The 47,487-nt window shown below is 32.7% G+C and carries 37 protein-coding genes; 7 read left to right on the forward strand and 30 right to left on the reverse strand.

All coding sequences use genetic code 11. The features are described from left to right. Positions 1 to 281, forward strand: a 281-nt coding sequence (locus tag CAAU_RS02845) for a UPF0236 family transposase-like protein (protein ID WP_192811170.1), incomplete at its 5' end; no start/stop codon positions are given. A gap of 154 nt (positions 282 to 435) precedes the next feature. Beyond that, positions 436 to 2,340 carry an ABC-F family ATP-binding cassette domain-containing protein gene (locus CAAU_RS02850; protein ID WP_008907931.1) on the forward strand — a complete coding sequence of 635 codons (1,905 nt, stop codon included), beginning with the start codon at positions 436 to 438 and terminating at the stop codon, positions 2,338 to 2,340. 6 nt (positions 2,341 to 2,346) lie between these two features. Here the strand turns inward: CAAU_RS02850 and CAAU_RS02855 are convergent, their stop codons facing one another. The 11 genes from CAAU_RS02855 to CAAU_RS02905 form a co-directional block, all read right to left on the reverse strand. Continuing rightward, a complete protein-coding gene (locus CAAU_RS02855; RefSeq protein WP_008907932.1) occupies positions 2,347 to 4,560 on the reverse strand; it encodes an ATP-binding protein in 2,214 nt (737 codons plus the stop codon). 252 nt (positions 4,561 to 4,812) lie between these two features. Next, positions 4,813 to 5,835, reverse strand: coding sequence for a tRNA (adenosine(37)-N6)-threonylcarbamoyltransferase complex transferase subunit TsaD (gene tsaD, locus CAAU_RS02860; RefSeq protein WP_008907933.1), 1,023 nt, complete (start codon positions 5,833 to 5,835; stop codon positions 4,813 to 4,815). A 207-nt stretch (positions 5,836 to 6,042) separates the two neighbouring features. Beyond that, positions 6,043 to 6,828: a nitroreductase family protein gene (locus tag CAAU_RS02865; protein WP_008907934.1), complete on the reverse strand. Its 786-nt coding sequence runs from the start codon at positions 6,826 to 6,828 to the stop codon at positions 6,043 to 6,045. A gap of 10 nt (positions 6,829 to 6,838) precedes the next feature. Next, positions 6,839 to 7,975, reverse strand: coding sequence for a tRNA uracil 4-sulfurtransferase ThiI (gene thiI / locus CAAU_RS02870; protein ID WP_008907935.1), 1,137 nt, complete (start codon positions 7,973 to 7,975; stop codon positions 6,839 to 6,841). Next, positions 7,972 to 9,111: a cysteine desulfurase family protein gene (locus CAAU_RS02875; RefSeq protein WP_008907936.1), complete on the reverse strand. Its 1,140-nt coding sequence runs from the start codon at positions 9,109 to 9,111 to the stop codon at positions 7,972 to 7,974. Before CAAU_RS02875 ends, thiI begins: the two co-directional genes overlap by 4 nt. Positions 9,112 to 9,123: 12 nt before the next feature. Next, positions 9,124 to 9,807 (reverse strand): heparan-alpha-glucosaminide N-acetyltransferase, encoded by a 684-nt coding sequence (locus CAAU_RS02880; protein WP_008907937.1) that lies wholly within the window; start codon positions 9,805 to 9,807, stop codon positions 9,124 to 9,126. A 13-nt stretch (positions 9,808 to 9,820) separates the two neighbouring features. Continuing rightward, positions 9,821 to 10,399: a Uma2 family endonuclease gene (locus tag CAAU_RS02885; protein WP_008907938.1), complete on the reverse strand. Its 579-nt coding sequence runs from the start codon at positions 10,397 to 10,399 to the stop codon at positions 9,821 to 9,823. Positions 10,400 to 10,494: 95 nt separating this feature from the next. Next, positions 10,495 to 11,370: a sugar ABC transporter permease gene (locus tag CAAU_RS02890; RefSeq protein WP_008907939.1), complete on the reverse strand. Its 876-nt coding sequence runs from the start codon at positions 11,368 to 11,370 to the stop codon at positions 10,495 to 10,497. After that, a complete protein-coding gene (locus CAAU_RS02895; RefSeq protein WP_040305769.1) occupies positions 11,367 to 12,641 on the reverse strand; it encodes a carbohydrate ABC transporter permease in 1,275 nt (424 codons plus the stop codon). Before CAAU_RS02895 ends, CAAU_RS02890 begins: the two co-directional genes overlap by 4 nt. Before the next feature lie 107 nt (positions 12,642 to 12,748). After that, positions 12,749 to 14,014: a sugar ABC transporter substrate-binding protein gene (locus CAAU_RS02900; RefSeq protein WP_008907941.1), complete on the reverse strand. Its 1,266-nt coding sequence runs from the start codon at positions 14,012 to 14,014 to the stop codon at positions 12,749 to 12,751. A gap of 248 nt (positions 14,015 to 14,262) precedes the next feature. Further along, positions 14,263 to 17,790 (reverse strand): 5'-nucleotidase C-terminal domain-containing protein, encoded by a 3,528-nt coding sequence (locus tag CAAU_RS02905; RefSeq protein WP_008907942.1) that lies wholly within the window; start codon positions 17,788 to 17,790, stop codon positions 14,263 to 14,265. A gap of 147 nt (positions 17,791 to 17,937) precedes the next feature. On the opposite strand from CAAU_RS02905, the gene CAAU_RS02910 reads away from it, so the two are divergent. The 3 genes from CAAU_RS02910 to CAAU_RS02920 are packed head-to-tail and all read left to right on the forward strand — an operon-like array spanning position 17,938 to position 21,038. Then, the gene (locus tag CAAU_RS02910; RefSeq protein ID WP_008907943.1) at positions 17,938 to 18,876 is read left to right on the forward strand and encodes an AAA family ATPase; all 939 of its coding nucleotides are present in this window, start codon (positions 17,938 to 17,940) and stop codon (positions 18,874 to 18,876) included. Between the two features lie 10 nt (positions 18,877 to 18,886). Then, positions 18,887 to 19,966 carry a DUF58 domain-containing protein gene (locus CAAU_RS02915; RefSeq protein ID WP_008907944.1) on the forward strand — a complete coding sequence of 360 codons (1,080 nt, stop codon included), beginning with the start codon at positions 18,887 to 18,889 and terminating at the stop codon, positions 19,964 to 19,966. 1 nt (position 19,967) lies between these two features. After that, positions 19,968 to 21,038 carry a hypothetical protein gene (locus tag CAAU_RS02920; protein WP_008907945.1) on the forward strand — a complete coding sequence of 357 codons (1,071 nt, stop codon included), beginning with the start codon at positions 19,968 to 19,970 and terminating at the stop codon, positions 21,036 to 21,038. Here the strand turns inward: CAAU_RS02920 and CAAU_RS02925 are convergent, their stop codons facing one another. The 14 genes from CAAU_RS02925 to CAAU_RS02990 all read right to left on the reverse strand — a co-directional run bounded on the left by CAAU_RS02925 (position 21,039) and on the right by CAAU_RS02990 (position 39,755). Next, positions 21,039 to 22,049 carry a LacI family DNA-binding transcriptional regulator gene (locus tag CAAU_RS02925; protein WP_008907946.1) on the reverse strand — a complete coding sequence of 337 codons (1,011 nt, stop codon included), beginning with the start codon at positions 22,047 to 22,049 and terminating at the stop codon, positions 21,039 to 21,041. A gap of 64 nt (positions 22,050 to 22,113) precedes the next feature. Continuing rightward, positions 22,114 to 24,198 (reverse strand): alpha-galactosidase, encoded by a 2,085-nt coding sequence (locus tag CAAU_RS02930; RefSeq protein ID WP_008907947.1) that lies wholly within the window; start codon positions 24,196 to 24,198, stop codon positions 22,114 to 22,116. Further along, a complete protein-coding gene (locus CAAU_RS02935; protein WP_008907948.1) occupies positions 24,199 to 26,142 on the reverse strand; it encodes a beta-galactosidase in 1,944 nt (647 codons plus the stop codon). 214 nt (positions 26,143 to 26,356) lie between these two features. Beyond that, the gene (locus CAAU_RS02940) at positions 26,357 to 27,301 is read right to left on the reverse strand and encodes a glycoside hydrolase family 43 protein (RefSeq protein WP_008907949.1); all 945 of its coding nucleotides are present in this window, start codon (positions 27,299 to 27,301) and stop codon (positions 26,357 to 26,359) included. Between the two features lie 42 nt (positions 27,302 to 27,343). Then, complete coding sequence (locus tag CAAU_RS02945; RefSeq protein WP_008907950.1) at positions 27,344 to 29,083, reverse strand: glycoside hydrolase family 2 protein; 1,740 nt, start codon at positions 29,081 to 29,083, stop codon at positions 27,344 to 27,346. Between the two features lie 17 nt (positions 29,084 to 29,100). Further along, positions 29,101 to 31,143, reverse strand: a complete 2,043-nt coding sequence (locus CAAU_RS13810) for a glycoside hydrolase family 43 protein (protein ID WP_008907951.1) — start codon at positions 31,141 to 31,143, stop codon at positions 29,101 to 29,103. Positions 31,144 to 31,161: 18 nt separating this feature from the next. Beyond that, positions 31,162 to 32,049: a carbohydrate ABC transporter permease gene (locus tag CAAU_RS02955; protein ID WP_008907952.1), complete on the reverse strand. Its 888-nt coding sequence runs from the start codon at positions 32,047 to 32,049 to the stop codon at positions 31,162 to 31,164. A gap of 11 nt (positions 32,050 to 32,060) precedes the next feature. Further along, positions 32,061 to 32,942, reverse strand: coding sequence for a carbohydrate ABC transporter permease (locus CAAU_RS02960; protein ID WP_008907953.1), 882 nt, complete (start codon positions 32,940 to 32,942; stop codon positions 32,061 to 32,063). A 41-nt stretch (positions 32,943 to 32,983) separates the two neighbouring features. Next, positions 32,984 to 34,267: an ABC transporter substrate-binding protein gene (locus CAAU_RS02965; RefSeq protein ID WP_008907954.1), complete on the reverse strand. Its 1,284-nt coding sequence runs from the start codon at positions 34,265 to 34,267 to the stop codon at positions 32,984 to 32,986. A 188-nt stretch (positions 34,268 to 34,455) separates the two neighbouring features. After that, positions 34,456 to 35,607: a galactokinase gene (locus CAAU_RS02970; protein WP_008907955.1), complete on the reverse strand. Its 1,152-nt coding sequence runs from the start codon at positions 35,605 to 35,607 to the stop codon at positions 34,456 to 34,458. A 5-nt stretch (positions 35,608 to 35,612) separates the two neighbouring features. Next, positions 35,613 to 36,599 (reverse strand): galactose-1-phosphate uridylyltransferase, encoded by a 987-nt coding sequence (galT, locus tag CAAU_RS02975; protein WP_008907956.1) that lies wholly within the window; start codon positions 36,597 to 36,599, stop codon positions 35,613 to 35,615. Positions 36,600 to 36,748: 149 nt separating this feature from the next. Further along, complete coding sequence (locus CAAU_RS02980; protein ID WP_008907957.1) at positions 36,749 to 37,612, reverse strand: hypothetical protein; 864 nt, start codon at positions 37,610 to 37,612, stop codon at positions 36,749 to 36,751. A gap of 61 nt (positions 37,613 to 37,673) precedes the next feature. Continuing rightward, positions 37,674 to 38,420: a hypothetical protein gene (locus CAAU_RS02985; protein ID WP_008907958.1), complete on the reverse strand. Its 747-nt coding sequence runs from the start codon at positions 38,418 to 38,420 to the stop codon at positions 37,674 to 37,676. A gap of 45 nt (positions 38,421 to 38,465) precedes the next feature. Then, the gene (locus CAAU_RS02990) at positions 38,466 to 39,755 is read right to left on the reverse strand and encodes an N-6 DNA methylase (RefSeq protein ID WP_008907959.1); all 1,290 of its coding nucleotides are present in this window, start codon (positions 39,753 to 39,755) and stop codon (positions 38,466 to 38,468) included. A gap of 105 nt (positions 39,756 to 39,860) precedes the next feature. Here CAAU_RS02990 and CAAU_RS02995 point away from each other — a divergent pair, with 105 nt between their 5' ends. Then, positions 39,861 to 40,811, forward strand: coding sequence for a cache domain-containing protein (locus CAAU_RS02995; RefSeq protein ID WP_008907960.1), 951 nt, complete (start codon positions 39,861 to 39,863; stop codon positions 40,809 to 40,811). Between the two features lie 48 nt (positions 40,812 to 40,859). Here CAAU_RS02995 and arcC read toward each other — a convergent pair whose 3' ends face one another. The 5 genes from arcC to CAAU_RS03020 all read right to left on the reverse strand — a co-directional run bounded on the left by arcC (position 40,860) and on the right by CAAU_RS03020 (position 47,084). Next, complete coding sequence (gene arcC / locus CAAU_RS03000) at positions 40,860 to 41,810, reverse strand: carbamate kinase (RefSeq protein WP_008907961.1); 951 nt, start codon at positions 41,808 to 41,810, stop codon at positions 40,860 to 40,862. Between the two features lie 17 nt (positions 41,811 to 41,827). Continuing rightward, positions 41,828 to 43,240 (reverse strand): basic amino acid/polyamine antiporter, encoded by a 1,413-nt coding sequence (locus CAAU_RS03005; protein ID WP_008907962.1) that lies wholly within the window; start codon positions 43,238 to 43,240, stop codon positions 41,828 to 41,830. Between the two features lie 48 nt (positions 43,241 to 43,288). Continuing rightward, positions 43,289 to 44,278 carry an ornithine carbamoyltransferase gene (gene argF, locus CAAU_RS03010; RefSeq protein ID WP_008907963.1) on the reverse strand — a complete coding sequence of 330 codons (990 nt, stop codon included), beginning with the start codon at positions 44,276 to 44,278 and terminating at the stop codon, positions 43,289 to 43,291. Between the two features lie 20 nt (positions 44,279 to 44,298). Continuing rightward, the gene (gene arcA, locus CAAU_RS03015; RefSeq protein WP_008907964.1) at positions 44,299 to 45,516 is read right to left on the reverse strand and encodes an arginine deiminase; all 1,218 of its coding nucleotides are present in this window, start codon (positions 45,514 to 45,516) and stop codon (positions 44,299 to 44,301) included. A 323-nt stretch (positions 45,517 to 45,839) separates the two neighbouring features. Then, positions 45,840 to 47,084, reverse strand: coding sequence for a DUF1576 domain-containing protein (locus CAAU_RS03020; protein WP_008907965.1), 1,245 nt, complete (start codon positions 47,082 to 47,084; stop codon positions 45,840 to 45,842). A 129-nt stretch (positions 47,085 to 47,213) separates the two neighbouring features. Between CAAU_RS03020 and CAAU_RS03025 the strand changes: the two genes are divergently transcribed. Further along, positions 47,214 to 47,441 carry a UPF0236 family protein gene (locus CAAU_RS03025; protein WP_008907966.1) on the forward strand — a complete coding sequence of 76 codons (228 nt, stop codon included), beginning with the start codon at positions 47,214 to 47,216 and terminating at the stop codon, positions 47,439 to 47,441. Positions 47,442 to 47,487 lie beyond the last annotated feature (46 nt).

Here is a 47,487-nt window from a genome sequence, read left to right on the forward strand (position 1 = left end):
CGAGATTAAGCAGCAGGCCATTAGGATGGAGCAAGGAAGGATTAAAGATAATGGCAAAGCTAAGGGTATTTAGCAAGAATGGAGGAAATTTAAGGGAAATAAGTGTGTTTAAGGAAGATGAAAAAGCCTTCAAGGTAAGTAAGAAGAAAATAAAAGAAGCGATAAGAAAGATAAATAAATCTTCACGTGAAGTTATGAATAATATAACGATATTGAACATAGGGAAAGTAACGCCAATTTACAGGATATTAAAATCAATAAAATATGAAAATATAATTTAAGTTTTTTAAATTTAACAAACGCCTTGAAACTAGCTAATTTAAGGGGTTGTCTATAAAAATTAACCTACAATATCTTGACACTATCAGCAAATTATTTGATTTGAAAAGATGCCTTATATATTGTAAAATACCTTATGAAGGTTGAGGTGAAACTATGGTTATTTTAGAGGCACAAAATATATCAAAATCCTATGGTGTGGATGTTATTCTAAAGGACGTAAACTTTAAAATAGAAGATAATGAAAAAGTAGGACTTGTAGGAAAAAATGGAGCAGGTAAAACAACTTTGTTTAAAATATTATCAAAACAGCTTGAACCAGATAGCGGCTCTATTTTTATAAGCAGCGGCAAAACCATAGGACTTTTATCCCAAATCATAGATTTTGATGAAGAAAATACAGTGTTTGAAGAAGCAATTAGTGTTTTTAATAATATTAAGTCAATTGAAAAAAGGCTAAGAGAACTTGAAGTTCTTATTTCTAAAGAAACTGATTCTCTAAAACACAATATGCTTCTTGAGGAATATGGCACTTTAATGGAAAGCTTCGAGGGTTTAAACGGATATGCTATAGACAGTGAAGTAAAAAAAGTTTTAACTGGACTTGGAATAAAACAGGAGGATTTTAATAAAAAAGTTGTTTATCTTTCTGGAGGACAAAAAACCAGACTCTCTTTAGCAAAGCTTTTACTTAAAAAACCTGACATTATGCTTCTTGATGAACCCACAAATCATCTTGATTTAGATGTCATTTCTTTTTTAGAAAATTTTTTAAAGGAATTTAAGGGAAGCTGCATAATAATATCCCACGATAGATACTTTTTAGATGTGGTTACAAGCAAAACCTTTGAATTAATAGATGGAATCATAGAAGAATACAACGGCAATTATACATTCTTCATTAACGAAAGACAAAAACGGCTTGAAGAAAAACTTAAGGACTATGAACTTCAGCAAAAGGAAATTAGGCGCCTTGAAGAAATGATAGAAAGGTTCCGATCCTTTAACAGAGAAAAGAGCATAAAACAGGCTGAAAGTAAAGAAAAAATGTTAAACAAAATAGAAAGAATTGAAAAACCTAATTTGAAGGAAAAAAGTATAGGGTTAAAATTTGAAGTAAAAGTCCAAAGCGGCTTTGACGTCTTGACCGTTGAAAATTTAAAAAAGTCCTATGATAAAGTTTTGTTTGAGAATATTTACTTCAGCATTAAACGCAAAGAAAGGGTTGCCCTAATTGGTCCTAACGGTAAAGGGAAAACTACCCTTTTTAAAATAATATGTGGATTAGAAGATTATGATATGGGCTTTGTAAAACTTGGTAAAAATCTTCATATCGGATATTATGATCAGGAGCAGAATAATCTATCATTAGAAAAAACCGTCATTGAAGAGGTTTGGGATGAATACCCTGACCTTACAACAACACAGATTAGAAATTATCTTGCAGCATTTTTATTTACAGGAGATGATGTATTCAAACCTGTTTCATCCCTATCCGGTGGTGAAAGGGCAAGGTTATCTCTTTTAAAGATTATGTTAAAAAGGCCCAATTTCCTTCTTCTTGATGAGCCTACAAATCACCTTGATATATTTTCAAGGGAAGCCCTCGAAAGGGCACTTTTAGAATACGACGGAACTATATTTGCAATATCCCATGACAGATATTTTTTAAATAAAATATTCGAAAAAATCCTCGAGTTTGATGGACAATCTATTTGTGAATACTTAGGAAATTTTGATTACTATCTTCAAAAGAAAAACTCAAAAGATGAAGATATAATCTTTACTCAAGGAAAAACCAAAACACAAATAAGAGAAGAAAGAAAAAAACTCAACGAAATTAAAAGACAGAAAAAGGCTTTTGAGGAAGAATTAAAAACAATTGAATCAAAAATAGAAGAAATAGAAAATCATATAAGTAGTCTTGAAGAAATGCTATGCAAAGAAGAAATTTATTCTAATTCAGAAAAAGTAATTGAAGTTACAAAAGAATTAAGCAGGAGCAAAAATACATTAAACGAACTTTATAACAAATGGGAAGAGCTTATTAATCAAATATAGGCTGTCCTATCGGACAGCCTGAATTTTTTCTATGGCCTTTCTTAGCTCCTCAATTGAGAAGGGCTTTTGCATTATTTCATCCACATAAATTAAATCCTCTTCCTTTAATTTGCCAAGCCAACCTGTCATTAGAATAAAAAAGGTTTTAGGATATTGTTCCTTTATTCTTTTGGCTATCTCAACTCCTGTTATTCCCGGCATAGCAAGGTCACAAATAACAGCGTCAAAGCTTTTTGATTTTAGAACATGTTCTATTTCTCCATTATCAGTTACAACTGAACAATCATGACCTAATAAGCTTAGCATCTCATTGACAGCATTGGCAACATGGACCTGATCATCAATGATTAATATCTTTAAGCTATTGCTTTCGCTGCAACTTAATGTATTTTCTTTTTCCTTTACCTTAATCTCCCTTATAGGTAGTTTTATCGTAAACTCTGAACCGTAATTTTCTCTACTTTCAACCTCTATCGTTCCATCCATAGAAGTTATAATGTTATAAACAATATGAAGTCCTAAACCATTGCCCCTTTCGTTTTTAGTTGTAAAAAAGGGCTCAAATATCCTTGATAAAACTTCTTTGCTCATTCCTATTCCATTATCTTTTACTTTAATAACAACGTATTTATCCTCATTATAGGAATTTATTTCTATCTTTCCTCCGTTAGGCATTGCATCAACCGCATTTGAGATTAAATTTACAAAAACTTCCCTTACCTCCGTCACAATTCCTTCAACGAAAGCACCTGATTTTAAATCCAATAAAACATCTATTTTTTTATCTTCAACTTGAGCTTCATAGGCCCACTTAGGTTTAGTGATCTCTACTGAATGGATGATAGCCTTATCTATATCAACATATTCAACAACCTTATTTCTTCTGCTTGAAAATTCCTGTATTCTTTTTACTATTTTAGCTCCATCCTTCGCGCTTTCCTCTATCATGTCTAAATACTTAATAAGCTCATTATCGTCAATTTTATCTTTAAGAACCTGGACATATCCAAGGATAGGGGTTAAAATGTTGTTAAATTCGTGGGCAACTCCCCCCGTAAGCTCCCCTAAAGCTTGAAGTTTACTGGCAAGAAGCATACCATCTTGAATTTTTTTGTAGTTTTTAAACTGAAGTATCATTTTAGCAACTGTTTCACAAACTTTATATAAAAACTCCGCATTTTCATTTAAGGTGTTATTTACATCCCTCGATGCTAACCATAAATATCCAAAATTAATATCATTATATTTTATCGGCAATATTGCACAGGTAAATATATTATATTTATTCAATATTTCCTTAAACCTTTCTTCTACATCCTCGGTATTAATTAGTATATATTTTACTTTATTAAAGTATTTTTCTATTCTACTTTTTATTTGCTGCGTATAATAAAGTTCAATCATCTTTTCAGGAACATTATAAGCTATGATATCGCTAACCTGTTCTAAACTTGGGGACAAATCAACAAGACCGAAGGAGGCATAATTAGTATTGCATATATACTTTAGGGTGGTTTCGATTATTTCCCTTTCATCCCTTTTATAAGAAATTTCTGTGGATAAATTGCTTATAAATCCAAATATCTTATTCTCCCTTACTGATTTTTCCCTTCGTTTTAAGAAGGTATAAACTATGCCTAGGGTTTCCTCATAGGAAAAACTTACAATATCCTTATTATGAACAAATATTTCATTAATTACCTTGTATATGAAATTTGGATTTAGGTGGGTTATCGCAAAAAAGCCGTCAACACCAAATTTATCGATATTATATATTGAAAGTGCTGATACTGGATAGGATTTAAATATATCATCTAGTTTCTTTTCATAGTAATATAATTTATCCTCAGCATACTCGCTTTCAAAAAAACATTCCCGATCAGCTACAATAGCCACCCCTGAAAAACCTTCAGCTAAAGCTGATTTTATTGTTTCAACTAAAAGATGGGTATTAATGTAAACCTTTTTGTCAACAAAATAATCATAAGCAGAATCAATAACAAGCCTTCCACCTTCAACAAGGAAATTAAAATTATATCCGCACTGCTCCAAAAAAAACTCTAGCTCATTTATATTTTGATTGTGTCTATAAAAAATACACTTTTTATTGTTTCTAAGGGCCCAATCAAAATAAAGAGCTATAATATCGACAACATTATCATCATCTGAAGAAATTAAATGATATCTAACCCCATCCTTGAAGTATTTATCCAGCTCCATAAATTCCTCCTGATTCTACAATCTTCTACAAATATTTTACTAATAATCCCCTTACCTTATCAATAGACATTTTGTACAAAACGATAAAAAATAAAAATATTATGTAAATTATCCACACAATCCACAAACTTATCCACATAATTTTGTCTTAAATTTCAAAGGTTATAGGGATATTTTCCACATTTTCCACAGTAAATTTTCAACAAACCTAACATCTTGTCCACAAAATTCGATATGATCTTAACAGGTTTTCTACAATCTTTCCCCAATCTTAAGATTAGGAAAGGCATTTAATGAGAGCTGCGATTGTCTGCCGCTTTTGTATGAAAAATATCCACTTGATGCTATCATAGCTGCATTGTCTGTGCATAGTATATTTGACGGATAATAAAACTTTAATCCATTTTTCTTGCTTAAAATTTCAAGTTCTTTTCTTAATCTTGAATTTGCAGCAACTCCGCCTGCAAGGGCGATTTTATTTACGTTGATTTCCTTTGCTGCCCATATCGTTTTGTTTGATAGTACCTCCACCACAGACTTTTGAAAACTTGCTGCCACATCCTCCTTTTTAACTTCTATCCCCTGCATTTTCATTTTATTTAAATAGTTTAAAACAGCTGATTTTAATCCACTAAAGGAAAAATCAAAGGAATCCTCTTCTAAATAGGCCCTTGGAAAATCAATTGCGCTTTCATTACCTTCTTTGGCTAATCTATCTATTAAAGGTCCACCAGGATAGCCTAAATCTAAAGCTCTTGCTATTTTGTCAAAGGCCTCTCCAGCAGCATCATCCCTTGTTTTTCCTAATATCTCATAGGAATCGTAGCCCTTAACATATACAAGATGGGTGTGCCCTCCCGATACCACAAGGCATAAAAAAGGTGGTTCTAAATCCTTATGTTCTATATAATTTGCACAAATATGTCCTTCAATATGATTAACTCCAATAAACGGCTTTTTTGTCGAAAAAGAAAGACCTTTAGCAAAGGATAATCCAACTAAAAGGGCACCAACAAGGCCTGGGCCATAGGTTGCAGCAATTAAGTTTATATCATCTAATAAAACGTTTGCCTTATCAATGGCTTCCTTCATAATAAGACTAATTATTTCAACATGCTTTCTTGAGGCTACTTCAGGCACTACCCCTCCGAACTTTTTATGGATATCTATTTGCGAGTAAATTATATTAGATAAAACCTCCCTACCATCTTTTACCACAGCTACCGAAGTTTCATCGCAGCTTGTTTCAATTCCTAAAGTCAAAAATTCCTTCATTCGACCCTCTCCTTTAATGAAAACTATATATTTTCTATATAATACTAATTTATGTCGAAAGATTTTTCTACATTTTTCGTCAAAAAAATGCTGATTTTTACAAAATCTTAACACACAAAATCAAAAATGATGCTATAATATAATTGCGGCAACAAAAAAACCCCAACCCATTTACCCAATCAACCCGGGATCCCCCCGGGATTTTTTTTATTCCTTTTCGATTATACTAGTTATATAGATACCTCCTTCTTTTTCTTTGTTTGCAAGCCTCTTAAAGTTTAAATTAATGTCGAAATATCTGGCAGCAATATTTAAGTGTTGAAGGGCTATCCCTGCATCAATTCTATTCATTTCAATCATGTGAAAAATATTTTTGGAACTTTTAATATACATATCGATAACATTTTGATTCTTATAAAATCTCCAGGGCTGGCTATTCATGGCTGAAGGTGAAAGCCTTACAGCATCCATTATAAACCTCCAGGTATTATCAAAATCCCCAAAACAAAACTTTTCTAATTCCATTCTTCTTTTAGATCCTATAATAAGCTTTATATAGTCAGTTGCATCCTTAGGATAGCCAAAAGCCACTACAATAACTGGCTGATGGCTATCCTTCATTTTAATTATCTTTTTTACATTTTTCTTATCGTATAATCCCCCAATATAACATGTTCCAAGTCCCATCTCAGTCATTTTAAGCACGATATATTCCAGGGCATAACCCACGTTTTCAAGATAGCCCTCCTTTATCTCTGAAGTTGCAATTAAATAATGGGGTGCAATTATTTTGCCATAGCTTCCTATAACTCCTTTTAGTAAATCTAAAAATTGGCTTCCATCTTCAACAAGATGCAGTTCCATATCTATGTTATATAATTTTGGGTGTCTAGATGTAAGCTCATAAACTTCTTCAAGCTCTGCAACTGTAATTGGTTCATCTTGATATTTTCTTACTGATTTTCTCTTAAATATGGCCTCATATTCCCCCATAAATATCCTCCTAAATATTAATAATCTCAACATTATTTACAGCATCATCAATTAAAGCCTTAATATCTAATGCTTCTTCTGATTTCTCAATATCTTGTAATCTTGGTTTTGTCTTTGGATGTTTTGGAACAAAAATAGTGCAGCAGTCCTCATAAGGAAGTATTGAGATATCATATGTTCCTATTTCCCTTGCGATATCCATAATATCCACCTTATCCATTCCAACAAGCGGTCTAAATACCGGCATCGAAACTACACTGTTTGTAACAAACATGCTCTCTAAAGTTTGGCTTGCTACCTGTCCTAAGCTCTCGCCAGTTGCAAGGCAAAGAGCTCCTTCTTTTTTTGCTATTTCCTCGGCAATACTCATCATGAATCTTCTCATTATTATTGTAAGTTCATCCTCACGACATTTTTCTATTATCTCCATTTGGATCTTTGTAAAGGGAACTACATATAATTTAAAGGAACCTGTGTATTCTGATAGTTTCTTTGCAAGGCTTATTACCTTTTCCTTTGCCCTCTCGCTTGTATATGGGTGGCTATGGTAATAAACCCCTACAAGTTCAAGACCTCTTTTGGCAAGCATGTATCCTGCAACCGGGCTGTCGATTCCTCCGGATAAAAGCAATACACCTTTGCCTGCACTTTTATAGGGCATACCCCCCTGACCTTCTAAGTAGTTTGAATAAATATATGCATCCTTTCTTATTTCTATCATTAAAGTAACTTCCGGATCATGAACATCAACGGAAATATCCTTTATATTTTTTAATATTGCTCCTCCAACTTTTTTAGAAAGTTCAAGGGAGTTTAATGGGAAACTTTTATCCTGCCTTTTGCATTCCACCTTAAAGGTTTTAAAATTAATTTTTTTCATATGATCAACTGCAGCTTCGCATATTTTTTCAACATCCTTTTCAACAACCGTTGCCTCTGCCACACCTAAAACTCCAAATACTTTTCTTAGCTTTTCTATTGTTTCATCGGTGTAGTTTTCTATTATAATTCTCCCAGACTCTTTTATTATATTTGCTTCCTTTCCTATTCTTTGCCTTATATTTCTTATTAAAAGGTCCTCAAAGGTTTTCCTATTTAATCCCTTTAAGGTTATTTCACTAGAATACTTTACTAAAATCTTTTTCATCTTTTGAACCTCCTCAAAAATTTTAACAAGTTCTTTAATGCGTCGATCGTTTTATCAACCTCTTCCAATTCATTCATGTGGGAAAAGCTAAACCTTATTGTTCCTTCAACTTCTTTTTCATTAAGTCCTATTGAAGGAAGAACATAGTTTCTTTGTCCAACCCTTTTAGCTGAACATGCTGAACCAGTAGAAACATAAATTTCATAATCCTCAAGGCCATGTAAGAGAACTTCCCCTCTAACCCCTAAGAAGGATACGCTAAGTATATTATCTATATGCTTTTCATCCTGTGGGCTGTTTATTCTAATATCCTCAATCTCCTTTAGCCTTTCTATAAAATATCTTTTTATTTCCTTAACCTTTTTCATGTTTTCTTCAATATTATTATATGCAATTTCAGCAGCAACACCAAACCCTGCGATACCTGGAACGTTTTCAGTTCCTGACCTTAAATCCTTTTCCTGACCTCCACCGGTTAATAGGGATTTTAATTTTAAATCTTTTCTTATGAATAAAGCTCCAACACCCTTTGGTCCATGTATTTTATGGCTACTTAAAGATAAAAAGTCGACATCCAATTTTTTTACATCTATCTTTATCTTTCCTAATGCCTGAACTGCATCAAAATGAATCCTTGCCTTTTTACTCTTTGATCTTACTATCTTTATTATCTCCTCAACCGGCTGTATGGAACCTATTTCATTATTTACATACATTATCGTAACAAGCCTTGTATTATCTTTAATTGATCTTTCAAGTTCATTAAGGTCGATTATACCATCCTTATCAACAGAAAGATATGTAGCCTCAATGCCCTCATCCTCGAGCTGTTTTACAGCCTCTTTAACGCTTTTATGTTCGATGGAGGAAGTTATAACATGGTCTCCCCTTTTTAAAAGGCCCTTTAAAACAGTATTGTTTGCCTCTGTTCCACCTGAAGTAAAATATATTTCATTAGGGTCAGCGTTAATAAGCTTTGCTACCCTCTCCCTTGCAAGGCTTATTTTTTTCTCCGCTTCAATTCCAAGTTTGTGGGCAGAGGATGGATTTCCAAAGTTATTTATAAGGCAGTCTAAAACTTCATCAACAACTTCTTTATATGGCCTTGTTGTTGCACTATTATCAAAATATATCATAAGTATTCCTCCCTATTTTTGTAGATTTCTTAGTAAATAGATTATCCCTAAGAATACTGGCTGATGAATGATATATATAAAAAGCGAATTTCTACTTATAAATTCTAAAGCCTTAAATTCTCTATTAACATTAAAAAGCCTTCTCCCTTTAGAGTAAATGCTTTTGTAGGCTACTATACCTAAAATAAAGTAAGAAATATATGGGAATATAGGGAAATAATCAATTGATGCAAAGCCATTATAGTAGAGCCCAAAGGGTAATAGTAAAAAAGTATCAACAGTAATATTTTTAAATACATATCCTAAATAATAAGAAATAATTGCAAAAGGAATTAAAATTCTATTATTGAGTTTAGACAGCAAAGGATATAGCATCATGCTTACACCTAAAAAGTGGAGTATGCCAAATCTTACATATTCGTATTCTATAAAGATATAAGTTGCTATGGTAACTAAAATCCCTATCCCAAATACTCTTAATCCCCTTTTAAATGAGTTTTTGCTAAATCCGCTGGATATTCCAGCAACAAAAATGAATAGAAATTGTCCTATATTTGCTATAATTATCCAAAATAAACCTTCTAAATTAATATCTTTAGGCCAATAATACTTTATATCATATGCTAAATGATATATTAACATTATTATTATGGCTATAAATCTTAAAAGATCAAGTTCAAAAATTCTTTTTTTCATCCTTCCCCATCCTTTAAAATTTAAAAATTTCACCTACATTTATACTAAAGTCTTCAAATATTTCCACTTTAGCTATATCTTCCTCTCCATAAATTTTAGGTTTTCCATATTCTCCGTTATTATTAAGCAAAAAAACTATAACTATTTTTTCGATGGGATTTACTATCCAATATTCCTTTACTTTAAATTTTTCATATAAGTTTAGCTTTTTAATATAGTCTATTGATGCAGTTGAAGGAGATACTATTTCTATAATCATATCCGGGGCACCCTTACAACCCCTTTCATCAAGTTTAGATTTATCACAAATTATAGATAAATCCGGCTGAACAACAGTATCAGCCTCATCCTCCCTCTGTCCTTCTTTTATTAACCTTACATCAAAGGGTGCTGCATAAACCTTGCATTCTTTGCCCAAAAGAAAATTTGAAAATATCCTTGAAAGATTCATGGAAACTTCTTGGTGAATTCTTGATGGCGCCACCATATTATAAACATAACCATCTATAAGTTCAACTCTTTCACCCTCAGGTAAATTTAAGTATTCTTTATATGTCATCTTTGTTTCAATTCTCTTAAATGCTTCACCCATAACACCAACTCCATAATCATTGTTTAATTTAATATTACATAAACAAGGTATTTTTAGCAATAGAAAAAGGGCTACCATTAGTAGATAGCCCTTTATTATCCTTTAACTGCTCCTGATGAAAGTCCTGTTATTATGTGCTTTTGTAGATATACAAACAACAATGTAATTGGAATTGCAACAAGTATCGCTCCTGCTGCAAAGGTCGTAAATTTAGTATTTGATTGTCCAGTAACCATGGCATACAATCCCATTGCTAATGTTTTCTTATCAGCTGTTCTTAAAACAAGATTTGGGAATATAAAGTCCATCCATGGACCTATAAAGTTAGTAAGTGCAATAAAAACAATAATTGGTCTTGCAAGTGGAAGTATTATCTTTGTAAATGTTGTAAAATTGGATGCCCCATCTACCCTTGCAGCCTCATCTAGGCTCTTGGGTATTGAATCAAAGTATCCTTTTATAAGCCATGTATTATATGGCAATTGTCCTCCTGCATAAACTAAAATTAAACCCCAATGAGTATTTAGGAGATTTACTTGCCAAAGAAGAACATATAAAGCAGTCATTGCAAGGAAACTCGGAAACATTTGTAAAACTAATATTGTAATTAAACTTGCTTTCTTTCCTTTAAACTTAAATCTTGAAATTACATATGAAGAGCTTGTCGTTAATATAACTGAAAGAATCATATTTGCAGTTGCAATTTTTAATGTATTCTTATACCAAATTGGGAAATCTGTCTTTGTAAATAATTCCTTGTAATGGATAAAAGTAGGATTTTTAGGAAACATTGTTGATGTATATAAGCTATCACCAGGATTTAAGGAGGATCCAACAATCCAAAGTATTGGAATTAATACTATTATGCTTATTAAAATCAATAATAAATATACAAATACCTTTAAAAGTATTTTCCCAAAAGTCAATTTCTTTTTAGGTTTTATATTCAAAGCTGCATCTAAATTCATCATTGTATCAAGTCCTCCTCTTTAAAGGATCTAGTTTGAGTAAATCCGTATGCAGAAATGGATGCAATTATAATAAATATTATAATTGAAACAACCGATGCCATATGGTATTGTTGTTGGTTTAATGTCAATTTATATATCCAACTAATTAAAATATCAGTATGCCCCGCATATCTATAGGATGGATTAACAGGTCCACCATCTGTTAATAGATATATAATGTTAAAATTGTTAAAGTTATATGAAAAACTTGTTATTAAAAGTGGTGATGTTGCATAAAGAACCATCGGTAAAGTAATATATCTAAATTTTTGGAATCCAGTCGCTCCATCTATGTCTGCGGATTCGTATAATTCCTTTGAGATATTAGTTAATATAGATGACATTAATGCCATAAAATATGGTGCACCAAGCCAAATATTTACTATAATCAATACTATTTTTGCTAAGCTGGGATCTGTCAACCAATCAACTCTTTGAAGTCCTATAATTTCAAGAAAATCATTTATAGGACCAGGTCCTGAAAACATAAGTCTTAATACTAAAAGAGAAATAAAACCTGGAACTGCATAAGGTAGTATAAATATACTTCTCCAAAGTCTTTTAAATTTAACTTCAGCAGAATTTATCAAAAGGGCCAAAAATAAACCACTAAAGTAGCTTGTTACTGTTGCTAATATAGCCCAAATCACAGTCCATACAAATACGCCGTAAAAAGTTCCACTCCATATTTCTAATTTAAATAGATCTCTAAAATTACTGAATCCAACCCAATTTAAAAGTGCCCTTGGTGGCAGTCGATATGGTCCTGAAAAATCAGTAAAGGCAACAAGTATAGAAAATATAATTGGAAAGGCAACAACAAATAAAATAAATAAGGCAGCAGGTGCTAATATAATAAATGGGAAATTTTTATCTAAGACATCATGCAAAGTAGTCTTTTTAATTTCTATTCTTTCAGCATTTTTCTTGGCATCAACTATATTTGATACATATATTATTATTAGTATTGCTAATACAAGAAGAGCAATAATTCCCTGTAACATTAAGAATAGTGAATGGTCATAAACTGCCTTACCATTAACGTAATGGAATTTAATTTCACCTAATGTAATAAGTCCCCATAAGGATTTTCTAAAGTATGGAATTCCAAAAATAAGGGCTATAATTTCAATTAGGGCAAATATAGTCCCCTTAATATATTGTTTATTGTAAAATTGACCCAATCCCATAAATAGAAGGGATAGCCACATCGCTTTTTTTTTCTTTTCCATCATTTCCCCTCCTAAATTTAAACACTATTTGCTACTATGTCCAAAAAAATGAAAAATTACTTCATTATACATATGGCATGGGTTGTATCCCATGCCATACAAGATTATTATTTTTGAATTGCTATAGCATCCTTAATTGTCTTAACTGCTTTATCAAGAGCTGTCTTTGGATCTTCCTTGCCATCCCAAATTGTTGATAAAGCTGCTCCCATTGGTTCCCAAACAAGACCCATTTGTGGAATTGATGGCATTGGAACAGCATTTTGAGCTTGAGCCATGAATCCCGATACTATTGGGTCATCCTTAATTTCTGGTTTATCCATAACAGCCTTTGCAGGTGGTATCTGTTTTGTTATTTCAAATCTCTTTGCAAGCATTTCATCTGATGTTGCCATTTCAGCAAACAATCTTGCAGCGTTCGGATACTTTGTAAATGAGCTTACATAAAGTCCTCTAATTCCTGAGAAGGTAATTGGCTGCTTTCCATTCATTGTTGGAAGTGGAGCAACACCAAAGTTAACTTTAGCCTTTTGATATCCCGCAACTGCCCATGGTCCATTGATTATCATAGCAGCTTTCTTTGCTGCAAATTGTCCATCCATGAATTGATAGTTAGCATCTTTTTGCTTTACATCAAATATCTTTCTAAGTCCTGCAAAATACTTCATTCCTTCTACTGCACCATCATTGTTTAATCCTATATCATCCTTGTTAGTTCCGTTATCTCCAAACACATATCCTCCAAAAGCTGTAAAGAATGGATATGTGAAGTAGAAGTTTCCAACATCCCACATTAATGCATATTTCTTTTCCTTTGGATTGTTATAAGTCTTTGCAAATTCAACTATTTCTTCAAATGTCTTTGGAACTTCCTTTACTATGTCTTTGTTGTAGAATAATGCATATGTTTCTATTCCTGTAGGATATCCATAAACTGTTCCTTCAAAGCTAACACCATCAATAGCTGCTTGAACAAATCTATTTCTTATATCATCTTGATTTCCAACAGGTTGAATAAGTCCTGCTGAAACCATCTTACCAACATGGTCATGTGGAGCAGCAAATACGTCAGCACCAACACCTGCTGGTCCATCCTGAGCAATCTTTCCTGATGCATCTGTGTGGCTTACTGGTTCAGCTTTAACCTTTACACCATACTTCTTTTCAAATTCTTGAGCAACAAACTTTAAGTATTCAAGTTCTGGTCCGTCGCTTTCCCAAACAACAAGGCTTGCACCTTCTTCTGGCTTAATTTCTTCTGCTTGTTGTTGATTGCCTTGGTCTTGTGTTTGGTCTGCGCCCTTCTTAGCACAGCCTGCAAATACTGACACTACTAATGTGAGTGCCAAAATAAGGCTTAAAAGTTTTTTCATAAAGATCCCCCTTTAATTTTAATTTTAAGTAAGCTTGGACAATTTTAATATTTAATTTCACAGTGCAAAAGCACTGTGAAAACGTTTGAACAATTTTATTATACACCTTTAATTCAATTTTTTCAATTCAAAAATTATTTTTAAATTCGATTTTTTTCAACAATTTTATTTCATAAAAATCAACTATATATTAAATATATATTAATTAAAATTTTCAAAAATGATAAAGAGGTAGCAATGCTACCCCTTTACTTAGTATAAGCTTTATATATATATCCTGTCTTCCCTTTGTAGTTAATCTTTAACCAATTTCCAACCTGTCCTACTACTTCAACCTTTGTTCCCTTCTTTAATGAACCAATTGCTCTTGCTTCCTTCTTGTAGGAGCTTCTTACATATAGGCTTGATGCTGTAACAGTAACATATTTCTTTGGCTGTGGCTTAATAACAGGTTTATTTTCAACTGGCTTTTCTTCTTTGACTTCCTTAACTTCATCTTTAACTGGGTCTTCACCAGCTACTAAATATCCAACCTGCACTGGTGCAATAACTTTAACATTTCTTAACTCTTCAATTAATGCTTCCCTTATTGGAATTCCTGTATCTACTACATTTTTAGCACCTTTAAAATCGTAACTGTCACCACCCTGATACATAAAGTCATTAGTAACAACGGTATAATATTTATCCATTTCCACCTTTGTTCCATCATCAAGCCTCATTGAAGTTATTCTTTCACCCTGCTTAGCGTTTGGATCATAGTAAACTTTAACACCTGCAAGTTGAACCCAACCTATTGTTTGGTTCATTATACCATTTTCTATTGCCTTCTTAAGATCAGCACCTGAAAGTTCCATCTTAACAAGAGTATTATCAAAGGGCATTACTTCATACATCTTTCCAACGGTTATATCTCCCTTTAGAATAGATGTTCTTAATCCTCCACCATTTGTAATACCAATTTGAACGCCAGCTCTCTTTCTCATAACATCGCTTACCCATTCTCCAAGAAGGGATAAGCCCTGGAATCTATCATGTGGTAAATCAACTTCAGTTTTTCCTATAACTTCATCAAGTATTGGTTTTAAGTCTTTATCATACTTATCATATATAGCCTTAACCTCAGCATCATCAGCTAAAGTTGTGCTAACTGATACAACTGAAGGTTCAATTCCTATAAGGTATCCATAGTGATTGTATTTTAATGTTAATTTTCCTAAAGTTCTTCCGTTATAGTATGCTTGAACGATTGGCTTGCCATTTACATATCCTGAAACTGTCATATGGGTGTGGGCTGTAATTATACCATCAAGATATTTAACCTGTGCAAGATCCGCACCTTCACCAGATATAACCTTAGTTGTAGCATCCTGTGCTGTTCCAAGATGAGTTAATGCAATTAAAATATCTGCCTTTCCTTCAGGAACATAACCATTCTTAATTAGATATCCCCATTCTTCAGCTGTCTTTACTGGATCTGCAAAAATAAGGTCCTTCACGTTTTCAGGTTTTGTCTTATAGGCAGTCTCTGGTGTTGCAAGGCCAAGAAAAGCTATCTTTACGCCATTTACCGTTACATATTTATATGGCTTTGCCCATGTTACAGGTTTTCCTGTGGTCTTATCTATAATATTTGCAGCTAAGAAATCAAAGCCACCTTCTTCTGCCCACTTTGGTATTAAATCCAAGCCCCAGTCAAATTCATGGTTACCAACAGCAGATGCAACTATTCCTAAATTCTTTAACATATCAGATACCGGTTTTCCTTTTAGTAAGTTAGACATAGCTGAACCTTGATATATATCTCCTGCTGCAACAACTATAGTATTAGGGTTATTCTTTTTAATATCCTTTATTGCAGTTGCAAGTTTTGCAGCACCTGGGTTCTTTCCTTCTGTCTTTAATGCACCATGGAAATCATTGAAGGATACTATCTCAATCGTTTTTGTAATATCCGGAACCATATCCCATGTAACTGATTTTACATTTGGTGTTCTTCCATCTGCTGAAGTTGGAAGGCTCATCTTACCGCTATTTACAAGCTCTACAACTTTATCATGTTTATCTTTATCCCAGCTGTAGCCTATAAGTTTCCAATTGTTGCTGCATTCTGGATAAATTATTCCACCCTTTACTTCCTTTATGTATTTTGCAATCATTTCTCTAACCTGTGGAGTATCCTTCATGTCAACTTCTGAATTAAATACAACTTCAACATTTTCACCCTTAAATAGTCCCGTGTCCTTGTTTAAAAGATGCGTATTAGCTCTATAATTGTTTACAGCAAGCTTTATTATATCGTCATCCTCAACAGGAGTATCATTCATATACCTTAAATTCTTTATTCTGTTTCCAGGTTCTGCTGAAATATCTATTTCATATTTTACTCCATAGAACATGTCATAGTTGTATATTCTTATATTTGGATTAAATGAAATTGTAAGGTCCCCTGGCTTAAATGTGTTATAATAGCTTGCTGACCATTCCATGTATTTTTTGAGTTGTTTTCCTGTTACCTTTAAAACATAAAGGCTGTTATCATATTGATAAATCAATGATGTATCAGACTTTTTGATAGGTCCTGCCTTAATATTGGATCTGGAATTAAATAGTGCTGCAGCTGCAACGTCTGCTTTTCCGTAATGCATCTGAACTTTATTTATAAGCTCAATCATTGCTGTAGGCTGAAGCTGTGCCTGTGGAATTCCCTTTATTTCATCGGCTGGAGCTAGATCCCCACCAACAAGCTCACCTATAACTGTATTTGCATCAGCAAGGGCTATTTCATGATATGGTTTTAATTTTTCATAAAGCTCTTTATCCTCATCATAAACAATAGTTGGCGATGAAGATGAACCTGTATAAACATCAATAAGCTCAGAATTTACGTCAGTATTTCTATCTGCAATTACGTATTTTCCGTTTGCATTCTTTGTAAGCTTAATTGTAATTCTTGCAAGTTGTGCGCCATTGCTTGTAGGCTCTGTAATTACTACGCCGTTAACAACATTTTTAGCAACCTTCATATGGGCATGTCCTGCAACAATAGCTGCAAGCTCTGGAACTGCCTTTGCAAGCTCATCTGCACCGTCGTTGCCATACTCTGGGGTTGGACCCATATGTTCAACTGCGATGATAACGTCAACTTGGTCTTTAATCTTATCTACTACTTTTCTTGTCTCTTCAATTGGATTTGTTACGGTATATCCTTTTAGGTTTTCTGCATCCCATTTTGTAATATGCGGAGTAACCATTCCTATTATACCAACCTTAACTCCGCCTCTTTCGACTATAGCATAGGGTGCCCCTAATGTTGTTCCATCCTGTTTATATACGTTTCCACAAAGTGCCCTTCCTTTGAATTGGGAAGCTATCTTTTCAAGAGTTGGAATACCATAGTTAAATTCATGATTTCCAAATGTCCAAGTATCGTATCCCATTTCGTTCATTGCTACGATCATTGGATGCTTTTCAGAGTTGTTAAATAACTGATTTGAGTTGCCTTGAATTGTGTCACCATTGTCTACTAAGATAGTGTTTGGATTTTGTACTCTGAATTTTTTAACCGCAGAAAAGATCTGAGCAAGGCTACCTGTTTTGCTAACTGAGTTTGTTGCATAATCGTAGGATACAAATCTTCCATGAAGGTCGCTTGTTGCAAGAATTTGGATTTCAACTGTGTCTGAATTTGCATTGACTTTAATAGGTCCAAGGATTGTAAAAATCATTAAAAGCGTCAAAATCCATGATGTCAATACCTTAAAATGCTTTTTCATCATATCCCCCCTAGAAGTATTTTTAGAGTGTATTAAAATTATAATCCTTTTTCAAAAGTTTGTAAATATTTCTTATGTTTCAAAAAATTTAACTTTTATGACTTTTTATAGTATAATTAAGTTAAAATTAATCTAAGGAGGTCAAAAATGGAACTTAATAAATTCATCGAATTTAAAAAAAAATTAATAAAAAATATCTCAAATATAATTGTTGGAAAGGATAAGGAAATTGAACTAATTATTACTTCCTTTATATCCTCTGGACATATATTATTAGAGGACATCCCAGGCGTTGGTAAAACAACCCTTGTTAAGGCCTTTGCAAAATCCTTAGGATTAGAATTTAAAAGGGTCCAATTTACTCCTGACCTTTTACCATCTGATTTAACTGGAATCAATTTTTATAATCCAAAAACAAGTGAATTCCAATTTAAAAAAGGGCCTTTATTTGCAAACATTGTCCTTGCCGATGAAATAAACAGGGCAACCCCAAGGACGCAGTCTGCCCTTTTAGAGGCAATGGAGGAAAAACAAATAACCGTCGATGGTCAAACTATTAAACTTCCTATTCCCTTCATGGTTTTAGCGACACAAAATCCTATAGAAAGCTATGGAACCTTTCCTCTTCCTGAGGCACAAATAGATAGATTTTTAATGAAAATTAGTCTTGGATATCCTGAAAGGGAGGAAGAATTTAAAATTATTGATAAATTTGTTAAAGGGGATTTTGAAAAGGATATCGATGCTGTTGTAGACTTTGATGAAATTAAATATGTTAAAGAAAACTACACTAAAGTTAAAGCAAATCAAGATGTTCTAAATTATATATTAGATATAATAAAGGCAACAAGAAATGATAGCAGAATTGAACTTGGCGTAAGTCCCCGTGGAACGCTTGCACTTTTTAAATCTTGCCAAGCCTTTGCTGCATTAAACGGAAGGGACTTTATAATTCCAGAGGATGTGAAATACCTTGCTCCCTATATACTTAGCCATAGAATATTAACTAAGCAAAGCTCTAAAGAGAGCTTTTACATCATAAATAGCATACTGGAGAACACTCCCGTTCCTTTAGAAAATTTTTAGGGGTGAAATGATGTTTATATGGCTATTTATTTTAATACTATTAGGGATATATATTAATTTTTTATCTAAGAAAAACGCCTTTAAAAAACTATTTTATTCAATAAAATTCTCTAAAGAAATTGTAGAAATAGGTGAGGAATTTGAAATTATATCAATAATAGAAAACAAAAAGATATATCCAATTACATATCTAAATATAAGCCAGGAATATCCGGAAGAATTTGAGTTTATAGAGGGAAATAATTTTAAAGGTGCATATAAAACAAAGATGTCTGTCCTGCCCTTTCAAAGGGTAAAAAGATCCTTTAAGGTTTCATGTTTAAAAAGAGGGCGATACATATTAAAAAATGCAGAGATAACCTGCGGTGACCTTTTTGGATTTGAGACGATGACACAATTTTATGAATCCTTTGCAGAAATTGTTGTCCTCCCAAAATCCTATAGCCTAAAAAAACTAACACCCTATGGTTCATACACCGGTGATATATCAGTAAAAAGATGGATCATTGAGGACCCTTTGGTTAACATCGGAATAAAGGAATATACAGGAAGGGAACCTTTAAAGCAAATCCATTGGCCTTCTTCTTTAAAACATCAAAAAATCATGGTTAAAGAATACGATTTCACGACTGACAACAACCTTTTAATTGCTTTAAATATTGAAACCTGCAAGCCCTTTTGGCAAAAAATCGACGGAGATGCAATTGAAAGATGTATATCCATAACAAGGAGCTTAGTGGATGAATTTGAAAGTCTAAAGGTGCCCTATGGTTTGATTTCAAATGCCCAAAATTTTTTAAACAGCACATTATACCGTCCAGGGCTTGGTCTAAACCATAGATTAAAAATTTTAGAATCCCTCGGCAGAATAGATTACAGCATATTTTGCCCCTTTGAAGATATAATTAAAACAAAAAATTCTATTAAAAACACAACTATAGTAGTTATAACCCCTATAATTCTAGATGAATATGTAAGTCCAATTAATAATCTTATAAAATTTTATCAAAAAGTAGTTTTAATAACTTTAAATACTAATAATATAGGAAAAGTAGCCAAACAAATTGAAATATATTTTGAAGGTGAGTAAAATGAAAATTTTTTATGTAATAAACAGGCTTTCAATTTTTTACATTCTTCTTTATTCCCTTTCCTTCATATTTTACGGCTTAATTTATAGCATAAATCCCTTAATAAGATATACAATTTTAATTATTTTATCAGCTATAGTTTTAGTTTTCTCTTTTAAAGAAGAATTATCATATTATTATTTCCTTGATAAATTTCAAATTGAAATAAAAATAATACTTGGTCTCTTTGGCTTTTTCTTGATTTTTTTTCAAATTTCCTTCTTAAACAAAATATCCGGAATATTATTTGTTTATCTTGTATCTTCAATCATACTATCAAGGAGCTTAAGAATTGAAGAAACCCTTTCGGATAATGCAGAAAGGTTAAATAAAAAAATAAATTATATTATTCTCTTAACCTCAGTAATAATTAGCATAGAAAAATTAAGACAGGCCTTATTAAGATTCTTTATCCTTATTTATGACAAAACAATAGAAGTATTCTTTTATCTTTTTTCTTGGTTTTTCATTATTGTAGCAAAACTTTTTGAAAAATTATTTAAAGGCTTAAGGATAAAAGTGGGCTCTAACGGCCAAGAGGGAATTCTACAAATAAAAGATGTAAAAAGAATTATAGAAAACAAAGAAAATAAAAATCTTTTTGTTTTTTATAAATCAATGTCAATTATATTTCAAATATTAATAATTTTACTTTTTATATACTTAATTTATAAGATTTTTTTAAGATATTATAATTCCTCTAAAGAATATGCAAAATTCAAAGAAGAAAGAGAATTTATAAGGGATAATTTATCGATAAACAAGATATTCAAAAGAATCGCAAGGCCAACCAATAAGATTAGATTATATTATCAAAAATATTTGATTTATATAAATAAATTCAAACAGCTAAAACCCTCCGATACAACCCTCTCAATAAAACAAATGGCCGACTCATTTATAGCACCTGACATAAATGAATTTATAAGGCATATTTATGTAAAAGAAAGATATGGTGAGAAAATTTTAAGTCCTGCTGATAAAGATAAATTCATTAAAACTATCAAAAACATAAAAAAGCACGTCATATAATCACGTGCTTTTTCTTATTATCAGCTTAGTTTCAATAACATCCGTATCGCTGTAAAGATTTTTATCTTCAATAAGATCTAAAAGCTTTTGTGCCGCCCTTTCGCCTAAAAGTCTCATGTTTTGATCAACGGTTGTAAGTTTTGGATTTGTCATTTGTGAAAGTATTATATTGTCAAAGCCTATTATAGCGATATCATCAGGAACCTTAAGGTTTAGTTCATAGCATCCGTTTAAAACTCCAACTGCCATAAGGTCATTGCAGGCAAAGAAGGCAGTGATTTCTTTCCCCAATTGATATTTTGATGATAACTCAATCAAAACCCTCATCGTATTTTCTACAACGTCTATGTTGTTTCCATCTTGAACAGTAATAACTATGGGCTCAATTCCTATATTTTTCATATATTCTTTATATAAATTCTCCTTTATATCATAGGAATAACTGCTCTCTCCTCTTATAAAGGCAATATTTTTATGCCCTAATGAAATCAAATGTTCAAGGGCCTCCTTAGTTCCCTTTTCTTCATCTGATAGGACAAAATTTGTTCTAACGTTTTCATGATAACCATTAATACAAACAACAGGAATCTTTTTAGAAACCTCTTCTATAAATCCATTTTTCATATTTTCCGTTTGAGGGTCAATAAGGACTATCCCATCTACATATCTTTCTAAAAATTTGTTTATCCTTCTTTTTTCAGAATCCGCTCTACCCCTTGAATCGCTAATGTATACATCATAATCCCTGCTTCTCATAATCCTTTCAATTCCATGCACAACTTCAGTAAAGAACATATTTGTAAGTCCAGGGACTACAACCCCAATACTATTTGTTCGTTTATTTATAAGGCTTCTTGCAAGGGGATTGGGTTGAAAATTAAGCTTTTTAATTGCAGCCTCTACCCTCTCCCTTGTTTCCTTTTTTACAGGATAATTCCCATTAATAACCCTCGAAACTGTTGTTATAGAAACACCAGCTTCCCTTGCCACATCTTCAATGGTATATTTCATAATTGTCCCTCCAAGGCAACATTTCTTAATCCGATTATACATTACTTTAGCGCTGTAGTCACCACTAAATCTCCTTTAATCGAATTAATTGGCTTGAAAAATCTCCATCTAATATAAGTTCTAACCCTACATTTTTTAAATAAGCTCCACCTTTTCTAACAATTTTATCACCGTATTTAACTTCATATATTTTATCGGCATTTAATCCCTTTAATTTAACTTTATATTGTTTTCTCCCGAATTTTTCATATAACTTAAATACAAAAACGACTGATTCCCCTTGATAAACATACTGAATAGCATGGATTTCATCTTTAAGAATGGATTTAATTCTAAAAAGATCTCCCTTTTGAACTATATGCCTTATTTCTTTATACTGCTTTATCTTCTCCTTTGCCAATTCAATTTCTTCCTTTGTCCATTTATTTATATTTCCTCCAATACCAAGTGAGCCCATCATAGCAACATGAAATCTAAATTCAAGGGGAATGGTCCTTCCATTTATAAAATTTGGGCAATCTGTTACCCAGCATCTCATAGTATTTGCAGGATAAACATAGCTTACAGACTCTTGAATAAATAGCCTATCTAAAGCATCGGTATTATCACTTGTCCAAAATTCATCGAAATAATTTAAAACTCCAAAATCCATTCTCCCTCCTCCAGAGGCACAGGCCTCAATCTCTATCCCCTTATGTTTTCCCCTTAATCTTTCAATTAGATCAAACACAGCCTTAGAATGTAAGAGCCAAATCATCTTCTGTTCTTTTATGTCCAAATTAAGAGCCCCAGCCTCAGAAAAGGGCCTATTCATATCCCATTTTATATATTTTATATTGTAATTAGTAAGCAACCCATCCAGCACATTAAAAATATACTTCTTTACTTCATTTAAACTTAAGTTTAATACCAGCTGATTTCTTGAAGTTGTAAGTTCTCTGTTGTTAAACCTATATACCCAATCAGGATGCTGTCTATAAAGTTCGCTATCAGGATTTACCATTTCAGGTTCTATCCATAAACCAAAATCCATACCAAGCCTGTTAACTTCATGGATTAGCTCCTCCAGCCCATTTGGAAATTTATCTCTATTTACCTTCCAGTCCCCTAAGCCTGCTGAATCGCTATTTCTTTCTCCAAACCATCCATCATCCACAACAAACAATTCACAACCTATATCCTTTGCCTTTCTTGCCAATTCAATCTGTTCATCACATTTAACATTAAAAAGAGTTGCCTCCCAGGAATTAAACAGGACCGGCCTTAAGGAATTTCTAAGGTCAACAGGTAGGATAATATCCCTTACAAATCTATGAAGCCTATGGGACATATCTGAATATCCTTTGTCTGTATATCCAATATATGCTTTAGGCAGAATAAGTGCCTCTGAGGGCTTTAATTTGTATTCAAAGTCAAAATCGTTTAACCCCATTAATAGCCTCGTATAGTAATAGGGAGTGGCTTCAACTAAAATTTTAAAATTACCAGTATATTCTAATGCTCCAAAGTAAACCTCACCCTTATCTTCATTTGCATCAATATCTAATATAAAATATGGATTATTGTTATGTCCTGTGTTACCCTTTCTGCTTTCAAGGATTAACTTGCCCCCATCTAATCTTTGTTTAAACCTTCTTCCTTCTCCTACCCAATGCCCCAATACATTTGTTATGTTATATCCTGTTCCGTCTATATTAATTTCACATGAATAGGCCTTTTCAATAAAAATATCTTCTTCTCCTAAATTTTTTATATCTACCCATCTTGCAATAATATCGTATTCCTCATATATTTTATAATTTAAAAATATCGCTATTGGATAAAATTTATCCTTTAGCATTATTCTTAAGACATCCTCTTCAATAGCAAAACCGTCATATTCCAATACCAAATCCCTTGTCCCATCGCTAAATCTTACCTTTACAGCCGGCTCTTTGTATCTTAGTCCCCCCCAAGGTGTATATTCTTCCCATGCTATATCGCAGCTGGAATCATTAGAGGATATATCCCTAATTTCAAAGTGTTCAAAGTCCTTCTCATCAGCTTTATTGCCAAAATAAATATGCCTTAAGAGGCCCTTATAAGGCCCAAAGGCATATTGAATATTCTTCCCTTCCAAAACAAATATATTATTTAATACCTTTATCATCTATATCCCCCCGACTATTTTGACTTCAAAGGGTGAAAGTGTATATTCTCCAAAAGCTTTTTCCTCTTCAGTATGGTTTATGATAAATAAATATTTTTCCCCATCATACTCCCTTTTGTATATTTCAATTCCTTCCTCCGAATTATAATGCTCTAAACTCAGCTCTTTAATAACTTCAATTGCAATTTCATCCATAATAAAATCTTCTACTCCACCGCCAATATAATAAACCTTGCCATTTTTATATTTGTTTACAGTTACGCAGGAAAACTCCCTATAAAATTTATCGGCATATTTGTATAAGGACTTTGCATTGATTGGCCTTATAATATCCCTCCATACCTTTACCTTTGCCCTTTTGCCATTACTATTTTCTATTTCTACAATTTGTCCTTCCTGTAGTGCTTCCACCTCTAAAACTTCGATGCCTGCTAAGTTTCTGAATATCCCAGGTAAAACTTCTCCTAAGATTAAATTATTATTTCTATCCTTAATCCCAGCTCTAAAGGACAAAATTAAAACTCCACCCTTTTCAACAAATTCCTCTAACTTCTTTTTTAAATTATCATCCTGGATCATCATCACAGGTAGGAGTAGAACCTTGTATTTAGAAAAATCCTCCCTTGTTGAAATGACATCAATATTAACATTTTTCTTATAAAATGGCCTATAAAGCCTTAGGGCTTCCTTCACAAAATTAAAGGCTGTGCTTTGGGGTTGAATCCTCCATGACCAAATATTTTCATAATCATAAATAAGGGCAATATCGGATTTAACAGGAGATCCTAAAATTTTTTCGTATTTAATTATGTCATTAAAGAAATCCTTAACCTCATTAAATTTTCTTCCCTCTCTATTATCATGGTCAATTATTCCATAACAAAATTCCTCCGTCCCAAAGGTTGCTGCCCTGTATCTAAAAAACAATATAGCCTCTGCACCATGGGCAACTGCTTGATATGCCCACATCTTTGCTTGGTTAGGTCTTGGAAGATAACCTATAATATTATGTCCTTGAGCCCCCATAAGTTCTTCTAATATCCAAAAGTTTTTTCCTTTAAGTCCCCTTACAAAGTCAAGGTTCATAGCAATTTCTTCAGGAGGTATTGGCTCCCTTAAGCCTCCCCAAACTGGATAATTGTCGTAGGAGGCTATATCCATATTTTTCACAAGCTCTTGATGGTCAAACAATTTATCAAAAAATCCTCCGGCTATATTGGTCGTTATTATCTTTTTATCGCCTAAAACTCTTTTTAATATATCCACCTGAAAATTAGCATAATCAACAATAGACTTTGAACGGAATCTTGCATAATCAAGTAAGAGTGAAGGATTATGGAAGGTTATAGTTTTTAACGGCAGAGGAATTTCATCAAAATCATTATAGGTTTGACTCCAAAATACCGCCCCATAGGTTTTATTTAAGGCGTCTATTTCCTTATATTTTTCCCTTAAAAATTTTCTAAAGGCTCTAAGGCAGTTTTCACAATAACAAATATCGCTTCCTTCATGGCCAAACTCGTTATCCACCTGCCATGCTATAATATTTTCCTCATGCTTATAATGCTCTGCTAAGGCCTCAACTATTTTTCTTGTATATTCATAATAACTCCCACTGTTAAAGCAATACTGCCTTCTTCCACCAAAACTTCTTGCCATTAAATTTTCATCCTTTGAAAGTATTTCAGGATGTTTTTTTACAAGCCAAGCCGGTGGCGTTGCAGTTGGTGTCCCAAAAATGACCTTTATTCCATTTTTCTTTAATTTTTCAATTACCATATCAAAAAATGAAAAATCAAAATTTCCCTCTTCCTTTTCGATGATATGCCAAGCAAACTCACCAATTCTAACTACATTAGCACCAAGCTTTTTAATCCTATCTATATCCTCGTCTAAATATTCCAAAGGCCAGTGTTCTGGATAATAGTCAACACCAAGTAGCATAATAAGCCTCCTTTATTGTTTTATAGAACCTGTTATAGATTGAATAAAGTATATTTATAGTGTAGTTAATATATAATGTCCTTAATAAACTCTAAAGGAAATTAATCGTGTCTAAGTATATTTAACCCCCCTTTTATCGGGGGGTTTTTAAAATTTTTTTGAATATGCTTATATTTTATTTACATTTGTCATAATTACAAACTTAAAAGCAAATTCAACATGATGGCATTCTTTGAGGGGTCATCGTCGGTCCAATAACAAAAATATTACCTTCCTTATCAAATTCCATTCTGTCTATGCAAACCTGCCTATTTCCACTTGGGTTTTCTGGATATGTATGGATATGGTAAACTAAAAACATTTCTGTCCCATCAGGTGAAATTGTTACGCTATGGTGTCCAGGTCCTGAAATTAACTCATTGTTAGAATATAGTATAGGATTTTTCTCATATTTTGTAAAAGGTCCTAATGGCTTATCAGAGGTAGCGTATCCTACTGAATAGTCCCTACTTGCATAAAAGTTAGCAGAATACATTAGGTAATATATACCTGATCTTTTAATAACAAAAGGTCCTTCATTCCAAATCCATTCAGGTCCTGATTTTAATTCCCATTCCTGTTCTGGTTTTAATAATAGTTTTGGTTCTCCCTTAAGGTTCAACAAATCATCAGTAAGCTCTACCCCATATATATGACTTTCATGTTTCCCATCTATTATGTTCTCTGAACAATCCCTTGAAAAATACATATATTTTTTCCCATCATCATCAAAAAACACATGAGCATCTATAGCTGCATATTCTAAATCAAACATAGGTCCATTAAAATAATCTTCAAATGGTCCTAAAGGTGATTTTGAAATCGCAAGGCCAATTCTTAAACTGTTATTTTTCTTCCATCTGCATGTATAAAACATATAATACATATCCTTAAATTCTACAACTTCAGGTGCCCAAAAATCTTGATATCCCCAAAATTTTTCATCCGCCTTTAAGCAATAACCATATTCTTTCCAATCAACAAGGTTTTTTGAATACCACACCTTAAATCCATCTATTGCTGAAGTGGCATAACAATAATACATTCCATCCTTTGCTTTTAATACGAAAGGATCTCCAATTTCTTTTATTGATAAGGGGTTTGTGTAATATTTTCCCATTTTTGTCCCTCCTTAAAAAATTCACCTGGGAGATGCCAGGTGCTAACCATTTATTATTTTTTTAATCTTCTCTGGATCAAATTTCATTTTATGATACCAATCCATTAAACCATTCATTTCTTGTTCTACATCAGTAAGTTGAGTATAGCAGAACCCACAAATATAAGGGATATCCATTATAGCATGTGTTATTTTCTTAAATCTTTCCAGGAATTCTTCTTCTGTTCTAACCTTATTACCATAACCCCAACCTTCCACATTTGAAAAAGCTATTCCTCCATATTCACTAAGCAATACAGGTTGTCCTTCATACTTATACCCTTCAGCAAAATTAAATTTGGGATTTATAATCGATGCTGCTCCGTTGACAATCTTTTCTTTCTCTAAATATAGCTTTCTAAAAATCTCTCCATCTTCAATATAATCATGTATTGTTAAAATGTCGCTTATAGTATGTTCCCAACCATCATTAGAAATTAAAAGTCTTGAAGAATCTAATGCTTTAATATAAAAATACAATGCATTTGCAAGGCTTTGTTGTTTTTTATTATTATAAATTTCATTTACACCCCAAGACTCATTCAAAAGGGTCCAAGTTATTATACACGGGTGATTATACTGTTGCTTAACAGCTTCCTGCCATTCATAAATAATGTTTTCTATAGCTATATCGTTAAATTCATAAGTTGATGGCATTTCTGCCCAAACCAAAAGGCCATATTTATCACAATAATATAAAAATCTTTGATCTTCAATCTTTTGATGTTTTCTTAAACCGTTAAATCCCATATCTTTTATTTTTTTGATATCTTCTACGAACCATTCGTCGCTTGGTGCAGTTAAAAGTCCATCTCCATAATAGCCTTGATCAAGTATAAGTTTTTGATAATACTCCTTGTTATTAAGAAGTATTTTACCATCTCTTATGCTTATTTTTCTCATTCCAAAATAACTCTCAACTTCATCCTTAATATTTCCATTATGAATAATTCTAAATTTTATATCATATAGTTTTGGTTCCTCCGGACTCCAATAATAAATTTTAAATTGAGCATTATCATCACAAACATCTAAAATAAATTTTTCTCTTTTTTGTTTAATTTCCGTCCAAAACTTCTTAATCTTTTTACCTTCAAACGATATTTCAACTTCTAAAAGGCCATTTTCTAAAATGTTATTAAAATAGGCTTCTACTTCAATTGTTCTATTATCTATATCTGGAGTTATCTTTACCCTTTCTAAATGAAAATCATCTAAATTTTCTAACCAAACAGTTTGCCATATTCCTGTTGTTCTTGTATACCAACAGGCAAAATTATCTACCTTCCATGTTTGTTTACCCCTTGGTTGTGTGCAGTCAAAGCTTCTATCTTCTACTCTGAGATACAAATCATTTTCACCATCATTTAAAAAGTCAGTAATATCAAATCTAAATGCAATATGTCCTCCTTTATGACTTCCTACAAAATTTCCATTAATATAAAGTTTAGTAAAATAATCAACAGCTCCAAAGTTTATGAAAATTCTTTTATCATTTTTATTAATATTTATTTTCCTATGATACCAAACTATATCGTGAACACTTCTATCCCCTATTCCGGATAATTTGCTCTGATAACAGAAAGGCACCAGAATTTTTCTTGAAAATTGCTTCCCTAAAAACCACTTTTCTTTTTCACCTAAATTAGCATCATCAAATTCGAAATCCCATTCACCATTTAAATTAATCCAATTGTTTCTTTTAAAATTTGGTCTAGGATACTCATTTCTAGGTATGTTCATTCTAGCCCATCCCTTCTTTAGAAATTTAATTTTAAGATATAAAAATTATCAAGATAAACAATACTATCTAAACTATTTATTCCAATATGCGATTTTGATATGTTCCAATCTATTTTGCATATTTCAACTCCATCTAAATATAATCCTAAAACTTCATTAATCTTAACAACTCTTAAACTATGATACTCCCGCAAATTTAATTTTTCTTTAAATAAATCTTTTACTCTAAACCTTTTATTGTATATTCTTCCATTAATAGCTTTTTCAATAATTATATTATCATCCTTTACTGAAACTCCAATATAATTTTTATTATCAATATAACTAACAAAAAATTTATGTTTCTTATTTTCTTCATATCTAAAGTCAAAACCCATCTCATAATTTGTAAGATCTTCATTTACTATCTTTTCCTTACCCTTTTCTATTAAAAGTTCACCGTTCAGTATTTTAAGATCAGAAAATAATCCCGTATCGTTATCGAAATTATCTTCAAAATAAGTAGTATATGCTATTCCATCATAGGTAACATCAGTTTTTTCAAAGAATAACCCTATATTGCCATTGTTTATATTAATCCTTTCTGTAAAATATAAAACTTTATCTATATAAAGCTTTATTAGATTGCCATTCTTATAAAGCAAATATTGATGATAGGTATCTTCTTTAAAATTATCTTTTAACTTCTTTTCTATAATTTTTTCTTTTCCTTGATAGACATATTTTAAAATAATCTTTTTATTATATGGATCTAATGTAACGGCAACGTTATTATTTTCATCCAAATAGGAAGATACAAATCCTGCTTTTGAATTTTTATTATAACTATTTATTTTCATATTAACTTCATAAACATAGCTGTTAGAATTAACTTTATCATTGACTATAAAACCGTCATTGGAATTTGAAATAAGCTCATTTTCCTTTATTAAAAATTCACCCTTTATTATCCTCCAAGGTTCTTTAACTTTTTCTTCCTTACCATCAAACCAGTCTTGAAAATCTGGTTTTTCAGGTATAGGTCTATTATCCGCAGTCGGTCCATAGGTAAAAAGTTTATCATAATTGAAATATAGCCTATCTATTGCTAATTGCCTTTGAGGCCCTGTTTCCTCATATCTTTTAGTGTGGTAAACAATATAATAACAAACGTTATTAGGTGCAAAGGTAATATCATTATGTCCCGGGCTTATTGCACTTTCATTTGTCTTCATTATTGGGTTTTTCTCATACTTTTTCCACGTTAAGTTGTCTGCCATACCAAGATTGCTAATAGGTTTATCAGCCGTTGCATATCCAACCGCATAGGATTTATCTGCGTAATTTCCTCCAGAATACATGAGATAATACTTACCATTTTTTTTAAGAATTACTGGTCCTTCATTTATAACTTCTTCCCAAGGTTCAGATATGCTTATAACCCTAGTTTCTTCTGTATCAAAACTAAATGGATCCTTCATGTGTCTTACAGCAATTCCATTAAAGCCTCCACCTACTTGATTGTAGTAAAAATATTTTTCACCATCTTCATCAACAAAAACAAACCCATCTATAGAATTTATATCTGTAACAATTGGATTATTTTCATAATCTCTAAAGGGTCCTAAGGGATTATCAGAAATGGCAACCCCTATATTTCTACTTTCTGCTCCCTTTGATGGGTCTCCTGCAGAGTAGTATAAATAAAATTTTCCATTCTCATAGTGGATAGCTGGAGCCCAAAACCAATCAATGTTCCATACTCCTTCAAATATTCCGTTCGAAGGAGGGCCAGAATAAGCAACTCCTTTGTATTCCCAATTCACAAGATCTCGTGAGTGAAATACATTAAACCCAGGGATATCTGAAGTCCCATAAAGATAATATTCTCCGTTGTATTTTATAATAGTTGGATCTGCTATATTTATAACACTTGCACCATCTGGAACATATACAGGATTTTTATATGTTGGGACAGAAAAATACAATTCATTATTAACATCGATATTCTTATCTAATTTAATATAAAATGCTAATGAAAAAGAAAAAATAATAATTAACCCTAATAGTATTCTTTTCAAATACATCACTCCTATGGATTACTCCTTAAGCCCACTTAATGCAATACCTTTAACAAAATATTTTTGTCCTAATAAGAATAATAATATAGGTGGAACAGCTGAAATTAATGCACCAGCCATTAATATTCCATAATTATGAATATATGTTCCTTGGAATATAGCAAGTCCTGCAGGTAAAGTTCTATTAGCTGCGTCATTTGTAACTAAAATAGGCCACAAAAAGTCATTCCAATTACCCATAAATGTAAATACAGCTAAAGTCATTAGAGCAGGTTTAGATAGTGGAAGAATTATTCTAAAATATATTGTAAAATAACTTGCACCATCAATTAATGCTGCTTCGTCTAAATCTTTAGGAATTCCCTCAAAAAATTGCCTCAATAAAAATACTCCAAACACTCCTCCTAAACCCGGAAAAATCATAGCTGCAGGAGTATCTATCCAACCTAATTTATCTACAATTACATATGCAGGAATAAAATTTATAACCCCCGGAATCATCATAGTAGCCATCATTGTCCAATAAATGGTTTCTTTATATTTAAATTTTAATCTTGCATAAGCAAACGCAGCAAGGGAGTCAAACAATAATATTAAAATTGTATGCGATAAAGCTATGAATAAGCTATTAAAAAACCATCTTAAAATTGGAGCATTTTCTTTATCACTAAATATTATTCTAAAATTATCCAAAGTTACTCTTTTAGGTATCCATCTTACAATCGGATCAATTACATCGCTTTCTGGCTTAAAAGCAGTTGATACAATCCAAAGCAAAGGAAGAAGCCAAAATGTAGCTAGTATAACTGCTACAGAAAATAATAAAATTTTTTCTAATTGTTTTTTATTTTTATAGCTTTTCGTAAAATTAATTTTAGCTGTTTTACCTGTTTCTAACTTTTGCACAACAATCACCTCTATTCCTTTGGAGACAGCAGTTTATATTGGATAATACTAAATACAATCATCACTAGTCCCATCATTATAGCCATAGCTGAGGCTGAACCCATTCTATATTGGCCAAAGGCTACATCTCTAATATACATTAAAAGAACTTTCGTCGCATTTCCTGGGCCACCCCTTGTAACCATATAGGGCTGACCAAATATATTAAATTGTGCTAAAGTAGTCATTATAACTATAAATAATAAAGGTCTTTTTAACCCTGGCAATGTTACATACCAAAATTTCTGCCAACCGCTTGCGCCATCTATATCAGCAGCTTCATACAGCGTCTGTGGAATATCTTGAAGACCTGCTAAAAATAATATCATATTACCACCTATTATCCACCAGACGGTCATAGCAACAAGAGAAATCCATGCCCAAGGTAATTCTGCAAGCCATGGTATTCTTCCAATACCCAATTTTTCTAAATAGTAATTTACTAAACCTGCATTTGTATCTAGCATCCATAGCCAAATAAGTCCAACACACGAAACCGATAAAACATTTGAGGCATAAAAAACACCTCTAAAAAAATTTCTAAACTTAAGATTTGGTGAATTTACAAGAAGTGCTAAAGCTAATGCAATAATAATCAGCGGCGGAACACTGAATATAACAAATTTAAATGTGTTGCCAAAGGCATTCCAAAACTCTAGATAATCAATTGTATCAGGTTTAAATAAATCAATATAATTTTTTAGGCCAACAAATTTAGGTTTGGTCAAGTAATCCCATTTATTTAAACTAATCCATATTCCAAGTCCAGTTGGTAAAATCATAAACACAATAAAAAATATAAACTGAGGAAGTATAAATAAATAGGGCTCAATTTTTTGCAAATTTTTATTCATCCTGCCACCTCTTTTCTAGAAAAGGAGGCAAAAAGCCTCCTTTATTCTTTATTTGCTTGAACCTGTTTTCGTGCTTTATCAGCAGCTTTTTGCAATGCTGAAGCTGGTGTGTCCTTTCCTAATATTACATTTGTTACAGCTTCTCCACTTGGTCCCCAAGCATCTGGGAAATATGGCGATGACACTGGGAATACAAGATAATCAGCCTGCTGTGCAAAGCCCATTTGATGCTTTAATGACTTAAATTCGTCACTTTCTCTTACTGAATTTCTAGCAGGAACTTGACCTGCCCTTGCCCATTCAATACTATGCTTTGTTATATAATCAATAAATGTCATAGCAGCTTCAAGCTTAACTGGATCCTGCTCCTTTTGTTTGAATATTACAAATTGATGGGATCCTGCCCAAACTGCTTTTTGTTTACCCCATTGTGGAACTGGTGCTGTTGCAAAATTCAATCCCTGTTGTTCTTCGAAACCAGCAATCATCCAAATTCCGTTTAAATGAAAGCCAAGTTTACCTTGTTTAAATAATGTAACTTCGCCATCCTGTGTTATGTTCTTAGGAGAAATTTGATATTTAAATACAGTATCTGCTAAAAATTGTAGTGCATCGATTGCTTCCTGTGATGTATAAAGTGGTTCTGTTCCGTCATCACTGGTTGCTTTTCCACCGAATTGATGAAGAACTGTCCAATATATTTGATGACTTGGCCATAATGTAGGCATTGCAAATCCCCATTGGTCAATTTTTCCATCACCATCTGTGTCTTTAGTCATTGCCTTTGCCATAGTTAAAAATTCTTCCATATTTGTTGGCGGATGATCAAATCCTGCTTGTTTTAATAGGTCAACATTATAGTAAAGTCCAAGTGGATGCACATCTAAAGGTATTCCATAACGTTTTCCTTCATAAATCCCTGCGTCCCAAACAGCTTTGATAAAATCTGATTCTTTAAGATCTAGTTTCGCTGCGAGCTCATCAAGCGGAATTATAACACCCTTCTTTGCATATTTAGGCAATGTATCAACGTGCATTATACCAATATCTGGTGCTTTACCGCTTGTAACTGATGTAATAATTTTATCATAATATTGTCCCCATTGCATAACTTGAGTTTTTACATTGATCTTTCCTTCATACTCTTTGTTAAATTGATCTATAATCTTTTGCATACCCTTCCCATCAGGTCCAGTAAATCCGTTCCAAAATTCTAATTGAACGTTCTTAAACTCTGTTGGTTTATTACTTGTTGATTTTGAACAGCCTGAGAAAAGCGAAACTAACAATGTTAATACTAGAAGAAAAGCAGATACTTTTTTCATATAGACCCCCCTAAAATTTTATTTTTTCAAAAGTTTTTATAAAATTTAAACCATCCCCCCTTAAGAAAACGTTTTTTAGAAAACCTTTTCTATAATAATTTTATATTATAGACAATTAAATTTCAATAATATTTTAGCTATTTATTAATATTTATTCTATTACATTTTTAAAGTCTGTTTTTATATTTTTAAAAAAGCATTTTAACTCCATCATCTATTCGGCTTATATAGAAACTTGGAGATATATTTGTTATTTCTTTATATTTTACTTCTACCTCTTTAATAAATTCCTCCAACAATTTGTTTTCCACAATTGCTATCCCACATCCACCAAAGCCTGCTCCGGTCATTCTTGCACCTATGCAGCCTTCAAATTTTAATGCTGCTTCAACTATCGTATCTAAATGCAGTCCAGTTACCTCATAATCATTTTTTAATGATTCATGGGATTTTACAAGAAGTTTCCCAAATTCTTTTATATTACCACCCTTCAAAAACTTAATCGCCTCTTTTACTCTTTGATTTTCAGTTATAACATGTCTTGCCCTTGTTTTTAAAAGGTTATCCTTTAAAAGCCCTAAATCTTCTAAAGTAGCATGGCAAAGGTTTTCTATTTTCTTATAATCATTTATATGTTTTAAAGCCATCTCACATTCATATCTTCTTTCGTTGTATTTTGACTCAGATAATTCCCTTTTTTTATTTGTATTCATTATTACTAATGTATACCCCTTTAAATCCACAGGAACATATTCATATTCTAACGTGTTACAATCAAGGAGTATAGCATGATCCCTTTTACCCATAGCCACAGAAAATTGATCCATAATGCCGCAATTTACACCTATAAATTCATTTTCCGCCCTTTGACAGATTAAAGATAGCCAAACTCTATCTATTTTATCCCCCAATATTGGATATAACATTATATAGCCAGTTAAAACCTCTAATGCTGCTGAACTTGAAAGGCCAGCTCCGTCCGGCAAAGTGGATTCTAGGTATATATCAGCACCTTTAAGATTATATCCCTCTTCTTGAATGTATTTAATAACTCCCTTGGGGTAGTTTCCCCATCCATCCTCTTCCTTGAACTGAATATCATTTAAAGTAAATTCTACTTTGTTAACCATGTTTTTTGAAACCAATCTTACTTTTTTATCCTCCCTATATCCAACAGCAGCATATATCCCAATAGAAAGGGCACAGGGGAAAACTAATCCGCCGTTATAGTCTATATGCTCACCAATTAAGTTAACTCTTCCCGGTGAGAAAAAATATTGAATATCACCTCTTGTCCCAAAGTTTTTCTCAAATCCTTCCTTTAAAAGTGACTTGTCCAAGAAACTCACTCCTTTTTGCTGCCAATGAATTTTTCAAGGGCCCTTCTTAAATTTTCTGCAGCCTCCTCAACAGCCATAGTGTTTGCTGCTGCCCATGCCCCCATTTCAGATGAAGCATAAAACTTTAATTTATCCTTATCCCTAAGGGGAGGATAGAACTCTATATGGAAGTGATAATACTTTTCTGAGTCCTTGTATTCCTCTGAATTAACAGGCGTTTGATGAATACACATCATGTAGGGGAAGAGTCTATCAAATAAGGAATCAAAGGCCCCGGTTATATTCTTTAACATCTCTGCAAGGTCCCATTTTTCTTTATCTGTAAACTCAGTAAAGTTTCCTTTATGGGCTTTGCTTACTATAAAAACGCCGTAGGGATAGTCAGTAAAGAAGGGAATATAGGCTAAAAAACTATCATTCTCGTAAATTATCCTTTCCTTAAAGTCAGTTTCCTCTTCATTCATCTGGCAAATCATGCATTTACCTTTTTCAAAGTAGTATTCCTTACAACTATCAAGTTCAACCTTTAGCTTTAGTGGAACAAAGGGGTATGCATAAAGCTGTCCATGGGGATGGGGCATGGTAACTCCCACCTCTTCCCCTCTGTTTTCAAACTCAAAAATATACTTTATTTTCTCATCTTTAGAAATCTCCCTAAATCTTTCAGTCCAAAGGTTAACAAGCTTATATATATGCTCTACCGAAAGCTCAGGCAGTGTTTTAGTGTGCTCAGGAGAATAAAGTATTACTTCACATTTTCCATAATTTTCAGCTACACGATAAAGCTCCGAACCCTCAACATCGGGTTTATCCGGATTAAGCTTTAGTGCTGGAAAGTCGTTATCATATTTTAAAACATCATAATGCTCAGGAACCCTTCCTGAACCTGGACAAAAGGGGCACCAATCCTTTGGCATGTTTGGACGTGCTTGTCTATTTGAAGCAACCATTGTCCATGTTTTTAAAAGAGGATTCCATCTTAATTCCGACATCCTACCCCTCCTATCTAACTCACATAATTTATATTTTCATCTTATAGAGCTTTGCAAAATTTTTAGCCTAATAATTGCAAGCATATATGATATTTTGTCTAACCTCTATTAGAAAACGTTTTCTATTATCATTATAAACCACTATCCTATTATTTGTCAATTATGCTATATAATTCTCCATCAAAAATTTCCCATTCTTCAATATGTTCTATATATTCATCGGGTTTTATCCTTTTTAAAGGCGATAATGTTTCCATCTCAAGCATAAAGTTGTTTGTATATGTTTCGTAGGATACTCCAAAATCAGGGTAAGCTTCTTCTTCTACATGTTGATATCTTTTTACAAAGGTTACTCCATGGTTTATATATGCTGCCCATCCAGATTGGTTGTTTAATCCTATTTTAAAGGGAACAATAGCATTTTCATCCTGCCTTATAGTTATATATTTTTCTCCCCAGGTAACTCTTTTATCGTTTAGCCTTGTATATGGCCATATTGCTATATTCATATTAGGTAAAAGTTCTGTATCCTTAGTGTTAACAGGAATTATCTCAACTCCTCCTTTGTCCATAACAGTAAGGGCCCAAACTGAAAGTTCGATATCCCATGCGTTTTTATTTATAATCCTATGGACAACCTTTACCTTGCTTTCAATTTCATCTAAAATTATCTCCATCTCTTTAATAACTTGTCTCCATTTTTCATAAACTGAAACCTTAATTCCGCCTTCTATTTTCTCATAATCAACAGGGTAATTATCTGGATAATAGGTTCTTGGGTTTGCCTCTGGAGAATGCCATAGCCTATGGCCTCCATATATATACCAATATTCATCCCCAGACTTTACTTTAAACTCTGTGTTTTCACAAAATAAATTCTCTCTTCCCTTAAAACCAAACCTTATAATCCTTGGCCCAACATCTAAAGTTACTAAAAGATCGCACTTTTCGTTTGAAAGCTCAAGGCATCGTCCTAAACTTTTGTAACTTATTTCTTTTACTGTGACACTCATAATAATCCCCCTTTAGAAAACCTTTTCTGTATTGTTAAAAATATAAGCTCGTGAAGCAAGCTTATATATTCTTCAAAATAATCTCCAAAAGCTCCCTTATATCCTTATTATGCTGCTCTGAAGCTAAGGCAAAGGATATTAAAACCTTCTCAAATATATTAATATTATTCTCATCAGCAATCCATGCATAAATATTTTCTTGCTTCTTTTTCAATATCTTAAAGTATGGGCAGACATAAATCATACTTTGGTATCCTGCTGCAAGCTGCATCTGTTTTCTTTCCATTTCAATAAAATAGTCTTTATCTTCAAGGATTGCTAAAGGAAGAATCCTTTTAAATATTTTAAATTCATCAAATAAAACCATATCGGTTTTTTCACCTAAAATAGGGAAATTATCAAGATAATTTTTGCTTTCATAAATTTCTTCTGTTAGGTTGATAATCCTTTCTATATCAGAAGTCCTTAAAAAGCCTAAATCCAGTGCATATTTTATAATCACCATAAGCTCTGCAGGATACTTTTTTACCCTTTGCCCGTTTCTTTCCCTAATGTAAAGGTAATTATCCCCTTCTAAATGTTGAACTTTATAGTCACCATCTTTTTTTACCTTTGTATCATATCCAATCTGCCATTCTACATATGCACTATCAACCTTTAAGGCTTCATCGGGCCGTAAAAACCTCTCCCCCATGTAATTTCTTCTTTCCTTTAATCGTATTTTAGAAGCATTGTTTTTCAGAAAAAAATTAATATGAATCTTGCCCTCCTCAATAGTAATAGTAGGATTTATAATACTTTTTGCCACAATACCCCCCCTAATATATTATTCTACATAAAAGACAAAAATCCTTTATGTTAATTCCTCTTCCATTATCTTTGATAATTCTATTATGTTTTTATCCTTGTTCTTATCATATATTTTAATAATTTTACTCCAAGGGATTTTTATATCTAAAAGCTTTTGTTTTGATATATTTGGTGTTCCCGTCCCTATACAGCGCCTTTTTATTTTCTCCTTAAAATTTTTAGTTAAAAAGTATGCACAAAGGGCTATGCTATATTCTTTATTCTTAGGCCTTATAATATGAAACCAATCATCGGCAATACTTCCCTTTGTTATTTCATCTATAACTATACACCTTCCCATAGTTCCCTGTCCAACTCTGCAAAATACTATATCGCCTTTTTGAAGAATATATTTTTCATTTATTTCACCTTTAAAATATAAAATATTATCCTCTAAAAAAGTTCCCCATCCAACATTTTTTGCAGTTATGTAAATTTTGTCAGTCCTTTCAGTCGTGATCCGTTCCTTTCTTTCTTCTTTATAAAATCCCTTTCCTGAAAAGGCTTCATCAATTAGATCTATAAACTTTACTCCATCGCTATCTTCATCATAGAAATAATAAAAGGGATTTATGTTATTAATATCTAGTGCTTTTTCAATATATTTTACTTCTATTGGGTTTAATTTAGTGATAAGTCCAAATTTACATATATCGTTGTTGGGATTATCCCTTTTTATCCCAATTATTATGATAGTCGATGCATTATTTTTAAAAATACCTGGTTCAAGATAAAGAATCTCTTTAAGCTGAATTTTTTTATTTAAAAAGTCCCTAACATCCTGAAGATTTGAAGCACCTGCTACACCTAAGGGCAGTATTATCCCCAAAACTCCATTGGGCTTTAAAAAGTCAATAAATTTTTCCAAAAATAGCACTTCGATTGCTTGAGAATTCTTACCCCTTCCTAACTTAAATCTATTTAAGATGTTTTTATCCCTAACCCTATTATATTTTGAAGAAAAGGGAGGATTCCCAACAGCCATATCGTATTCTTCGCTTTTATCTAAAGTTAAGGCGTTAAATATTTTTACCCTATCGATAAAATCAAGGGCTAATAAATTAAAAACCTCCTCATCGATGTCATATCCCTCAAAATTTAAAATCCCCTTATCATTTAGAGAAGTTAAAAAGCTCCCATCACCACAGGCTGGGTCTATGGCCTTTATGTTACTAATTTCTCTTCCAAGGTAATATAAACATCTTTCAACAATAAAATTTGAAATTTCTAAAGGTGTAAAGTATTGCCCATATATCTTTTCCTTTTTATTAAAATGCTTTTGAATTTGGTCCATTTCCATCCCTCTATTATCTTTTTACATTACTTAAATTATATTTTTTATGTCCCTTTATGTCAAACGGTGAAGCATAACAATACAATATATTAAGAGGTGGTTTGTATGAAATTTATTAAAAAGAATTGTAAAATTTTAAGATATATTTTGCTTCTTGTAATATCCATCATTCCAACATTATTTACCAGTGCTTCCTTCTATCGAATAAACATGAATACAAGCATAGAAGGAGTTGCAAAAACTTTAGAGATACTTGGAAGAAGACAGCTTGTTTCAGTTATAGACTGGATAAACGAATTTTTATATGATCTTAACGCCCTTGCACAATTAAGTGCCTTTCAAAACTTAAACATAAATGAATTATCAAAAATAATAGAATACATGAAATTTAATAAACCCGCCTACAGGGAAATATATGTTATAAATTCTAAAAATGAAATACTCTATGGATATGCAGCCAATAAAAAAGAGTTTTTAAATTCCTTTGTAATTAAAAATGCCCTGAGCGGAGTTGAAAAAATGTCGGAGGTTACAAAGGTTAATAACAAGCTTTATATTGATATCGCAGTTCCGATATTTAGCGAAGATAACTCCATTGGTGCTATATGTGCAAGGATAGACCTTGAATATTTAAACGATCTTATGAAATCAATAGAAAAGGACGAAACTATAGAATCCTTTATAGTCGATAAAAACGGGCTTTTCCTTACCGATTCAAGACATCTTCCAGATGCTGTAGGTAACCTTAAAATTGACCTTCAAAGAGTAAAAACAAGCATAGACTTTTCAAAGACTCTAGCTTATAAAGATTATAGGGGGACAGATGTTTACGGATGCTACTTTAACGTTAATGACACAGGATGGACGTTAATCGTTCAAAAAGATGCGGACTCTGTAAAAAAACAAAATCAAACCATAATAGATATAGGGAAATACACCTCTCTATTTCAGCTTTTAGGACTTTTAGCCCTTAGAAAATTAAAGGAGGATAACACTATACCAAAGGAAATGGCGGATTTGATTGAGGATAATATAAAAAAAGAGAAAAAGTCCTAACAGGACTTATATTCAAAAAGTGGGTGTCTAGAAGACAACCCACTTTGATTATCTTGTAACTACTGTTCCAGTTAATCCTTTTAGTGCCTCCCTTGCCTTTTCAAGGGATGTTATTACAGCCTTTCTTCCTTCCTTTGATTCAGCAAACATAACAGCGGCTTTAACCTTTGGAAGCATTGAACCTGGAGCAAAATGGCCTTCCTCCATATACTTCTTAGCTTCCTCAACTGTCATTGTATCAAGGTCTCTTTGGTCTGGTTTATTAAAGTTAATTGCAACCTTTTCAACAGCAGTAAGAATGATAAGCTCATCTGCATCAAGAATTTCTGCTATCTTTTCTGAAGCAAGGTCTTTATCTATAACTGCCGCAACACCTTCTAGTGCTCCATCTTCCTTTTGAATAACTGGAACACCGCCACCTCCAACAGTTATAACAACATGTCCTGCTTCAACAAGTGTCTTTACGATTTCCTTTTCAACAACATCTATTGGCATTGGTGATGGAACAACTCTTCTCCAACCTCTTCCAGCATCCTCCTTCATAACATAGCCCTTTTCAGCCATAAGCTTTTTAGCCTGTTCTTCTGTAAAGAAGGAACCTACTGGCTTTGTTGGGTTTTTAAAGCCTGGATCGTTTTTATCAACTACAACTTGAGTTACGATCGCAGCAATGCTCTTATTTATATTTCTTCTAACCATTTCTTCTCTTATAGCCTGTTGTAGATGGTATCCTATATATCCTTGGCTCATTGCACCGCATTCTGGGAAGGGCATAACAGGGTTGTTTTCATTTACTGAGCTTGCCATTTCATAAGTTGCAACAATTTGTCCAACTTGTGGACCATTTCCATGGGCGATTATAACTTCGTGGCCATCTTCGATAAGGTCAACTATAGCCTTTGCAGTGTGGTGTGCTGTTTGAAGTTGTGCTTCTGCTGATATATCCTTTGGATTTGCTTGAAGAGCATTTCCCCCTAATGCAACAACTATTCTTGCCATAAATAAACTCCTCTCCTTTATAGTTTAATTTTTCCTAAAGCAATTTGAACTATCATATAAATAGCAATTAAAGCTATTAAAAGACTTATAACTTTCTCAGAAGTTGTAAACTTTAATCCTTTCTCCTTTTTAGCAAAATAATAAACTATTAAACCTAAAGCATACATTATAAAGGCTGCTGCAAGATAAACAAGTCCTACAGCATATATAACATATAAAGAATAAACTGTAGCTATTAAAGCAATAATTAAATCTGTCCCTTTTAGTTTATCTTCTTTTATAACCTTCAAAGCATATAAAGCTGAAAAAAGATAGGGTAAAAGTATACATGTGGTTGCCATATAAAATACAGCATAGTATGCATTTTGAAGCTTATCTGATAGTAAGGCTACCAAAAACAATTGCGTTACCAAATTAGTTATTATAAGAGAATTAATAGGAACACCCTTTTCATTCTCCTTAGAAAACCATTTTGGCATAACTCCATCCTTTGCAGCAACGTAGGGTATCTCTGCTGCTAACATAACCCAGCTAATCAAAGCACCAAGTATTGACACTATAAGCCCTATTTTTACTATATATGCTCCGGCAGGTCCAATTAAAGTTTTTGATAAAACATCCGCTAAAGGCGTTCCGGCTTCAGCAAGTTCCTTTGCAGAAATAACACCCATCGCAATAGTTGAAATAGCTACATATATAAGAAGCGTAATTAATAAGCTTAAAACTGTGGCTTTCCCTACTATTTTGGGTGATTCAGCTCTTTCAGATAAGACAACAGCAGCTTCTACTCCAATAAAGCACCAAAGTATAGTGCCCATTGCTCCTTTTATCTGATTTAAAATCGTAGTTGCTTCACCACTGGAAGCAAGCTTTGTTTTCCATTCTGCAACTAAAAAAATATCTGATTTGAATGCGAATATTCCAAACATTATAACCAAAACAAGTGGTAAGAGTTTTGCAACCGTAACTATAGCATTAGCTACGCCGGCAGATTTTGTTCCTTTAGTCTGAAGATAGTGAACAAGCCAAAGAATCAAAGAAGCAAGTAAAAACGAAACAAATGGTGGCAACTGTCTACCTTCACCTAATAGGCTGTTAACCGTTTTAAATATCAAAACAAAAAACGCCACATTCCCTAAAAATGCTGAAAGCCAATATCCCCATGCCGAATTAAATCCAACAAAGTCACCAAAACCAGCTTTAGCATAGGAATAAATTCCACCCTTTAATTCTGGTCTTTTATTTGAAAGAAGTTGAAACACAATGGCAAGAGAAATAACCCCTATTCCTCCTATTAACCAAGCCAAAATAGTTGCCTGCGGATTTGATGTTGATATAAGGTCTGTTGGACTGTTAAATATTCCTCCTCCAATCATCGAACCAATTCCAAGAAGAACTAATAGTCCTAAACCAAGTTTTCTGTCGCTCATAATATCGACTCCTTATTTAATTTAAGGGCAGCTATGCTGCCCCTTTTATTATAGTGTAGCTACCATAACAGCCTTTATTGTGTGTAATCTGTTTTCAGCTTCGTCAAATACAACTGAATGTCTGCTTCTAAACACTTCATCTTCAACTTCTCTTACGTCAAGTCCTCTTTCCTTGGCTTCCTTTGCAACCTTTGTTTCAAAGTCGTGGAAGGATGGTAAGCAGTGCATGAAGATTACATCTGGATTTTCAGTCTTTTTAATCATATCCATATTTACTCTATACTTAGTTAAAAGTCTTACTCTTTCTGGCATTTGATCTTCTTCGCCCATTGATACCCAAACGTCAGTGTAGATTACATCTGCTCCCTTTACAGCCTCATCTATGTTGTCTGTAACTTCAATCTTTGCTCCTGTTTCCTTTGCAACTTCCTTCATTTCTTCAACAACCTTTGAATCTGGCCATAATTCTTGTGGCCCTAAAAGAACATAGTGCATTCCCATCTTTGCAGCACCATACATTAGGGCATAAGCCATGTTGTTTCTAGTGTCTCCAACGAAAACCATCTTAACCTTGTTAAGTGGCTTTGCAACATGCTCTTCGATTGTCATAAGGTCTGCAAGAACTTGTGTTGGATGGTCGATATCAGTTAAACCATTCCATACAGGAACTCCTGAGTATTTAGCAAGAAGTTCAACGGTTTCCTGTTTAAATCCTCTAAATTCGATTCCATCATAGTATCTTCCAAGAACCTTTGCAGTATCTTCAAGTGATTCTTTTTTACCCATTTGTGAGTCATTTGCACCAAGGAAAGTAACATGTGCACCTTCATCAAGTGCTGCAACTTCAAAGGCACATCTTGTTCTTGTTGATGTCTTTTCAAATAATAGAACTATGTTCTTTCCTTCTAAAAGATTTTGTCTTATTCCTGCTCTTTTCTTTGCCTTAAGGTCATGGGATAAATCAAGAAGGTATCTGATTTCTAGTGGAGTAAAGTCCTTAAGAGTTAAAAAGCTTCTTCCTTTTAAATTTACTGGCATTTTAAATTCCTCCTTTTTTATTATAATTTTTCTCTATAAAGTGGCATACTCATACATCTTGGGCCGCCACGTCCCCTTGATAATTCGGAGCTAGGTATTGTAATAACCTTTATGCCCCTTTTAGTTAGTATTTCATTTGTAACATAGTTCCTTTCATATGTTACAACAACACCCGGTGCAATTGCAAGTGTATTAGAACCATCGTTCCATTGCTCCCTTCCTGCAATTATAAAGTCTCCACCACCACATTGAATAAGCTCAACGGATGAAAGATTTAGTGCTTCTGCAAGTATTTTATTTAAAGGGCTTGTGTTGTGCTTAAATTTAATCGTATTATTAGCACCCTTAGTTACCTCATAAACGCTAAGAGGTCCTTGAACTCCAGGGTGTATCGTAAACTTATCATAATCAACCATAGTAAATACAGTATCAAGATGCATAAATGCTCTACATTTTGGAATTTCAAATACCAAAACCTTCTCAAAGGAAGTATTAGCGTTAAAAAGGTTTCTTGCAACCATTTCAATTGCCTCAGCTGAAGTTCTTTCACTGCAGCCTATTGCAACAACCTTGTCGGATAAAACAAGCTCGTCTCCACCCTCTATAGCATAGGGCATTGACCTATCATACCAAAGAGGTATTCCTTCAAAGGATTTATGGTATTTTATTATATATTTTAAAAATAAAGTTTCCCTTCTTCTTGCTTCTGTCCTCATTCTGTTTAATGTAATGCCGTTTCCAATTGAAGCACCAGGATCCCTTGTAAAATAAAGGTTTGGCATAGGATCAAGATAAAATGGATAATCGTCCGCCATAAGCTCAACTAAAGATGTTGGTTCTTTAACTTCTATTTCATTTTTCCTAACGCCAGCCATTATTTTATCTACCATTTGCCTTGCTGGCATTTTGCTTAAATACTCAATAAGGCTTTCTTTTAAAGATGGCGATGTAATTCCGCTCTCTTCTAAAAACTCTTTTAAAAACTCTAATTTAACCTTTTCGTCCTCTAAAACTTCTGCCGACAATTCCTCAAGATAAACAACCTCAGCACCGTTTTCCCTTAAAACCTGAGCAAATTTGTCATGCTCCTGTTGAGCAATTTTTAGATAAGGAATATCATCAAACAAAAGCCTACCAAGATACTCTGGAACTAAATTTTCAACTTCTTGGCCAGGTCTATGAAGAAGAACCCTTTTTAGCCTCCCTATTTCAGAAGTTACATTTATAAAATGCTTCATTCCAATTCCTCCTAGGCTGTTTTAATTACATATTCATTATACATCTATTGTATAATAAATAAAAATGTTAAAAAATTTTAAATGATATCAATTTATGTCAAATTTTAAAATTATGTGTTACATGCTGCCGCTTAATCCTATTTTCTTTTATATACTTTAAAAATCTTATTAAATTTATAAATATTCAAATAATTCAATAAAATAATTTTGTATAACATTTGCATAAAAATACAGCAAGGTTTCAATAACCTTACTGTATTAGTATTTACATATTATTTTTATACAATTCCTGTGGATTTCCATCATTTTAAAGTTAAATTTTACTAATATTTATACTCAACATTTTTTCTTAAAATTGCTGAAAAAATTGGAACTAAAACAATAGCGACAATCCCTCCTGCAAAACCATTGTTATAAAGATTTAAACCCCCATGTAAATAGCTCATGTTCATTACAACCGAAACATGGAAAAAACCAGCTATTATTCCAAAAAACCAACCAAATTCTCCTGCAATAGGTGCAAGGTTAGTTCCAAATAACGACGCAAGTATTATCGACTGGGAATTTAATTCCCATATATTCAATACTGAAGAAATCACCGTCCCTAATAGAACTGGTAAAGTATTAACGAGGTGTTTCCCTAGAGCCCCAAAACCAACAATAGTTAAAATTGCACCAATTGCAGGTCCAGTTAGTTCCCCTCTTATCAAAAGAACATAAATAATGAAAATTAGACCTAACATTCCCATATTTATAAAGGTTATACCTTCTCCAAAGTCATTAAAGTAATCGCTATAAAGTCTTCCTGTAGTTTTTGAGAGCAGCTTATATTTTTCTATTACCTTCCTTTCATTTAAAAACCCATAGATAATAAAGGCAATAAATATTGCTGAAAACAATAGAGTAAATTTAAAGTTATTACCTGTAGATAAAATGAGCTTTCTCTCAAAATCTATACCAAAGGCCCTAAATTTTGACATCATCATGGTAGCCATAAGCCCCCCGGCAAGTCCCATATTATAAAGGCAATATCCCTGATGAAGTTTTAGTGAAAACTTTGCAAGAGGCGGAAGGCAAAATCCTATAAATACAGCTATTAATATTCCTAAAGATATGCTAAAGGCTTTACCCAATATATTTAAAAAGGCAAGCTGAACAACAGCTGGTGATAATGTGGTTCCAAATAAAGCAATTAGAATATAGTTTTTAAAACTTTCTCTCTGATACAATGAATACAAAAAAACTCCCAATATAGTCGGCCAAATATTTACTATATTTTTACCAAAAAGCGAAAAGCCCACCGTTGTAAAATAGGCAGCAATTAATCCTCCATTTATCTGAAGCCTATTTATTCTGTATAATGTCAAAACTGCAAGTCCAACAAGTCCAGCGTTAAAAAAGGCTCCTTCAATCCCCCCAACCGCAATGTAATCCGTAATTAAAATATCTGATTCTTTAATAATGTCAACAAGTCCCTTTATAATTTTTATTGGTTTTTCAATTATCAATGGTATTACCAAAAGAACTAAATTAAAAATAGAAATCACAAAATAAGATTTATTTCTCAAATTTCATCCCCCTAAAAAACATAGTGTAAAATTATTGTAGGACGAAAAAGGACAAAAAATTTAAAAGAGACAACCCCTGTGGTAAAATAAAAAGTGGAAAAAACACAAATCAATAAGGGGGTGTCTCTTTTGAATAATATTATACAACATGATATTATACAACAACATTTAATAAATTTCACTACTAAATTAATAAAAAATGTAGAAGAAATGCTGTCAAAAGAATGGGATTTTACAAAACTTGTTGAGGTAGTTAAAGAATCGACTGATGAACTTGGAAGGAATATAATAAAAGACTTTTTAGAAGAATTAGATAAAGCGATTAAAGAAGATGATAAGAGAAAAAGGAATGGATAGTTGAAAGAAAAGACAAGAAAAGTATTATTACGCTCCTAGGAGGAAT

The organism is Caloramator australicus RC3, assembly GCF_000297115.1.
GTDB lineage: Bacteria > Bacillota > Clostridia > Clostridiales > Caloramatoraceae > Caloramator > Caloramator australicus.

Bases quoted from the DNA above. Each gene is read 5' to 3' on its own strand.
- CAAU_RS02930 (WP_008907947.1), bottom strand. From the start codon at position 24,198: ATGATAAAGGTATTAAATAATATATTTGTTTTGGAAGGGAAGAATATT.
- arcA (WP_008907964.1), bottom strand. From the start codon at position 45,516: ATGAAGCATTTTATAAATGTAACTTCTGAAATAGGGAGGCTAAAAAGG.
- CAAU_RS02935 (WP_008907948.1), bottom strand. From the start codon at position 26,142: ATGCTACTTGGTGTTGACTATTATCCAGAACACTGGCCTTTGGAATAT.
- CAAU_RS02875 (WP_008907936.1), bottom strand. From the start codon at position 9,111: ATGATATATTTTGATAATAGTGCAACAACAAGGCCATATAAAGAAGTT.
- CAAU_RS02925 (WP_008907946.1), bottom strand. From the start codon at position 22,049: ATGAAATATACCATTGAAGATGTGGCAAGGGAAGCTGGTGTTTCTATA.
- CAAU_RS02990 (WP_008907959.1), bottom strand. From the start codon at position 39,755: ATGGACCAAATTCAAAAGCATTTTAATAAAAAGGAAAAGATATATGGG.
- CAAU_RS02850 (WP_008907931.1), top strand. From the start codon at position 436: ATGGTTATTTTAGAGGCACAAAATATATCAAAATCCTATGGTGTGGAT.
- CAAU_RS02900 (WP_008907941.1), bottom strand. From the start codon at position 14,014: ATGAAAAAACTTTTAAGCCTTATTTTGGCACTCACATTAGTAGTGTCA.
- CAAU_RS02855 (WP_008907932.1), bottom strand. From the start codon at position 4,560: ATGGAGCTGGATAAATACTTCAAGGATGGGGTTAGATATCATTTAATT.
- arcC (WP_008907961.1), bottom strand. From the start codon at position 41,810: ATGGCAAGAATAGTTGTTGCATTAGGGGGAAATGCTCTTCAAGCAAAT.
- CAAU_RS02895 (WP_040305769.1), bottom strand. From the start codon at position 12,641: ATGGAAAAGAAAAAAAAAGCGATGTGGCTATCCCTTCTATTTATGGGA.
- CAAU_RS02890 (WP_008907939.1), bottom strand. From the start codon at position 11,370: ATGATGAATTTAGATGCAGCTTTGAATATAAAACCTAAAAAGAAATTG.
- tsaD (WP_008907933.1), bottom strand. From the start codon at position 5,835: ATGAAGGAATTTTTGACTTTAGGAATTGAAACAAGCTGCGATGAAACT.
- CAAU_RS02920 (WP_008907945.1), top strand. From the start codon at position 19,968: ATGAAAATTTTTTATGTAATAAACAGGCTTTCAATTTTTTACATTCTT.
- CAAU_RS02885 (WP_008907938.1), bottom strand. From the start codon at position 10,399: ATGGGTGAAGCATTTAAGAGAATTGAAACAAAGATGACATATAAAGAA.
- CAAU_RS02910 (WP_008907943.1), top strand. From the start codon at position 17,938: ATGGAACTTAATAAATTCATCGAATTTAAAAAAAAATTAATAAAAAAT.
- CAAU_RS02995 (WP_008907960.1), top strand. From the start codon at position 39,861: ATGAAATTTATTAAAAAGAATTGTAAAATTTTAAGATATATTTTGCTT.
- CAAU_RS02905 (WP_008907942.1), bottom strand. From the start codon at position 17,790: ATGAAAAAGCATTTTAAGGTATTGACATCATGGATTTTGACGCTTTTA.
- thiI (WP_008907935.1), bottom strand. From the start codon at position 7,975: ATGAAAAAGATTTTAGTAAAGTATTCTAGTGAAATAACCTTAAAGGGA.
- argF (WP_008907963.1), bottom strand. From the start codon at position 44,278: ATGCCAGTAAATTTAAAAGGAAGAAGCTTTTTAACTCTTAAGGACTTT.
- galT (WP_008907956.1), bottom strand. From the start codon at position 36,599: ATGTCGGAATTAAGATGGAATCCTCTTTTAAAAACATGGACAATGGTT.
- CAAU_RS02940 (WP_008907949.1), bottom strand. From the start codon at position 27,301: ATGGGAAAATATTACACAAACCCCTTATCAATAAAAGAAATTGGAGAT.
- CAAU_RS02980 (WP_008907957.1), bottom strand. From the start codon at position 37,612: ATGAGTGTCACAGTAAAAGAAATAAGTTACAAAAGTTTAGGACGATGC.
- CAAU_RS02965 (WP_008907954.1), bottom strand. From the start codon at position 34,267: ATGAAAAAAGTATCTGCTTTTCTTCTAGTATTAACATTGTTAGTTTCG.
- CAAU_RS02915 (WP_008907944.1), top strand. From the start codon at position 18,887: ATGTTTATATGGCTATTTATTTTAATACTATTAGGGATATATATTAAT.
- CAAU_RS02945 (WP_008907950.1), bottom strand. From the start codon at position 29,083: ATGAACATACCTAGAAATGAGTATCCTAGACCAAATTTTAAAAGAAAC.
- CAAU_RS02960 (WP_008907953.1), bottom strand. From the start codon at position 32,942: ATGAATAAAAATTTGCAAAAAATTGAGCCCTATTTATTTATACTTCCT.
- CAAU_RS02880 (WP_008907937.1), bottom strand. From the start codon at position 9,807: ATGAAAAAAAGAATTTTTGAACTTGATCTTTTAAGATTTATAGCCATA.
- CAAU_RS02865 (WP_008907934.1), bottom strand. From the start codon at position 6,828: ATGGGGGAATATGAGGCCATATTTAAGAGAAAATCAGTAAGAAAATAT.
- CAAU_RS03005 (WP_008907962.1), bottom strand. From the start codon at position 43,240: ATGAGCGACAGAAAACTTGGTTTAGGACTATTAGTTCTTCTTGGAATT.